Consider the following 54175-nt stretch of genomic DNA (forward strand, 5'->3'; position numbering starts at 1 on the left):
GCCCTCCACCCGCCCGGAGCCCCGTCGCCACGCCGTCACGGCGGCCCTCGGCACCCCCCTGACCTGGGGCGCCCCGGAAAAATGAGCCACCGGTCATCCATTGGCCCTTGCTGTGGCCTGGTCGCCGGGAGTTTCCTCGGAGTTGCCGACAACGTCTTTCACCGAGTGAGGTCACCTCCGTGTCCAGCACCCCCTCCAGCAGCAACCCGTCGCCCGAGACCGGCACCGCGCGCGTGAAGCGCGGCATGGCCGAGCAGCTCAAGGGCGGCGTGATCATGGACGTCGTCAACGCCGAGCAGGCGAAGATCGCCGAGGACGCCGGCGCCGTCGCCGTCATGGCGCTGGAGCGCGTGCCCGCCGACATCCGCAAGGACGGCGGCGTGGCCCGGATGTCCGACCCGAACATGATCGAGGAGATCATCGGGGCCGTCTCGATCCCGGTCATGGCCAAGTCCCGCATCGGCCACTTCGTCGAGGCCCAGGTCCTGCAGTCCCTCGGCGTCGACTACATCGACGAGTCCGAGGTGCTCACCCCGGCCGACGAGGTCAACCACAGCGACAAGTTCGCCTTCACGACCCCGTTCGTCTGTGGCGCCACCAATCTGGGCGAGGCCCTGCGCCGCATCGCCGAGGGCGCCGCGATGATCCGCTCCAAGGGCGAGGCCGGCACCGGCAACGTCGTCGAGGCCGTCCGCCACCTGCGCCAGATCAAGAACGAGATCGCCAAGCTGCGCGGCTTCGACAACAACGAGCTGTACGCCGCCGCCAAGGAGCTGCGCGCCCCCTACGAGCTGGTCAAGGAGACCGCCGAGCTCGGCAAGCTCCCCGTGGTCCTCTTCTCCGCGGGCGGCGTCGCCACCCCCGCCGACGCCGCGCTCATGCGCCAGCTCGGCGCCGAGGGCGTCTTCGTCGGCTCCGGCATCTTCAAGTCCGGCGACCCGGCCAAGCGCGCCGCCGCCATCGTGAAGGCCACCACCTTCTACGACGACCCGAAGGTCATCGCGGACGCCTCCCGCAACCTCGGCGAGGCCATGGTCGGCATCAACTGCGACACCCTGCCCGAGACCGAGCGCTACGCGAACCGAGGCTGGTGATGACCACTCCCGTAGTGGGCGTCCTCGCCCTTCAGGGGGACGTACGGGAGCACCTCATCGCCCTGGCCGCGGCGGACGCCGTGGCCAGGCCGGTGCGGCGCCCCGAAGAGCTCGCCGAGGTGGACGGCCTGGTCATACCCGGCGGCGAGTCCACCACCATCTCCAAGCTGGCCGCTCTCTTCGGCCTCCTGGAGCCCCTCCGCGCGCGCGTGCGCGACGGTCTGCCGGTCTACGGCACCTGCGCGGGCATGATCATGCTCGCCGACAAGATCCTCGACCCGCGCTCGGGCCAGGAGACGGTCGGCGGCATCGACATGATCGTGCGGCGCAACGCCTTCGGGCGGCAGAACGAGTCCTTCGAGGCGGCCGTCGCGGTCAAGGGCGTCGAGGGCGACCCCGTCGAGGGTGTCTTCATCCGGGCCCCCTGGGTGGAGTCGGTCGGTGCCCAGGTCGACGTGCTCGCCGAGCACGAGGGCCACATCGTCGCCGTGCGTCAAGGCAACGCACTCGCCACGTCGTTCCACCCCGAGCTGACGGGTGACCACCGCATCCACGCGCTTTTCGTGGAGATGGTGCGGGGGAACGGGCGCGCGGGATCCTTGTAGGATCTCGTGGGATCCCCCCGGGGCCTTAAGGTCTGGGAGAGTTCGTACTGGTTGTTGGGTAACGCGAAGGAGACAGGCAGATGTCCGGCCACTCTAAATGGGCTACGACGAAGCACAAGAAGGCCGTGATCGACGCCAAGCGCGGCAAGCTCTTCGCGAAGATGATCAAGAACATCGAGGTCGCGGCCCGCACGGGCGGCGCCGACCCCGCCGGTAACCCGACGCTGTTCGACGCCATCCAGAAGGCCAAGAAGAGCTCGGTCCCGAACAAGAACATCGACTCCGCGGTCAAGCGCGGCGCCGGTCTCGAGGCGGGCGGCGCCGACTACGAGACGATCATGTACGAGGGCTACGGCCCGAACGGTGTCGCGGTGCTCATCGAGTGCCTCACCGACAACCGCAACCGCGCCGCGTCCGACGTCCGCGTCGCCATGACGCGCAACGGCGGCTCGATGGCCGACCCGGGCTCCGTGTCGTACCTGTTCAACCGCAAGGGCGTCGTGATCGTCCCCAAGGGCGAGCTGGGCGAGGACGACGTCCTCGGCGCGGTCCTGGACGCGGGCGCCGAAGAGGTCAACGACCTCGGCGAGACCTTCGAGGTGCTCAGCGAGGCCACCGACCTGGTCGCGGTCCGCTCCGCGCTCCAGGAGGCCGGCATCGACTACGACTCGGCCGAGGCCAACTTCGTCCCGACCATGCAGGTCGAGCTGGACGAAGAGGGCGCCCGCAAGATCTTCAAGCTGATCGACGCGCTGGAGGACAGCGACGACGTGCAGAACGTCTTCGCCAACTTCGACGTCTCCGACGAGGTCATGGCGAAGGTCGACGCGTAGGCGCTCCGCGCAGACCCGCGCCCCTCTGGGGTGCGAACGGGCCGACGGGACACACCCCCGTCGGCCCGTCGCGTTGTCAGAGGGACCCGATAGCCTGCACAGACAGGCGATTGGAGGGGCTACGTGCGCGTGTTGGGGGTCGACCCGGGGCTCACCCGGTGTGGTGTCGGTGTCGTCGAGGGCGTCGCGGGACGGCCGTTGACGATGCACGGCGTCGGCGTGGTCCGCACCCCGCCCGACGCGGAGCTCGGCCACCGCCTGGTCGCCATCGAGCAGGGCATCGAGCAGTGGCTCGACGAGCACGACCCGGAAGTCCTCGCCGTGGAGCGCGTCTTCAGCCAGCACAACGTGCGCACGGTCATGGGCACCGCCCAGGCCAGCGCCGTCGCCATGCTCTGCGCCTCGCGCCGCGGCATCCCCGTCGCCCTGCACACCCCCAGCGAGGTCAAGGCCGCCGTCACCGGCACGGGCCGCGCCGACAAGGCGCAGGTCGGTGCGATGGTCACCCGCATCCTGCGGCTCGACGCACCGCCCAAGCCCGCCGACGCCGCGGACGCCCTGGCCCTCGCCATCTGTCACATCTGGCGCGCCCCCGCGCAGAACCGCCTCCAGCAGGCCGTGGCCCGGCACGCCGCGCAGACCGCGGCACGCCCGCCGGCGAAGTCCCCGACCGGGAAGGCGCCGGGAGCGAAGACCTCCACAGCACAGAAAGGCCGTACCGCATGATCGCCTTCGTCAGCGGCCCCGTCGCCGCCCTCGCCCCCGATCTCGCGGTGGTCGAGGTGGGCGGTGTCGGCATGGCCGTCCAGTGCACGCCCAACACCCTCTCCACCCTCCGCGTCGGCCAGCAGGCCAAGCTCGCCACCTCCCTGGTCGTGCGCGAGGACTCCCTGACGCTGTACGGCTTCGCGGACGACGACGAGCGCCAGACCTTCGAGCTGCTGCAGACCGCGAGCGGCGTCGGACCGCGCCTGGCCCAGGCCATGCTCGCCGTGCACACCCCCGACGCCCTGCGCCGCGCGGTCTCCACGGGCGACGAGAAGGCGCTCACCGCCGTCCCCGGCATCGGCAAGAAGGGCGCCCAGAAGCTCCTCCTTGAGTACAAGGACCGCCTCGGCGAGCCCCTCGGCACCGGCGGCCCCGCGATCGGCACCGCCGTCACCGCCGGCTGGCGCGACCAGCTGCACGCCGCCCTCATCGGCCTCGGGTACGCCACGCGCGAGGCCGACGAGGCCGTCGTCGCCGTCACCCCGCAGGCCGAGGCCGCCGAAGGCACCCCGCAGGTGGGCCAGCTCCTCAAGGCCGCCCTCCAGACGCTGAACCGCACCCGCTGACCTCGGCCGGCCCTCCCGCCGGCCACCCCGCACCGATCACCGCGAGGCACACCTCATGAACTGGGACGACACCACCGACGACGCGACCGCCGCACCCGGCGCGGCCGAGCGGCTCGTCGGTGCGTCCGCCGACGGCGAGGACCAGGCGGTCGAGGCCGCCCTGCGCCCCAAGGACCTGGACGAGTTCATCGGCCAGGAGAAGGTCCGCGAGCAGCTCGACCTCGTCCTGAAGGCGGCCCGCGCGCGGGGGGCCACCGCCGACCACGTCCTGCTCTCCGGCGCCCCCGGCCTCGGCAAGACCACCCTCTCGATGATCATCGCCGCCGAGATGGGCGCCCCGATCCGGATCACCAGCGGCCCCGCCATCCAGCACGCCGGCGACCTCGCCGCGATCCTCTCCTCCCTCCAGGAGGGCGAGGTCCTCTTCCTCGACGAGATCCACCGCATGTCGCGGCCCGCCGAGGAGATGCTCTACATGGCCATGGAGGACTTCCGCGTCGACGTCATCGTCGGCAAAGGCCCCGGCGCCACCGCCATCCCCCTCGAACTGCCGCCCTTCACCCTGGTCGGCGCCACCACGCGCGCGGGACTGCTGCCCCCGCCGCTGCGCGACCGCTTCGGCTTCACCGCGCACATGGAGTTCTATGAGCCCGCGGAGCTGGAGCGCGTCGTGCACCGCTCCGCCGCGCTGCTCGACGTGGGCATCGACCCGCACGGCGCCGCCGAGATCGCCGGCCGCTCGCGCGGCACGCCCCGCATCGCCAACCGCCTCCTGCGCCGCGTCCGGGACTACGCCCAGGTCAAGGCCGACGGCGCGATCACCCGGGAGATCGCCGGCGCGGCCCTCGCGGTCTACGAGGTCGACGAGCGCGGTCTCGACCGCCTCGACCGGGCGGTCCTGGAGGCGCTGCTCAAGCTCTTCGGCGGCGGTCCCGTGGGACTGTCGACCCTCGCGGTCGCCGTGGGGGAGGAGCGCGAGACCGTCGAGGAGGTCGCCGAGCCCTTCCTCGTACGCGAGGGGCTGCTCGCCCGCACCCCGCGCGGGCGCGTCGCCACCCCGGCGGCCTGGGCCCACCTGGGGCTCGTGCCCCCGCAGCACGGGGGCGGAAAGGGACAACAGGACCTGTTCGGGGCGTGACGGATGCGCGACGGCGGCACGGCGGCCGGGCGCGGAGCGCGCACCGGCGGTCGAACAGTGGCGCAACGGCGCGGATAGTCGCCCGCTCAGGAACTGCGGTGCCATGCTGAGCGTTGTTCGTTAGGCGCGGACTCGCTTAGACTCCGCCGATGCCGCCTTTGCGGGCGGCGTGCCCACCCCCATCCACCAGGCCGCTTAGCTGCGCGGTCGTGCGAAGGAAACTCCGTCCCGTGAATATCGTGACCCTCCTCCCGTTCATCGTGCTCATCGGGGCCATGTTCCTGATGACCCGGTCTGCCAAGAAGAAGCAGCAGGCCGCGGCGCAGATGCGCAACGAGATGACGCCCGGCACCGGCATCCGCACGATCGGCGGCATGTACGCCACCGTCAAGGAGGTCCACGACGACGCGGTCCTTCTTGAGGTGGCCCCCGGTGTCCACGCGGTTTACGCGAAGAACGCGATCGGCGCCGTGCTGGGCGACGACGAGTACAACCGCATCGTGCACGGCACCGAGGGCGACCACGAGGACACCCCCGTCGTTCCGGACGACGCCTCCTCCCTGACCGAGAACGACGAGCCCGCCGCCGCTTCCGACGACTCGCCCATCGACCTCGGCAAGAAGGACACGGCCGAGGACGCGGAGCCGAAGAAGACCGACGGCGAGTCCGACGCGAAGTAGTCACGCCCGGGGCCCGCGGGGCGCGCCGCTCGCGCACCACGGGTCCCGGAGCACGTGCATTTCGCGCCGAATCTCGACACCACTTCATGGCCGCCCGCCCGGGTCCACCCGCACCGCAACGGGGACGGACCGGACGCCGGGCGGTTGGACAGGGAGAACGAGAAGGTGGCAGCACCGAAGAAGGGCCGAAGGCAGGGCGCCCAGGGGAAGCCGGGGCGCTCACTGCTCTTCATCCTCATCGCCCTCGTGGCGCTGACCGGGGGAATGTTCCTTTCCGGGCACACCACGCCGCGCCTGGGCATCGACCTCGCCGGCGGCACGAGCATCACGCTCGAGGCGAAGAACGAACCGGGTCAGAAGAACGCGATCAACCCGACCAACATGAACACCGCGGTTGACATCATCAACAACCGCGTCAACGGTCTGGGTGTCTCCGAGGCCGAGGTCCAGACCCAGGGCGATCGCAACATCATCGTCAACATCCCCAAGGGGACGAACGAGAAGCAGGCACGCGACCAGGTCGGCACGACCGCTCAGCTCTACTTCCGTCCGGTGATCACGCAGACCAGTGGCGCCCCCATGCCCGAGCCGTCCGCCAGCTCGTCCGGCAAGGACAAGGGCAAGGACGAGAAGGACAAGGCCGGCGACAAGGCCACGGACAAGGCGACCTCCCCGACCGCCACTCCGACCTCCCAGGGCCGCGCGGTCACCGACGCCCTGAAGGCCGACGCCACGCCGTCGTCGACCCCCTCGGACAAGGCCAAGGACGAGAAGAAGAAGGACGACCCGTCGTCCACGCCGTCCGCCGACCCGGCCACCGCCAAGCTCCAGGAGCAGTTCGCCAAGCTCGACTGCACGGACAAGCAGCAGCGCGCCAAGGCCGGCAAGGGCGCCAAGCCGTCCGAGAACACCATCGCCTGCGGCAAGAGCCCCGACGGCAAGTCGTGGGACAAGTTCATCCTCGGCCCGGCCGAGATCAACGGCAAGGACGTCGACGACGCCCAGGCCGTGATCCAGCAGCAGACCGCCGCCTGGGTCGTCAACATGGAGTTCACGAAGGACGGCTCGAGCAAGTTCTCGAAGATCACCAGCAAGCTCTCGCAGCAGCAGCCTCCGCAGAACCAGTTCGCGATCGTCCTCGACGGCGAGGTGGCCTCGGCCCCCAGCGTCAACACGACCCTGAGCAAGAACGCCGAGATCTCCGGCAGCTTCACCCAGGAGTCGGCCAAGGACCTGGCGAACATCCTGTCCTATGGCGCCCTGCCGCTGACCTTCCACGAGCAGAGCGTCACCACGGTCAGCCCGGCCCTCGGCGGCGAGCAGCTCCACGCGGGCCTCATCGCGGGCGCCATCGGCCTCGCGCTGGTCGTCATCTACCTGGTGGTCTACTACCGCGGTCTGTCGCTCATCGCCATCGCGAGCCTCCTGGTCTCCGCGGCGCTGACGTACACGATCATGACGCTGCTCGGTCCGACCATCAAGTTCGCGCTGAACCTCCCCGCGGTGTGCGGTGCGATCGTCGCCATCGGCATCACAGCGGACTCGTTCATCGTGTTCTTCGAACGCGTACGGGACGAGGTCCGCGAGGGACGCACGCTGCGGCCCGCCGTCGAGCGGGGCTGGCCCCGCGCCCGGCGCACCATCCTGGTCTCCGACTTCGTGTCGTTCCTCGCCGCCGCCGTGCTCTTCGTGGTCACGGTCGGCAAGGTGCAGGGCTTCGCGTTCACGCTCGGCCTGACCACGCTCCTCGACGTCGTCGTGGTGTTCTTGTTCACCAAGCCGCTGATGACGATCCTGGCCCGCAAGAAGTTCTTCGCGAACGGCCACAAGTGGTCCGGTCTCGACCCGAAGCGACTGGGCGCCAAGCCTCCGCTGCGCCGGTCCCGCCGTGTCACCGCTCCCACCGCCGGCCCTGTCGACCCGAAGGAGGCGTGAGATGTCGAAGCTCGGCAATCTCGGCGCCAGGCTCTACCGCGGTGAGGTCGGCTACGACTTCGTCGGCAAGCGCAAGATCTGGTACGGCATCTCGATCCTGATCACCATCACGGCCATCGTCGGCCTGGCGGTGCGCGGCCTGAACATGGGCATCGAGTTCGAGGGCGGCGCCGTCTTCAACACGCCGAAGACCACCGCCTCGGTCTCCCAGGCCGAGCAGGCGGCGGAGAAGGCGTCCGGCCACGACGCGATCGTCCAGAAGCTCGGTGACGACAAGCTCCGCATCCAGATCGCGGGCGTCGACATCAACAAGTCCGACCAGATCAAGAAGGACCTGGCCAAGGACCTGGACGTCAAGGCCGCCGACATCGACGCGGACCTCGTCGGACCCAGCTGGGGCGAGCAGATCGCCAACAAGGCCTGGCAGGGCCTGGCGATCTTCATGGTCCTCGTGGTGATCTACCTGGCCATCGCCTTCGAGTGGCGCATGGCCCTGGCCGCACTGATCGCGCTCATCCACGACATCACCATCACCGTGGGTGTGTACGCGCTGGTCGGCTTCGAGGTCACGCCCGGCACGGTGATCGGTCTGCTGACCATCCTCGGTTACTCGCTCTACGACACCGTGGTGGTCTTCGACAGCTTGAAGGAGCAGTCGAAGGACATCACCAAGCAGACGAAGTACACCTACAGCGAACTCGCCAACCGCAGCATCAACGGCACCCTGGTGCGCTCCATCAACACCACGGTCGTCGCGCTGCTCCCGGTGGCGGGCCTGCTGTTCATCGGTGGCGGTGTCCTGGGCGCGGGCATGCTCAACGACATCTCGCTGTCGCTGTTCGTCGGCCTCGCGGCCGGTGCGTACTCCTCGATCTTCATCGCCACGCCGCTCGTCGCCGACTTCAAGGAGCGCGAGCCGCAGATGAAGGCCCTCAAGAAGCGGGTGCTCGCCAAGCGCGCGGCGGCCGCCGCGAAGGGCGAGTCGGCGGAGGCGCCGGAGTCCGCGGTGGACGACGAGCCCGAGGACACCGTGCACGGGGACGCCGCGGCGGCGGTCGTCGGCCCCCGCTCGCAGCCCACGTCGCGCAACCGCGGCAAGGGCCGCCCCTCGGGGAAGCGCCGATGACCGAGCTCGCAGACGTCACGGGCCTGCTGCTCAGCCGCATCCGTGACGTCCCGGACTACCCGAAGCCGGGGGTGATGTTCAAGGACATCACCCCGCTCCTGGCGGACCCGGCCGCGTTCACCGCGCTCACGGACACGCTGGCCGACCTCAGCGTGCGCCACGGCGCCACGAAGGTCGTCGGTCTGGAGGCCCGCGGGTTCATCCTCGGGGCCCCCGTCGCGCTCCGCGCCGGGCTCGGCTTCATCCCCGTACGCAAGGCGGGCAAGCTCCCCGGAGCGACGCTGCGCCAGGCGTACGACCTGGAGTACGGCAGCGCCGAGATCGAGGTGCACGCCGAGGACCTGACCGCGGGCGACCGCGTCATGGTCATCGACGACGTCCTCGCCACCGGCGGCACGGCGGCGGCCTCGCTGGAGCTGATCCGGCGCTCGGGCGCGCAGGTGGCCGGCGTCGCGGTCCTCATGGAGCTCGGCTTCCTCGACGGCCGCCGGAAGCTGGAGCAGGCCCTGGACGGGGCGCCGCTGGAGGCGCTGATCACCGTCTGAGGCCATGAGCCGCGCACGGCGGCACGCAGGACGGCACGAGGGGCGTCCCGGTATCCACCGGGGCGCCCCTCGTCGTTTCGGCCGGTTCCCGCTCTGGACGGCGCCCCGGCGGGAGTGCCGCGAGCGGCGCGAGAGGCGGGGGAGGCCCGCCGGGGCGCGCGGGGCGGAGCCGGCGGGAATCGGGCGCACGCCCCTCGCGTTTCTCCAGTACAGAGCTGTCTCACCGGCCGAAGGCGAGCGAAAGGCCCAGGATCGATACCATGGGCTCTTCGGGGCCTGACCGGGGGACCCCGATCGCGCACAGGGAGCGCTCTTGCCAGACGAGTCCCAGCCACTCACCGCCGCCAAGGCCGCCCAGCAGGGCAAGGAGCCCTCGGCGGGCTCCGCCGCGCCCGCGCAGAAGGCAGAGGGCCCGCAGGGCGGCACGTCAGCGCAGCGCGTCCAGGGAGAGGTCTCCCGGGGCGACAAGCCGGCCGAGCGGCCCCGCCCGGTGCCGCCCGCCGACCACCACCCGACGGCCCCCGCGATCCGGCCCGCCACGGGCCAGCCCGCGCGGTCCGGCTCCTCCAACCGCGTACGGGCCCGTCTCGCCCGCCTCGGCGTCCAGCGCTCGAACCCGTACAACCCGGTCCTGGAGCCGCTGCTGCGCATAGTGCGGAGCAACGACCCCAAGATCGAGACGTCCACGCTCCGCCAGATCGAGCGCGCCTACCAGGTCGCCGAGCGCTGGCACCGCGGCCAGAAGCGCAAGAGCGGCGATCCGTACATCACGCACCCGCTCGCCGTGACGACCATCCTCGCCGAGCTGGGCATGGATCCCGCCACCCTCATGGCGGGCCTGCTCCACGACACGGTCGAGGACACCGAGTACGGCCTGGACACCCTCAGGCGCGACTTCGGCGACCAGGTCGCCCTGCTCGTCGACGGCGTCACCAAGCTGGACAAGGTCAAGTTCGGCGAGGCCGCCCAGGCCGAGACCGTCCGCAAGATGGTCGTCGCCATGGCCAAGGACCCTCGCGTCCTAGTCATCAAGCTCGCCGACCGCCTGCACAACATGCGCACGATGCGGTACCTCAAGCGCGAGAAGCAGGAGAAGAAGGCCCGCGAGACCCTGGAGATCTACGCTCCGCTGGCGCACCGCCTGGGCATGAACACCATCAAGTGGGAGCTGGAGGACCTCGCCTTCGCGATCCTCTACCCCAAGATGTACGACGAGATCGTGCGTCTGGTGGCCGAGCGCGCCCCCAAGCGGGACGAGTACCTCGCCATAGTGACCGACGAGGTCCAGGCCGACCTGCGCGCCGCCCGCATCAAGGCCACCGTCACCGGCCGCCCCAAGCACTACTACAGCGTCTACCAGAAGATGATCGTCCGCGGCCGTGACTTCGCGGAGATCTACGACCTGGTGGGCATCCGCGTCCTCGTCGACACGGTCCGTGACTGCTACGCCGCCCTCGGCACGGTGCACGCGCGATGGAACCCGGTCCCCGGCCGGTTCAAGGACTACATCGCGATGCCCAAGTTCAACATGTACCAGTCGCTGCACACGACGGTGATCGGTCCGAACGGCAAGCCCGTCGAGCTGCAGATCCGTACGTTCGACATGCACCGCCGCGCCGAGTACGGCATCGCCGCGCACTGGAAGTACAAGCAGGAGGCCGTCGCGGGCGCCTCCAAGGTCCGCACCGACGTGCCCAAGAAGGGCGGCGGCAAGGACGACCACCTCAACGACATGGCGTGGCTGCGCCAGCTGCTCGACTGGCAGAAGGAGACCGAGGACCCGAGCGAGTTCCTCGAATCGCTGCGCTTCGACCTGTCGCGCAACGAGGTCTTCGTGTTCACGCCGAAGGGCGACGTCATAGCGCTCCCCGCGGGCGCCACCCCCGTCGACTTCTCGTACGCCGTGCACACCGAGGTGGGCCACCGCACCATAGGAGCGCGGGTCAACGGCCGGCTCGTGCCGCTCGAATCGACCCTGGACAACGGCGACCTGGTGGAGGTCTTCACCTCCAAGGCCGCGGGCGCGGGTCCCTCCCGCGACTGGCTCGGCTTCGTCAAGTCGCCGCGGGCGCGCAACAAGATCCGCGCGTGGTTCTCCAAGGAGCGCCGCGACGAGGCGATCGAGCAGGGCAAGGACGCCATCGCGCGCGCCATGCGCAAGCAGAACCTGCCGATCCAGCGGATCCTCACGGGAGACTCGCTGGTCACGCTCGCGCACGAGATGCGCTACCCGGACATCTCGTCGCTGTACGCGGCGATCGGCGAGGGCCATGTCACCGCGCAGTCCGTCGTGCAGAAGCTCGTCCAGGCGCTCGGCGGCGAGGAGGCCGCCAACGAGGACATCGCCGAGAGCGCGCCGCCCGCCCGCGGCCGCAGCAAGCGCCGGGCCAAGGCCGACCCGGGCGTCGTGGTCAAGGGCGTCGACGACGTGTGGGTCAAGCTGGCCCGCTGCTGCACGCCCGTCCCCGGCGACCCCATCATCGGCTTCGTCACGCGCGGCAGCGGAGTATCGGTTCACCGCAACGACTGCGTGAACGTGGACTCGCTCTCGCGCGAGCCCGAGCGGATCCTGGAGGTCGAGTGGGCCCCCACCCAGTCCTCCGTCTTCCTGGTCGCCATCCAGGTCGAGGCGCTGGACCGCTCCCGGCTCCTGTCGGACGTCACGCGCATCCTCTCGGACCAGCACGTGAACATCCTCTCGGCGGCCGTGCAGACCTCCCGCGACCGCGTCGCCACCTCCCGCTTCACCTTCGAGATGGGCGACCCCAAGCACCTGGGGCACGTACTGAAGGCCGTCCGTGGCGTGGAAGGCGTCTATGACGTGTATCGCGTGACGTCGGCGCGCCGCCCGTGAACTAGCCTGCTCCCAGGGCGAGTTCACGGGGAGACGGCATGACGCGGGGCGAACTGGTCGACGGACGCTACCGCCTGGTGGGGCTCCTGGGGCGCGGCGGCATGGGCGAGGTCCACGAGGCCGAGGACACCCAGCTGGGCCGCCGCGTCGCGGTGAAGCTGCTGACCGCCGTCGGCGGCATGGCGCCGGACGGCGAGGAGGTCGACCGGTTCCGGCGCGAGGCCCGCGCCATGGCGCGGATCGAACACCCCGGTGTGGTCACGCTGTACGACAGCGGGCTGCACCGGGGTGTCGCGTATCTGGTGATGCAGATCCTCGACGGACGCAACCTCGCCCACCTCGTGGGGTCCACCGGCCAGTTGCCCGTGCGGGCCGTGTGCTGGATCGCCGTCAGCATGGCCGAGGCGCTCTCCGCCGCGCACAGGTCCGGGGTGATGCACCGGGACATCAAGCCCTCGAACGTCAGCCTCACCCGGGACGGCCGCGTCGTGCTCCACGACTTCGGGCTCGCCCGCCTGGCCGGTGAACGGGCCATCACGGCCACCGGGGTGGTGCTCGGCTCCCCGCAGTTCATGGCGCCGGAGACCATGAAGGGCGGGCTCGCGGACGCGGCGGCCGATCTGTACGGGCTCGGGGCCTGCATGTACTTCATGCTCACGGGCGAGAGTCCGCTCGGCCCCGCCGTCGACGTCGGCGCCGTCGTCGAGCGGGCGCTCGGCTCCGGCATCCCGCCCCTCTCCAGCCGTACCCCCGGCGCCCCACCCGAACTGATCGACCTGGTCGACCGGTTGTGCGCGCAGGACCCGGCCCGCAGGCCGCGCGGCGCCGCCGAGGTCGTGGAGGCGCTCGGGCCGCTGTTCGGCGGCGGCCAGGAGGTCGTGGCCGGGCGGCTCGCCACGCTCCTGCGCGACCAGGCCGTACGGACGGCCCGGGGCGTACGCCTGAAGAAGGGGCCCGAATACGCCTGGGACGAGGCCGCCGTGCCCCTCCCGCGCGCCGGTGACGCCCCGCCGTCCGTGGCGCCGCTCGTCCCCGGCGCCGGGCCCCCGACGCTCAGCGACAACACCCGGCGCATGGTGATCGGCAGCATGTCCCGCGAGACCGCCCTGTCCCGGCAGCGCGAGGCCGTCAACCTCGTCCAGCGCGGTGAACTCGAGGCCGCCGCACGGATGCTGGCGGCCGTCGTGCCCGTGTGTGTCGCCCGTCTCGGACCCGAACATCCGACCACGCTGACGAGCCAGTACTGGCAAGCTGTATGCCTGGCCCGGCTGGACGCCGGACGAGAGGCCCTGGAGCTGCTTGCCCGGGTGAACAAGTACGTCGACCGGCGCAAAGGAGCGGGAAGTGACTGACGTCCGGGTGGAGTTGGCGGCGGCGGACCGGGACGCGGACACCGAGGAAGCCCTGCGGTCCCTGCTGCGCTGGCTGGACCGGGACGAGACGCTCGGCGGCGCCGTGCGCGGCGCGTTCGCCGCCTCGGCCGAACCGGTCCCGGGCCACATGGGCACGAGCGGCTTCGACATCCTGCAGCTCGCCCTCGGCAGTGGCCTGTCCACCGCGTCGCTCGCCGTCTCCCTCTTCCAGTGGCAGCTCGCCCGCAGGCGCGCGCCGGCCCTCGTCCTCAGCAAGGGGGAGCTGCGCGTGGAGGTGACCCCGGAAGGCGCCCGCGACGCCGAGACGCTGCGCCGCGTCGTGGAGCTCCTGGACCGACGGACGGCCGTCACAGCCGGGGACGGGGAGCGCGATGGCGGCGCTGCCTGACCCGACCCTGTCGCGGGCCGTCCTCATCGGCACGGCCTCCTACCGGCACCTGCCGCAGCTCTCCGCCGTCGAGACGAACCTGGTCGATCTGGCCGGCGAGCTGTGCGACGCCACCGTCTGGGGCCTGCCCGTGCAGCACTGCGCCGTCGTCGCGGACCCGTCGAGCCCCTCCGCCATGCTCGACCCCGTCCACCAGGCGGCCGACGAGGCCACGGACACGCTGCTCGTGTACTACGCCGGGCACGGCATGCGCGACGCCGAGTCCGCCGACCTGTACCTGGCCCTCGGGGAGTCCCGCGAGAACATGGGCTACACCGCCGTGGCCTACCAGCACCTGCGCGCGGGCCTGCGGGCCTCCCGGGCCCGCCGCAAGATCGTCATCCTCGACTGCTGCTTCAGCGGCCGGGCCGCGCGGGCCCTCGGCGGCGACGACGTGCTCGCCGCCCAGGCCGCCGTCGACGGCGCGTACGTCCTGACGGCCTCGCCGCGCGACCGCGTGGCCCTCGCCCCCGACGGCGAGCGGTACACCGCCTTCACCGGGGAACTCCTCGGGATCCTGCGGGACGGCGTGCCCGACGGCCCCGACCTCATCGACCTGGAGACGCTGTACCGCGTCCTCGACGAACGCCTGCGCGCCAAGAACCGCCCCCAGCCGCAGCGCTCCCAGGAGAACGGCGTCGGCCGGCTGCCCCTGGCCCGCAACCGCGCCCGCTCCGCCCCGAGCGCCCCGGCCGGACCCGTCCTGCACGCCGACGTGCGCGCCGCGATGGTCGCCACCGGACTCAACCTCGCCCGGCTGCTGCGCGCCGAGGGCACCATCAAGGACGCGCTGCCCGTGCTGCGCCTCGCCCTGGAGGAACAGAGCGCCGAAGGATCCGGTGAACTCCTCGCCGTACAGCTGGAGTTGTCCGAACTGCTCGCCGAGACCGGACAGAACAAGGAAGCCATAGAGATCCTGGAGTCCGCCTTCCAGCGCGTCCACAAGATGTACGGGCCCGAGGCCGTGCTCGTCTGCCGCCGCCTCGCCGAACTGCTCCAGGAGTCCGGCAACCACATCGAGGCGTGCGAGGTGCTCAAGCACGCCCTGGACATCGCCGAGCACGACCACGCCGCCGCCCGCTAGGACCCCGGGACGCGAAACGGCCCGGACCGCGGGGATGCGGTCCGGGCCGTCGCGTACCCGGGAGACTCAGCGGGAGACGCTCAGCCGCCGAACTCGTGCAGGCCCTTCAGCGCCTGGTCGAGCAGCGCCTGGCGGCCGTCCAGCTCCTTCTGCAGCTTGTCGGCCTTCGAGGTGTTGCCCGCGGCGCGGGCGGTCTCGATCTGGCCCCGCAGCTTGTCCACGGCCGCCTGCAGCTGACCGGTGAGACCCTCGGCGCGCGCACGCGCCTCCGGGTTCGTCCGGCGCCACTCCGCCTCCTCGGACTCCTGCAGCGCCCGCTCCACGGCGTGCATCCGGCCCTCGACCTTCGGGCGGGCGTCCCGCGGGACGTGGCCGATGGCCTCCCAGCGCTCGTTGATCCCGCGGAACGCGGCACGGGCCGCCTTCAGGTCCGTCACCGGGACGAGCTTCTCGGCCTCGGCCGCCAGCTCCTCCTTGAGCTTGAGGTTCTCGCCCTGCTCCGCGTCGCGCTCCGCGAACACCGCGCTGCGCGCCGCGAAGAAGACGTCCTGGGCCCCGCGGAAGCGGTTCCACAGGTCGTCCTCGTGCTCGCGCTGCGCGCGGCCCGCGGCCTTCCAGTCGGCCATCAGCTCGCGGTACCGCGCGGCCGTCGGGCCCCAGTCCGTCGAGTTGGACAGCGCCTCGGCCTCCGAGACCAGCTTCTCCTTGGCCTTGCGGGCCTCCTCGCGCTGGGCGTCCAGCGAGGCGAAGTGCGCCTTGCGGCGCTTGGAGAACGCCGAGCGGGCGTGCGAGAAGCGGTGCCACAGCTCGTCGTCCGACTTGCGGTCGAGCCGCGGCAGCCCCTTCCAGGTGTCCACCAGGGCCCGCAGCCGCTCGCCGGCCGCCCGCCACTGCTCGCTCTGGGCCAGCTCCTCGGCCTCGGTGACCAGGGCCTCCTTGGCGTGCCGCGCCTCGTCGGACTGCTTGGCCTTCTGGACCTTGCGCTCCTCGCGGCGCGCCTCGACGCTCTCCACGAGCTTGTCGAGCCGCTTGCCCAGGGCGTCCAGATCGCCGACGGCGTGCGCCTCGTCCACCTGCTGGCGCAGGTGGTCGATGGCCGTCGTGGCGTCCTTGGCCGACAGGTCGGTCGTCTTCACCCGGCGCTCGAGAAGTCCGATCTCGACGACCAGACCGTCGTACTTGCGCTCGAAGTAAGCGAGGGCCTCATCGGGAGATCCTGCCTGCCACGAACCGACCACTCGCTCGCCGCCGTCGGCCGTACGCACGTACACGGTCCCCGTCTCGTCGACGCGGCCCCACGGGTCGCTGCTCACAGCGCCTCCTCCACATGATGCCTGCGCAGGGCCTCGGGGCCCCCGGCATCGTCCACAGTTTCGTCACCGCCAACATAGGCGACCGGCGGGGCGGCTGTCCGCATCCCGCGCGACCGAAGTTTGCCCGCCGGCGGTCAGGATTTCGTGACGGTCGCCTTGTCGATGACGACCGTCGCGTTCGGTGCGCCGTCGCCCTGCCCGCTGTTCTCCCCGGCGGCGGCGATCTTCTTGAGCACCTTCATACCGGATTCGGAAATGGTCCCGAACGGTGTGTAGTCGGGAGGCAGCTGACTGTCCTGGTAGACGAGGAAGAACTGGCTGCCGCCGGTGTCACGGCCCTTCTTCTTCTGGGCGTTGTACTGGTTCGCCATCGCCACCGTGCCCGCCGGATACACGTTCCCCTTCAGGCGCTTGTCCTTCAGGTTCTCGTCCGGGATCGAGTAGCCGGGGCCGCCCTCGCCGGTGCCCTTCGGGTCGCCGCACTGGAGCACGTAGATGCCGCCGGTCGTCAGGCGGTGGCACCGGGTGTGGTCCAGATAGCCCTTCTTGACCAGGAAGTCGAAGGAGTTGACCGTGTGCGGCGCCTTCGCCGCGTCCAGGTCGAGATCGATGTCGCCGCACGTCGTCTTCAGACTCATCGTGTAGTCGGCCGACTTGTCGATGCTCAGCGCCGGCTCCTTCTTGAAGCTCAGCGGCTTCACCTTGCCGGGCGCCGCCTTCTCGCACGGGTCCTTCGGCGGAGTGCTGCTCGGCTGCGCGCTCGCGTCGTCCTTCGTGCCGTCCCCGTCGAAGGCGCCCGCCGCGTACGACACGGCGCCGCCCGCCACGACCACCGCGAGCGCGCCCGCGAGCACCGCGTTGCGCATCCGCGCGCGGCGCCGTGCCGCCTCGCGCCGCTGCTGCTGGCGCGCGAGCTTCTCCCGGGCGAGCTGCTTGCGCCGCTGTTCCTGGCTGACCACCGGCTCTTCTCCCCTTCTCCCGCGTATGTCTCGGCTGTCCCGTCATACGCTGCGTAGTGCCCCGTACCGTATATGGGTTACCTGTGGATTCGGCAGCGCCGGTAGGCTCTGATCTGCCGCGATCTCCCGCAGGGACCCGCGGCGACCGCCGCCGGACGACGAACGAAGGACGATCGTGCTCATTGCCGGGTTCCCCGCCGGGGCCTGGGGCACCAACTGCTACCTGGTCGCCCCCGCCGCTGGCGAGGAGTGCGTGATCATCGACCCGGGCCATCAGGCCGCCCAGGGAGTCGAGGACGCACTCAAGAAGCATCGGCTCAAGCCCGTCGCGGTCATCCTCACCCACGGCCACATCGACCATGTCGCCTCGGTCGTCCCCGTGTGCGGCGCCCACGACGTGCCCGCGTGGATCCACCCCTCCGACCGGTACATGATGAGCGACCCCGAGAAGGCCCTCGGCCGCTCCATCGGGATGCCGCTCATGGGGGAGCTCACGGTGGGGGAGCCCGACGACATGCGCGAGCTGTCCGACGGCGCCGACCTGAAGCTGGCGGGCCTCGACTTCTCCGTCGCGCACGCGCCGGGCCATACGAAGGGGTCGGTGACCTTCCAGATGCCCGAGACCGCCGAGATCCCCTCGGTCTTCTTCTCGGGAGATCTGCTCTTCGCCGGCTCCATCGGACGCACCGACCTGCCCGGCGGCAGCCACGCCGAGATCCTCCAGTCGCTGGCCCGCGTGTGCCTGCCGCTCGACGACTCGACCGTGGTGCTGTCCGGCCACGGCCCCCAGACATCCATCGGCCAGGAGCGCGCCACCAACCCGTATCTGCGGCAGGTGGCCGCCGGCCTGGGCGCGGACGACACGTCCGCCCCGCGACGAGGAATGTGACGAGAGAAATTCCGTGAGCACCTTCAAGGCCCCCAAGGGCACGTACGACCTGCTTCCGCCGGACTCCGCGAAGTTCCTGGCGGTGCGCGAGGCCATCGCCGCGCCGCTGCGCAACTCCGGGTACGGCTACATCGAGACGCCCGGCTTCGAGAACGTCGAGCTGTTCGCGCGCGGTGTCGGTGAGTCCACCGACATCGTGACCAAGGAGATGTACGCCTTCACGACCAAGGGCGGCGACGAGCTCGCGCTGCGCCCCGAAGGCACCGCCTCCGTGCTGCGCGCGGCGCTGGAGGGCAACCTCCACAAGGCGGGCAACCTCCCCGTCAAGCTCTGGTACTCCGGCTCGTACTACCGCTACGAGCGCCCGCAGAAGGGCCGCTACAGGCACTTCTCCCAGGTCGGCGCCGAGGCGATCGGCGCCGAGGACCCGGCGCTCGACGCCGAGCTGATCATCCTGGCCGACCAGGCGTACCGCACGCTGGGCCTGCGCAACTTCCGCATCCTGCTGAACTCGCTGGGCGACAAGGAGTGCCGTCCCGTCTACCGCGCCGCGCTGCAGGACTTCCTGCGCGGGCTCGACCTGGACGAGGAGACACGTCGACGTATCGACATCAACCCGCTGCGGGTCCTCGACGACAAGCGCGCGGACGTCCAGAAGCAGCTGGTGGGCGCCCCGTCGCTGCGCGACTACCTGTGCGACGCCTGCAAGGCGTACCACGAGCAGGTCCGCGAGCTGGTCACGGCGGCGGGCGTCGCCTTCGAGGACGACGAGAAGCTGGTCCGCGGCCTCGACTACTACACCCGCACGACCTTCGAGTTCGTGCACGACGGCCTCGGCTCGCAGTCCGCGGTCGGCGGCGGCGGCCGCTACGACGGCCTGTCCGAGATGATCGGCGGCCCCTCGCTGCCCTCGGTCGGCTGGGCGCTCGGCGTGGACCGCACGGTCCTCGCCCTGGAGGCGGAGGGCGTCGAGCTCGAACTGCCCGCGGCCACCAGCGTCTTCGCGGTCCCGCTCGGCGACGAGGCCCGTCGTGTCCTGTTCGCCAAGGTGACGGAGCTGCGCAAGGCCGGGATCGCGGCGGACTTCTCGTACGGCGGGAAGGGCCTGAAGGGCGCGATGAAGAACGCCAACCGCTCGGGCGCGCGCTTCACCGTCGTCGCCGGCGAGCGCGACCTGGCCGAGGGCGTCGTCCAGCTCAAGGACATGGAGTCCGGCGAGCAGTCGGCCGTCGCCGTGGACGAGATCGTGGCGGAACTGAAGACGAAGCTCGGCTGACGCGTCCCGAGAACGAGCGTGGGAGGGGCCGGACTTTCCGGCCCCTCCGGCGTCTTCACCGTCAACTCGGCGGGCGCGGATTCGTCCTGCCGGACGATGCCGACGCGCGAGCGCCACGCGCGCGGGGCGGTGTCCGGGGCGGCGCCGAGCACGGTGAAGACCTCCTCCGGCGTATCGCCAGGTCGACGCCGTCGACCGCGAGTTCGGGTCCGTCTGCCGGCATGCCGTCGAGCTTCGCGCCGGAGCGGACGCGTCGGGACCACCGTGCGGGCCTGCTTATGTCCATCGAACGGTGGACACACAGGAGCGTGCGGCACAATGTGCGTGCCCGCTGGCCACCACAAGCGACGGAACGGCGTGATGAGCAAAACGATGTCTGCGAAGGACGACGCCTTGGACGAGCACGAGCGGAGGGAGGCTCCCGGCGCCGTCGGCGGCAGTCGCGCGCTCGCCCTGCTCCTGGTGATCACGGGCGCGGCCGGTCTGCTCGCCGCCTGGGTGATCACCCTCGACAAGTTCGAGCTCCTGAAGGACCCGAACTTCCAGCCGGGGTGCAGCATCAACCCCGTCGTCGCCTGCGGCAGCATCATGAAGAGCGAGCAGGCCGAGGCGTTCGGGTTCCCCAACCCGATGCTGGGCCTGGTCACCTACGGCATCGTGATCTGCGTCGGCATGAGCCTGCTCGCGGGGGCCCGCTTCCCGCGCTGGTACTGGCTCACCTTCAACGCCGGCACGCTCTTCGGCGTCGGATTCTGCACCTGGCTGATGATCCAGTCGCTCTACCACATCAACGCGCTCTGCCTGTGGTGCTGCCTGGCCTGGGTCGCCACGCTCCTGATGTTCTGGTACGTCACGTCCTTCAACATCCGCAAGGGCTTCCTGCCCGCGCCGAACTGGGCCAAGAGCTTCCTCGCGGACTTCACCTGGGCGCTCCCGGTCATGCACATCGGCGTCATCGCGATGCTGATCCTCACGCGCTGGGGCGCGGACCTCTGGGCCTGAGGTTCCGGTCCCCGAGCCGTCGGCCCGGGGACCGCCGATTCCGCCTCCCGGCGGGATTGTCAGTGGGGTGACATAGGGTTCTTGACGTGGAGCCCGACCTGTTCACCGCCGCAGCCGAAGACCGCCAGGAGAAGGACCCGTCCGGCAGCCCGCTGGCCGTCCGGATGCGTCCGCGCACCCTCGACGAGGTCGTCGGCCAGCAGCATCTGCTGAAGCCGGGCTCGCCCCTGCGCCGCCTGGTCGGCGAGGGCGGCGGCGGCCCGGCCGGACCGTCCTCGGTGTTCCTGTGGGGCCCGCCCGGCATCGGCAAGACGACTCTCGCGTACGTCGTCTCGAAAGCCACGAACAAGCGCTTCGTCGAGCTCTCCGCGATCACCGCGGGCGTGAAGGAAGTGCGCGCGGTCATCGACGGCGCCCGCAGGGCGATGGGCGGGCACGGCAAGGAGACCGTCCTCTTCCTCGACGAGATCCACCGCTTCAGCAAGGCCCAGCAGGACTCCCTGCTCCCGGCGGTCGAGAACCGCTGGGTCACGCTCATCGCGGCGACCACCGAGAACCCGTACTTCTCGGTCATCTCCCCGCTCCTCTCCCGCTCCCTGCTGCTCACCCTCGAACCGCTCACGGACGACGACCTGCGCGGCCTGCTGCGCCGGGCGCTCACCGACGAGCGGGGCCTGGGCGGCGCGGTCGAGCTGCCCGAGGAGGCCGAGGCGCACCTGCTGCGCATCGCGGGCGGGGACGCGCGGCGCGCGCTGACCGCCCTGGAGGCGGGCGCCGGCTCGGCCCTGGCCAAGGGCGAGAAGGAGATCACCCTCCAGACCCTGGAGGAGTCGGTCGACCGCGCCGCCGTGAAGTACGACAGGGACGGCGACCAGCACTACGACGTGGCGAGCGCCCTCATCAAGTCCATCCGCGGCTCGGACGTGGACGCGGCGCTGCACTATTTGGCCCGCATGATCGAGGCGGGCGAGGACCCCCGCTTCATCGCCCGGCGCCTGATGATCTCCGCGAGCGAGGACATCGGCCTCGCCGACCCGACGGCGCTGCCCACCGCGGTCGCCGCAGCCCAGGCCGTCGCCATGATCGGCTTCCCGGAGGCGGCCCTCACCCTCAGCCACGCCACGATCGCCCTCGCCCTGGCCCCGAAGTCGAACGCGGCGACGATCGCGATCCAGCAGGCCCGGGCCGACGTCCAGGCGGGCCTCGCGGGCCCCGTCCCGCCCCACCTGCGCGACGGCCACTACAAGGGCGCGGCCAAGCTCGGCCACGCCCAGGGCTATGTGTACCCGCACGATGTCCCCGGCGGCATCGCCACCCAGCAGTACGCACCGGACGCCATCGAGGGCAAGCGCTACTACCAGCCCACGAGGTACGGCGCCGAGGCGCGGTACGCCGACGTGGTCGAGCGGGTCCGCGCCCGGCTCAAGGGCGAGCAGCCCGGCGACGCCTAAGCCGACAGGCGCGGCCGGGCACCGCGGCCTACGCTCGGCGGCATGGGCAGAGCAGCGGGGCCGGCCGTGGGGGCGTTGCTCGTCCTTGCCGCGGTGACCGCGTCCTGCACACCGCCGCAGCTGGACCGGGCGGACTCCCGGTACACGGCGGACTCCCGGTACACGAAGACCCCGGCGACATCGCCCGACAGGACCCCGCCGTCACCGAAGCCCAGACCGAGCCCGACGACACCCCCTCCGTCGTCGAAGGCGCCCCTCGTCGGCCCCGGCTTCCCGCCCACCGCCGCCCGGGCCCGCGACCAGCTCGCCCGCCTCACCGTCGCCTGGGGCAAGAACTGGCAGACATACCAACGCTCCGAGTTCGGCGTGGGCTGGTCCGACGACGTCGACGCCCCCGGCGGGCGCAACGGCTGCGACACCCGCGACGACGTGCTGCGCCGCGACCTGAAGAACCTGCGCGAGGGCGACCGCAACCCCTGCGTCGTCCTCTCCGGCACCCTGCTGGACCCGTACACCGGCAAGGAACTGCCCTATGACTACCGCCGCGCCTCCCAGATCCAGACCGACCACGTCGTCGCGCTCGGCGCCGCCTGGCGGGCCGGCGCCTGGGCCTGGACCCCGCAGCGGCGCCTGACCTACGCCAACGACCTGGACGTCCTGCTCGCCGCCGACAAGGACACCAACTACAAGAAGAGCAGCCAGACCCCCGACAAGTGGAAGCCGCCCCGCAAGGAATACTGGTGCGAGTACGCGCGGCGCTGGACCGGCATCAAGGCCAAGTACGGGCTGACGGTCACCGCCCCCGAGAAACTGGCCCTCCAGGACCTCCTCGCCACCTGCCGCCGAGGGGACCGGGGCGGGGCCCGCGGCTGAGGCACCTCGCCGTACCCGGTACACTTGCCCGAAGTGCTGCGTCCCGTGCCCGGTCCCGTACCGGCACCACCAGAGCGGGACATCCAGCCGGAACCCCACCGCCGCACGGCACAGGGGATCCAGGAGCGTCGCGCACCGTCGAAGGTGTCGCGGGCAGCCCACCACCATCCCGGAGCCCCGGGAACCGGTCGGTGGGCCACTCGCGTGCTGCACATAGTGCCCAGACCAGGGAGCGGCTGCCTCACGGCCCACGGCTTTCGAGCCCAGGACCCGCGAGGTTTCCCAGGCTGCGGATGCGACCTCCCCTAACCACTGGTGAAGCCGATTTCACACAGAACAGAGAGGTTGGTTCATGCCGAACCAGTCCCGCCCCAAGGTCAAGAAGTCGCGTGCCCTCGGCATCGCGCTGACCCCGAAGGCCGTCAAGTACTTCGAGGCCCGCCCCTACCCGCCGGGCGAGCACGGCCGTGGGCGCAAGCAGAACTCGGACTACAAGGTCCGTCTGCTCGAGAAGCAGCGTCTGCGCGCGCAGTACGACGTGTCCGAGCGCCAGCTCGTCCGCGCCTACGAGCGTGCCGCCAAGACGCAGGGCAAGACCGGTGAGGCCCTGGTCATCGAGCTGGAGCGTCGTCTCGACGCCCTGGTTCTGCGTTCGGGCATCGCCCGCACGATCTACCAGGCCCGCCAGATGGTCGTGCACGGCCACATCGAGGTCAACGGCCAGAAGGTCGACAAGCCGTCCTTCCGCGTCAAGCCGGACGACGTCGTCATGGTCCGTGAGCGCAGCCGCGAGAAGCCGCTGTTCCAGGTCGCGCGCGAGGGTGGCTTCGCCCCCGACGGCGAGACCCCGCGCTACCTCCAGGTGAACCTGAAGGCCCTGGCCTTCCGCCTGGACCGCGACCCGAACCGCAAGGAGATCCCCGTGATCTGCGACGAGCAGCTCGTCGTCGAGTACTACGCCCGCTGACCCGGACGTAGCTCACCCTGCTTCAGCCCGTCGCCTCCCCGCCCTTCCCGGCGGGGCGGGCGGCGGGTTCGCTCGTTCCCGGGCTCGGTGCGCAGCGCACGCGACACCGCCGCGTCCAGACCGAGCCGCGCCCCCTCCCGTACGCACTCCTCGTACCGCTCGTCGCCCAGCGCCTCGCGGGCCTGCTCCTCGCACAGCACGTGCGGGCCGCCGAAGTTCCCCGAGCCGAACAGCGGAAGCCCCACCGAGGGCCAGATGCCGGCCGCGGCGCCCTGCAGCACCGCCGCCTCCGCAGGATCGCCCTCCGCCGCCGTGAACAGCGCGAGCAGCTCGATCGACAGGACCGTGCCCAGCAGGTCGTGGAAGCGGTGGTCGAGGGCGAGCGACTCGCACAGCAGCTCCCTGGCCGTGCCCGCCTCGCCGCGGGTCCAGGCCGCGAAGCCCAGGACGTACAGGGCGTACGCCAGCGCCCAGCGCTCGCCGTGGTCCTCGCAGACCCGGCGCACGTCCTCGCAGAGCTCCACCGCGTCGGCCAGCTCGCCCCGGAAGGCGAGCGCCATGGCCAGCTCGATCTGTCCCATCAGGACGTTGCTGTTGAGCTCGCCGATCTCCCGGTAGCGCTCCAGCGCCGAGCGCAGCAGCGTTTCCGCGCGCGGGACGTCGTCCGTGACCAGCGCCAGACAGCCGATGCGGTGCTCGGCGTACGCGGCCGCGATCGCGCTGCCCGTGCGCTCCGCCTCGTCCCGGCACTCGTGCAGCGCGCCGAGCGCGGTGACCGTGTCGCCCTGGAGCACCGCCACGTACCCGAGCACCCACAGCGCCTTGAGCCGGGAGTCCTCGTGGCCGCCGTCCAGGTCCAGGGCCCGGTCCAGCCAGTGCCTGCCCTCGGCGAGCCGGCCGCAGCCGACCCAGTAGAACCACAGCGTCCCGGCGAGGTACTGGCCGAGGTGGGCCTCGTCCCGCTCGGTGAGGCAGAACTCCAGGGCGGCGCGCAGATTGGGCAGCTCGGTGTCCACCAGGGCCGCGACCTCCGGCTGGCGCGGCGAGAACCAGTCCAGCTCGCACCAGGTGGCGAGCCCCATGTACCAGTCGCGGTGCCTGCGCCGCATCCGCGCGCTCTCGCCCGCGGCCTCCAGCCAGTCGGCGCCGTACGCCCTGACCGTGTCGAGCATGCGGTAGCGCACGCCCGAGGGGTTCTCCTCGCGGATCACGACGGACTGCGCGAGCAGCTCGTCGAGGACGTCGAGCACGTCGTCGGCGTGCAGCCCGTCCCCGGCGCAGATGTACTCGACCGCCTCCAGGTCGAACTGCCCGGCGAACACCGAGAGCCGCGACCACAGCAGCCGCTCCGACGGGGCGCACAGCTCGTGGCTCCAGCCGATGGCCGTCCGCAGCGTCTGGTGCCGGGGCGGCCCGTCGCGCCGCGAGCCGGTGAGCAGCCGGAACCGGTCGTCGAGCCGGGCCACGAGCTGCGCGGGGGACAGGGCCCGCAGCCGGCCGGCTGCCAGTTCCACGGCGAGCGGGATGCCGTCCAGGCGCCGGCACAGCTCCAGGACGTCCTCGCGGTTGCCGTCGTCGAGGGCGAAACCGGGCAGCCCGGCCGCCGCCCGGTCGGTGAAGAGCGCCGCCGCGTCCGGCGCGGGCATCGGCGCGAGCGGGAAGAGCCGCTCGCCCTCGGTCTCCAGCGGCCTGCGCCCCACGGCGAGCACCCGCAGGCCGGGGGAGTGGATGAGCAGCTCGCGCACCAGCGGGGCGCAGGCGTCGACGAGGTGCTCGAACCCGTCGACGACCAGCAGCAGTTCCCGTTCGGCGAGGTGCCCGAGCAGTACCTGGCGCGGCGGCCTGCTCGTGTGGTCCGTCAGCTCCAGGGCCTCGGCGAAGGCGTGCTCCAGCAGGTTCGTGTCGCGCAGCGGCGTGAGGTCCACCCGCCAGACGCCGTCCCGCGGCGCGGTGGCGGCCGCCGCCCGCGCGGCCAGCCGTGACTTCCCGACCCCGCCGACCCCGGTCACGGTGACCAGCCGCCCGTCCTCCAACGCCGAGGCCAGCGCCGCGAGTTCGTCGGCGCGTCCGACGAATGCGTTGAGTTCCAGCGGGAGGTTGCCGGGCTGTGGGGGGCGCATGGGGTACGGAGCGTACTCATCCGTATGCGGTACGTACAATCACTCGGGGCAACTCCTGTTGCGGTGAGGGGGAATGCGGTACGGACCGGCGGCCCTGGCGCGATAGGGTCGGGGGACGACTTTTCGATGTTCAGAGACGATGTCTCGACGATGTCTCAGGGAGCGGTGCCAAGTGTCCGGTGGAGAGGTTGCCGGGATCCTGGTGGCCGTCTTCTGGGCGATCCTGGTCTCCTTCCTCGCGGTGGCACTGGCGAGGCTGGCCCAGACGCTCAGGGCGACCACCAAGCTCGTCGCGGACGTGACCGAGCAGGCGGTCCCCCTCCTGGCGGACGCCTCCACCGCGGTGCGGTCCGCGCAGACGCAGATCGACCGCGTGGACGCCATCGCCTCCGACGTCCAGGAGGTCACGTCGAACGCGTCGGCGCTCTCCACGACGGTCGCCTCCACCTTCGGCGGCCCGCTCGTGAAGGTGGCCGCGTTCGGCTACGGCGTGCGCCGGGCCATCAGCCGCAAGGCCGGTCCCGAGGCGAAGGAAATGCCCGCCAAGCCGTCCCGTCGTACGGTGATCGTGGGCCGCACCGTACCGGCCGCACGGCGGGGTAAGCGGAAGAAGGACTGACGCAGCGATGTTCCGCCGTACGTTCTGGTTCACCGCGGGCGCAGCCGCCGGCGTGTGGGCCACCACCAAGGTCAACCGCAAGCTCAAGCAGCTGACCCCCGAGAGCCTTGCCGCGCAGGCCGCGAACAAGGCGATCGAGACGGGTCACCGCCTGAAGGACTTCGCGCTCGACATCCGCGACGGCATGGCCGAGCGCGAGGCCGAACTGGGCGAGGCCCTGGGCCTGAACGACCACCCCGACGCCGAACTTCCCGCGCAGCGCCGCTTCGCCGTCATCGAGAACCACCGCAGCAACAAGAGCAACACGCTCGACAAGAAGACGAAGTACATCGAGAACACGACGTACTCGTACAACCGGAATGAGGACCACTGATGGAGTCGGCTGAAATCCGCCGCCGCTGGCTGAGCTTCTTCGAGGAGCGCGGGCACACCGTCGTCCCTTCGGCGTCGCTCATCGCGGACGACCCGACTCTGCTCCTCGTCCCCGCGGGCATGGTGCCCTTCAAGCCCTACTTCCTGGGTGAGGTCAAGCCGCCCGCCCCGCGCGTCACCAGCGTGCAGAAGTGCGTGCGCACACCCGACATCGAAGAGGTCGGCAAGACCACGCGCCACGGCACGTTCTTCCAGATGTGCGGCAACTTCTCCTTCGGCGACTACTTCAAGGAAGGCGCCATCAAGCTGGCCTGGGAGCTGCTCACCGGCTCCGTGGCCGACGGGGGCTACGGCCTCGACCCGGAGAAGCTCTGGATCACCGTCTACCTCGACGACGACGAGGCGGAGCGCATCTGGCACGAGGTCGTCGGCGTCCCCAAGGAGCGCATCCAGCGCCTGGGCAAGAAGGACAACTTCTGGTCCATGGGCGTCCCCGGACCCTGCGGCCCGTGCTCGGAGATCAACTACGACCGCGGCCCGGAGTTCGGCGAGGAGGGCGGCCCGGCCGTCAACGACGAGCGCTACGTGGAGATCTGGAACCTGGTCTTCATGCAGTACGAGCGCGGCGCCGGTGACGGCAAGGAGGACTTCCCGATCCTCGGCGACCTGCCGTCGAAGAACATCGACACGGGTCTGGGCCTCGAGCGTCTCGCCATGATCCTGCAGGGCGTGCAGAACATGTACGAGACCGACACCCTGCGCGTCGTCATGGACAAGGCCACCGAGCTGACCGGCGTGCGCTACGGCGCCGAGCACGGCTCGGACGTCTCCCTGCGCGTGGTCGCCGACCACATCCGTACGTCGACGATGCTCATCGGCGACGGCGTCACCCCCGGCAACGAGGGCCGCGGCTACGTCCTGCGCCGCATCATGCGCCGCGCCATCCGCAACATGCGCCTGCTCGGCGCCACGGGCCCGGTCGTCAAGGACCTCATCGGCGTCGTGATCGACACGATGGGCCTGCAGTACCCGGAGCTCGCCACCGACCGCAAGCGCATCGAGACCGTCGCGCTCGCCGAAGAGGCCGCCTTCCTCAAGGCCCTCAAGGGCGGCACGAACATCCTCGACACCGCGGTCACCGAGACCAAGGCCGCCGGCGGCACGGTCCTCGCCGGCGAGAAGGCCTTCCTGCTCCACGACACCTGGGGCTTCCCGATCGACCTCACCCTGGAGATGGCCGCCGAGCAGGGCCTCTCCGTGGACGAGGACGGCTTCCGCCGCCTGATGAAGGAGCAGCGGGACCGCGCCAAGGCCGACGCCAAGGCCAAGAAGACCGGCCACGCCGACCTGCACGCCTACCGTGAGATCGCCGACGCCTCCGGCGCCACCGACTTCACCGGCTACTCCCTCACCGAGAACGAGGGCGTGATCGTCGGCCTGCTGGTCAACGGCGTCTCCTCGCCGGCCGCCACCGAGGGCGACGAGGTCGAGGTCGTCCTCGACCGCACCCCCTTCTACGCCGAGGGCGGCGGCCAGATCGGTGACACCGGCCGCATCCGCCTCGACAGCGGCGCGGTCATCGAGGTCCGCGACGTGCAGAAGCCGGTCCCCGGCGTGCACGTGCACAAGGGCGTCGTCCAGGTCGGCGAGGTCACCGTCGGCGCCCCGGTCTGGGCCACGATCGACTCGCACCGCCGCCGGGCCATCGCCCGCGCCCACTCCGCCACGCACCTCACGCACCAGGCGCTGCGCGACGCGCTCGGCCCGACGGCCGCCCAGGCCGGTTCCGAGAACCAGCCCGGCCGCTTCCGCTTCGACTTCGGTTCGCCGTCCGCCGTGCCCACGGCCGTGATGACGGACGTCGAGCAGAAGATCAACGAGGTCCTCTCGCGCGAGCTGGACGTCCAGGCCGAGGTCATGTCGATCGACGACGCCAAGAAGCAGGGCGCCATCGCCGAGTTCGGCGAGAAGTACGGCGAGCGGGTGCGCGTCGTCACCATCGGCGACTTCTCCAAGGAGCTGTGCGGCGGTACGCACGTCCACAACACCGCCCAGCTCGGCCTGGTGAAGCTGCTCGGCGAGTCCTCCATCGGCTCCGGCGTGCGCCGCATCGAGGCCCTGGTCGGCGTCGACGCGTACAACTTCCTCGCCAAGGAGCACACGGTCGTCGCCCAGCTCCAGGAGCTGGTCAAGGGCCGTCCCGAGGAGCTGCCCGAGAAGATCTCCGGCATGCTCGCCAAGCTCAAGGACGCCGAGAAGGAGATCGAGAAGTTCCGCGCGGAGAAGGTCCTCCAGGCCGCCGCGGGTCTCGTCGAGGGCGCCAAGGACGTACGCGGTGTCGCGCTGGTCACCGGTCAGGTGCCGGACGGCACCACCGCCGACGACCTGCGCAAGCTGGTCCTCGACGTGCGCGGCCGCATCCAGGGCGACCGCCCGGCCGTCGTCGCGCTGTTCACCACGGCCAACGGCCGCCCGCTCACCGTCATCGCCACCAACGAAGCCGCGCGCGAGCGTGGCCTCAAGGCCGGTGACCTGGTGCGCACCGCGGCCAAGACCCTCGGCGGCGGTGGCGGCGGCAAGCCGGACGTCGCCCAGGGCGGCGGCCAGAACCCGGCCGCCATCGGCGACGCCATCGCCGCGGTCGAGCGCCTCGTCACCGAGACGGCCTGATGTCCGAGCCTGCCCAGGGCATGCGCAGGGGCCGGCGTCTGGCCATCGACGTCGGTGACGCCCGTATCGGGGTCGCCTCGTGCGACCCCGACGGGATCCTCGCCACGCCGGTCGAGACGGTGCCGGGACGCGATGTCCCGGCCGCCCAGCGCCGGTTGAAGCAGCTCGCCGACGAGTACGAGCCGATCGAGATCGTCGTCGGACTCCCTCGCTCCCTCAACGGGGGCGAGGGCCCGGCGGCCGCCAAGATCCGTGCCTTCACCCAGGAGCTCGCCCGCATGGTCGCCCCCATTTCGGTGAGGCTCGTGGACGAGAGGATGACCACAGTGACGGCCAGTCAGGGCCTGCGCGCCTCCGGCGTGAAGTCCAAAAAGGGCAGGTCTGTCATCGATCAGGCGGCCGCGGTGATCATCCTTCAGCAGGCCCTGGAGTCCGAACGGGCGTCAGGTAAAGCTCCCGGCGAGGGCGTCGAAGTGGTCATCTGATCGCGATACGGTAACGTTCCGCGCGATGCGGCGGTGTTCGAACAGCTGCCGCACAGCATCAAGAGGCGGAACGGTTGCCCGACTGCTCGGACGGCGGCCCCGCCTCGCGGCATGTAGGGGATCGATGACTGAGTATGGCCGGGGCCCAGGCTCCGAACCGTGGCATCCGGAGGACCCGTTGTACGGGGACAGCGGATGGGGAGGACAGTCGCCCGCGGGCGGTCCGTCCACCTACGGCGGCCAGGGGCAGTACCACCCTCAGCAGCCGCACCAGCATCAGCACCAGCCGTCCCACCAGGCACAGTACGGCGGCGACTGGAGCACCGGGCAGCAGCAGGGCTACGGCCGGGAGCAGTACGACACGGGTCAGCACCCGTACGACACCGGCCAACATCAGTACCACGGTGATCCCGCCCAGGCCTACAACGGCGGCCCCGGCCAGGGGTACGGCAACGGCCCCGGCCAGGGCTACGACGGCGGCCCGGGGCAGGGTCACAACGGCGGCCCCGACTCCTACAACGGCGGCTGGGACACCGGTGGCCAGGGCCAGGTCCCTTACGGCGGCGACCCGATGGACCCCTACGGGGGCCAGCAGAACGGCTATGGCGCGGAGGGCAACGACTACTACGCGACGCCGGACGCGTATGCGCCGCCCGAGCCGCCGGGCCGCCGCCGTTCGCCCGAGCCGGAGCCCGACCCGGCCGCGTCGTCCGACTGGGACCCGGGCCCCGACCAGGGCGAACACGCCTTCTTCGCGGGCGGCGGGGACGACGACGAGTACGACGATGCCGATGAGCCCGGCCGTCGGGGTGGCCGCGGTGACCGGCGCGGCGGACGAGGCGGAAAGAAACCCAAGAAACGCCGCAGCGGCTGCGCCTGTCTGGTCGTCACGCTGGTCTTCGCCGGCGGCCTCGGCGGCGTCGGCTATTTCGGCTACCAGTTCTACCAGGACCGTTTCGGCACCGCCCCGGACTACGCGGGCGAGGGCACGGGCCAGGCCACGGTCGAGATCCCCAAGGACTCCAGCGGCTACGCGATCGGCCAGAAACTCAAGGAAGCCGGGGTCGTCAAGAGCGTCGACGCCTTCGTCTCGGCACAGGGCCAGAACCCGCAGGGCAAGACCATTCAGGCGGGCGTCTATGTGCTGAAGAAGGAGATGTCCGCCAAGAGCGCCGTCGCATTGATGCTCAACCCCAAGAGCCGCAGCAACCTCATCATTCCCGAGGGCAGGCGGAACGCGTGGGTCTACGAGCAGATCGACACGCGTCTGGATTTGGACAAGGGCACCACGGCGAAGGTCGCCAAGAAGGAATGGAAGAGTCTCGGACTTCCCTCCTGGGCGAATACGAACAAGGACATCAAGGACCCGCTGGAAGGATTCCTCTACCCGTCCAGCTATCCGGTGGCGAAGGGGCAGAAGCCGGAGGATGTCCTCAAGAAGATGATCGCCCAGGCCAACGAGAAGTACGACGAGTTCGGCCTCAAGTCGAAGGCCGACGAGCTGAATCTGAAGGACCCGTTGCAGGTCCTCACGGTGGCCAGCCTCGTACAGGCCGAAGGCATGACGCACGACGACTTCAAGAAGATGGCGGCCGTCGTCTACAACCGCCTCAAGGCGACGAACACGGCGACCAACCAGAAACTCGAGTTCGACTCGGCGTACAACTACCTCAAGGGTCAGAGCAAGATCAAGATCCCGATCTCGGAGATCAGGAATGACCCCGACCCGTACAACACCTATTACCACAGGGGCCTCCCGCCGGGGCCGATCGGAAACCCGGGCGACGAGGCACTGAAGGCCACGCTGGAGCCGGACGGTGGGGGCTGGATGTTCTTCGTCTCCGTCGACGGAAAGAAGACCCAGTTCACCAAGACGCTGGCTGAGCACGACAAGCTGGTCGACGAATTCAACGAGCGGCAGAAGAATGGCTAATGAGCAAGGCAATGGCCGTCGAGCCGCCGTCCTCGGCTCTCCCATCGCCCACTCCCTCTCCCCGGTGCTGCACCGCGCCGCCTACGCGGAATGGGGGCTGAGCGACTGGACGTACGACCGTTTCGAGATCGACGAGGCGGCGCTGGCCGGATTCGTCGAGGGGCTCGGTCCGGAGTGGGCGGGGCTCTCGCTGACCATGCCGTTGAAGCGGGCGGTCATTCCGCTGCTCGACGAGGTCAGCGAGACGGCCGCGTCCGTCGAGGCCGTGAACACCGTGGTGTTCGGCGAGGACGGCCGGCGCCGGGGCGACAACACCGACATCCCCGGCATGATCGCCGCGCTGCGCGAGCGCGGCATCGAACAGGTCGAGTCCGCGGCCATCCTCGGCGCGGGCGCCACCGCGTCCTCCGCGCTGGCCGCGCTCGCGCGGATCTGCACCGGTGAGGTCGTCGCGTACGTCCGCAGCGACGCCCGCGCCGCCGAGATGCGCCAGTGGGGCGAGCGCCTCGACGTCGAGGTCAGGACCGAGGCCTGGGACGACGCCCGCGAGGCGCTGAGCGCCCCGCTCGTGATCGCCACCACGCCGGCGGGCACCACCGACGCCCTGTCATCCGCCGTGCCCGAGCGCCCCGCCACCCTCTTCGACGTGCTGTACGACCCGTGGCCCACCGCCCTCGCGGCCCGCTGGTCGGCGTACGGCGGGGCGGTCGTCAGCGGTCTCGACCTGCTCGTGCACCAGGCCGTCCTCCAGGTCGAGCAGATGACCGGCCGCGCTCCCGCACCGCTCGACGCCATGCGCAAGGCGGGGGAGCACGCGCTCGCCGCACGCTAGCGCCCCGGCCGCGCCGTACCGACAGGTGCGCGCGGCCGTCCGGCAGGTGGACCGCAGGCCGGAGCGGCCCCCGGGTCGTGGGAGGATCGGGGGTGGCGGGCCAGGGCCGCGCACCCGGCCGCGCCGTCGAAGACAGCAGTTCGAGGCGCGAGCATGAGGAGCACCGTTGAGCAGGTTGCGTTGGCTGACCGCGGGGGAGTCGCACGGACCCGCACTTGTGGCGACGTTGGAAGGGCTGCCCGCCGGCGTCCCGATCACGACGGACATGGTGGCCGACCACCTGGCCCGCCGACGGCTCGGCTACGGGCGCGGCGCGCGGATGAAGTTCGAGCGTGACGAGGTCACGTTCCTGGGCGGCGTCCGGCACGGTCTGACCATGGGCTCACCGGTGGCGATCATGGTCGGCAACACCGAGTGGCCCAAGTGGGAACAGGTCATGGCGGCCGACCCGGTGGACCCGGCCGAGCTCGCCGAGCTCGCCCGCAACGCGCCGCTGACCCGGCCCCGTCCCGGCCACGCCGACCTCGCCGGCATGCAGAAGTACGGCTTCGACGAGGCCCGTCCCGTCCTGGAGCGCGCCTCCGCCCGCGAGACCGCCGCCCGCGTCGCGCTCGGCGCGGTCGCCCGCTCCTACCTCAAGGAGACGGCCGGGATCGAGATCGTCAGCCACGTCACCGAGCTGGCCGCGGCCAAGGCCCCCTACGGCGTCTACCCGACCCCCGCCGACGTGGAGAAGCTCGACGCCGACCCCGTGCGCTGCCTGGACGCCGACGCGTCGAAGGCGATGGTCGCGGAGATCGACCAGGCCCACAAGGACGGTGACACCCTCGGCGGCGTCGTCGAGGTCCTCGCCTACGGCGTCCCGGTCGGCCTCGGCTCGCACGTGCACTGGGACCGCCGTCTCGACGCGCGTCTGGCCGCCGCCCTCATGGGCATCCAGGCCATCAAGGGCGTCGAGGTCGGCGACGGCTTCGAGCTGGCGCGCGTGCCGGGTTCCCAGGCGCACGACGAGATCGTCACGACCGACGACGGCATCAAGCGCACCTCCGGCCGCTCCGGCGGCACCGAGGGCGGCCTGACCACGGGCGAGCTGCTGCGCGTGCGCGCCGCGATGAAGCCCATCGCGACCGTGCCGCGCGCGCTCGCCACGATCGACGTCGCCACCGGCGAGGCCGCCAAGGCGCACCACCAGCGCTCCGACGTGTGCGCGGTCCCGGCCGCCGGCATCGTCGCGGAGGCCATGGTCGCGCTCGTCCTGGCCGACGCCGTCGCCGAGAAGTTCGGCGGCGACAGCGTGCCCGAGACCCGGCGCAACGTGCGGTCGTACCTCGACAACCTGCAGATCCGGTGACCGGCCCGCAGATCGTTCTCGTCGGCCCGATGGGCGTGGGCAAGACGACGGTCGGCGAGCTGCTGGCCGCGCGGCTCGGTGCCGGCTTCCGGGACACCGACGCCGACATCGTCGCCGCGCAGGGCCGGGAGATCGCGGACATCTTCGTCGACGAGGGCGAGTCGTACTTCCGCGACCTGGAGCGCCGGGCCGTGCGCACCGCGCTCGCCGACCACGACGGTGTCCTCGCGCTGGGCGGGGGCGCGGTCATGGACGAGTCGACGCGCGCGCTGCTGTCCGCGCACGCCGTCGTCTACCTCTCGATGGAGGTGGAGGAGGCCGTCAAGCGCACCGGACTCGCCCAGGCCCGCCCGCTGCTCGCGGTCAACCCGCGCAAGCAGTGGCGCGAGCTGATGGACGCCCGCCGCCCGCTGTACGCGGACGTCGCCCGCGCGGTCGTCGCCACCGACGGCCGTACCCCCGAAGAGGTCGCCCAGGCGGTCCTCGACGCACTGGAGTTGAAGGAAGCATGACGACGGAGCAGACCCCCACCCGCATCCACGTCGGCGGCACCGCCGGCTCGGATCCGTACGAGGTCCTGGTCGGTCGGCAGCTCCTCGGGGAGCTGCCCGGACTCATCGGCGAGCAGGTCAAGCGGGTCGCCGTGATCCACCCCGAGGCGCTCGCCGAGACCGGTGAGGCGCTGCGCCAGGACCTCGCCGACCAGGGGTACGAGGCCGTCGCCATCCAGGTGCCCAACGCCGAGGAGGCCAAGACGGCGGAGGTCGCCGCGTACTGCTGGAAGGCCCTCGGGCAGTCCGGCTTCACGCGCAGCGACGTCATCGTCGGTGTCGGCGGCGGTGCCACCACCGACCTCGCAGGGTTCGTGGCGGCGACCTGGCTGCGCGGTGTGCGGTGGGTGGCCGTGCCGACCACCGTGCTGGGCATGGTGGACGCGGCGGTCGGCGGCAAGACCGGCATCAACACCGCCGAGGGCAAGAACCTCGTGGGCTCCTTCCACCCGCCCACCGGTGTGCTGTGCGACCTGGCGGCGCTGGACTCGCTCCCCGTGAACGACTACGTGTCCGGGCTCGCGGAGATCATCAAGGCCGGCTTCATCGCCGACCCGGTGATCCTGGAGCTCGTCGAGCAGGACCCGGAGGCGGCCCGTACGCCCGCCGGCCCGCACACCGCCGAGCTCATCGAGCGCTCCATCAGGGTCAAGGCCGAGGTCGTCTCGGGCGACCTCAAGGAGGCGGGCCTGCGCGAGATCCTCAACTACGGCCACACCCTCGCGCACGCCATCGAGAAGAACGAGCGCTACAAGTGGCGGCACGGTGCGGCGGTCTCCGTCGGCATGCACTTCGCGGCCGAACTCGGCCGTCTCGCGGGACGGCTCGACGACGCCACGGCCGACCGCCACCGCACGGTCCTGGAGTCGGTCGGGCTGCCGCTGCACTACCGCTACGACCAGTGGCCCAAGCTCCTGGAGACCATGAAGGTCGACAAGAAGTCCCGCGGTGACCTGCTGCGCTTCATCGTCCTGGACGGCCTCGGCAAGCCGACCGTCCTGGAGGGTCCCGACCCGGCCGTGCTGCTCGCCGCGTACGGAGAAGTGGGCCAGTAACCACGCGCGCGTGGCCGGGCGTTTTGGCCACGGGCACCTTGGGGCCTCCCCGGCCGTTCACACAACGGCGGCCGGGGACGGTACCGTTCGGTAACGGGCGGCTCGGGCGCCGCCCGAGCAGCGTCAGTCGTACGAGACGGAGTGGCACCGGATGCAGCACGCAGGGGGATCTCCGCTGCCGCCGCCCCACCAGCCGGGGCACGGACCGGCCACCGGCTGGCCGCAGGCCGCACACCATCCGGGCGCGCCGCGTCCGGGCGCCGCGCCGCAGGGTGCGCCGCCGCCTCCCGCGCCGGGCTTCGTGGGCTCCGCGCCCCAGGCCCCGGGCCAGGCACCTCAGGCACCTCCTGCTCCGGGCCAGGCGCCCCCCGCTCCGGGGCAGGCGCCTGCCACTCTTCAGCTCGGCCGCGGTCCCGTGCCGCCGAACCCGGACACCACGGGGCACGTCCAGCTGCCGCCGGGCGGTCCCGTCGCGATGCCGAGCCCGCCGCAGGGCACGGCCCAGGCCGACACCGGCGCCACGACGCTCGCCGTGCTCCTGATCGGCCCCGCGGGCGCGGGCAAGACCAGCGTCGCCAAGTACTGGGCCGAGCACCGCCGGGTGCCGACGGCCCACATCAGCCTCGACGACGTGCGCGAGTGGGTGCGCTCTGGCTTCGCCGACCCCCAGTCGGGGTGGAACGACCACTCGGAGGCGCAGTACCGCCTGGCCCGCCGTACCTGCGGCTTCGCCGCGCGCAACTTCCTGGCCAACGGCATCTCCTGCATCCTCGACGACGCGGTGTTCCCGGACCGCCCGGTCGTCGGCCTCGGCGGCTGGAAGCGGCACGTGGGCCCCGGCCTGCTGCCGGTCGTCCTCCTCCCGGGCCTGGAGATCGTCCTGGAGCGCAACGCCGAGCGCAGCGGCAACCGCCGCCTCACGGACGAGGAGGTCGCCCGCATCCACGGCCGCATGGCCGGCTGGTACGGCTCGGGCCTCCCCATCATCGACAACTCCCAACTCGACGTCCCCGCCACGGCCCAGGTCCTGGACGACGTCCTCGCCCGAGCCATCGCGAGCCCGCCCACGTGGTAGCGGCGCCGACCGCCTGACCTCGCACTGACGTCCCCCGACGCCCGGTCGGACGCGCTGATCGGGCCGGGTGGGGGTGGGGCTCTTAGGCTCGTGCCATGTCAGAGGTGTACGCGGTGCGCAGGGAGCGGGTGAGGGAGCGGTGTGCCGGGGCCGGGGGTGCCGCGGCGCTGGTCTCCCGGCCCGCCAACGTCCGCTATCTCGCGGGTGCGGCGCCCCACGGCGCCGTACTCCTGATCGGCGGTGACGAGGACGTACTGCTGTGCGGGCGTCCGCCCGGTGAGCAGCCGGGGGACGGGCGGCCCGACGAGGCGTTGCGGACGCAGCTGCTGTCCGCGCCCGGCGCCGACCCGGCCGTGGCGGGCGCGGGCCTCGCGGCCGCCCAGGGCGTCGACGCGCTGGCCGTCGAGGAGCACCACCTGACCGTGGCCCGGCACCGGGCGCTCGGTTCGGTCGCTCCCGGGCTGCGCCTGACGGACCTCGGCACGGCCGTCGAGCAGCTGCGATACGTCAAGGACGAGGAGGAGATCTCCTGTCTGCGGATCGGCGCCGAGATCGCCGACCAGGCGCTGGGGGAGCTGCTCGAATCGATCCTGGTGGGACGCACCGAGCGGCACCTGGCCCTCGAACTGGAGCGGCGTCTCGTCGACCACGGCGCCGACGGCCCCGCCTTCGCCACCTCGGTCGGCACCGGACCCAACTCCGGCAAGGGCGGGCACCGCCCCTCGGACCGCCGGGTGGAGGAGGGCGACTTCCTCTCCGTCTGCCTGGGCGCGAGCTACCGCGGATACCGCTCCGAGATCGGGCGTACGTTCGTCATCGGCACGTCACCCGCCGACTGGCAGATCGAGCTGTACGACCTCGTCTTCGCCGCCCAGCGGGCTGGCCGCGAGGCCCTCGTACCCGGTGCGGCCTGCCGCGACGTGGATCACGCGGCACGCCACGTACTCGACTCCGCGGGCTATGCGGATGGACTCCCTCCGCTGACCGGACACGGCGTCGGCCTCGAAATCGACGAGGACCCGCAGTTGGCCCCCGCGGCCATGGGTAAACTGGACGCTTGCGTGCCGGTCACCGTCGAACCGGGGGTTCACCTCCCGGGCAGGGGCGGCGTCCGGATCGATGACACGCTCGTCGTGCGCCCCGAGGCGGACGGCGGACCCGAGCTACTCACCATTACGACCAAGGAGCTGCTCGCGCTGTAGCGGCATCCGCCGCGGCGCCTGCCCCCTGCGTCGTCCACGTCAGTCCAGGAGATTCCGCAACCGTGGCTTCCACGAACGACCTCAAGAACGGCCTGGTGCTCAAGCTCGAAGGCGGCCAGCTCTGGTCCGTCGTCGAGTTCCAGCACGTCAAGCCCGGCAAGGGCCCGGCCTTCGTGCGCACCAAGCTCAAGAACGTGCTCTCCGGCAAGGTCGTCGACAAGACGTTCAACGCCGGCGTCAAGGTCGAAACGGCCACGATCGACAAGCGCGACATGCAGTTCTCCTACATGGACGGCGAGTACTTCGTCTTCATGGACATGGAGACCTATGACCAGCTCCACGTCGACAAGAAGGCCGTCGGCGACGCCGCCAACTTCCTGATCGAGGGCTTCACCGCCTCCGTCGCGCAGCACGAGGGCGAGGTCCTCTACGTCGAGCTGCCCGCCGCCGTCGAGCTCGTCATCCAGGAGACCGAGCCGGGCGTCCAGGGCGACCGCTCCACCGGTGGCACCAAGCCCGCCACGCTGGAGACCGGCCACCAGATCCAGGTCCCGCTCTTCATCACCACGGGCGAGAAGATCAAGGTCGACACCCGTGACAGCGGCTACCTCGGCCGGGTGAACAGCTAACCGTGGCTGCTCGTAACACGGCCCGCAAGCGCGCCTTCCAGATCCTCTTCGAGGCCGACCAGCGCGGCACCGACGTCCTGACGGTCCTCGCGGACTGGGTGCGCCACTCGCGGTCCGACACCCGGCAGCCGCCGGTGAGCGAGTACACGATGGAGCTCGTCGAGGGCTATGCCCAGCACGAGCGCCGCATCGACGAGCTCATCTCGCAGTACGCCGTCGGGTGGACCCTGGACCGCATGCCGGTGGTCGACCGGAACATCCTGCGGCTCGGTGCCTACGAGCTCGTCTGGGTGGATGCCACGCCGGACGCCGTGGTGCTCGACGAGGCGGTCCAGCTCGCCAAGGAGTTCTCCACGGACGAGTCCCCGTCGTTCGTCAACGGCCTGCTCGGGCGCTTCAAGGACCTGAAGCCGTCCCTGCGCCGGGACGACGCGTAAGCCTTCCCGTACGACACCCGGAGGGCCCGCAGCGCCTTTGCTGCGGGCCCTCCGGGTTTTCCCGGCGTGTGCCTCGGGATTGGCCCCGGCATTGGCCATGGATTCCCGGCGGTCCGGCGGCCCGAGGGGGACCGCGGAGTCTTTCGGGGAGAGGGCCGTGGAGGAAATGCGCGGGAAATAGCAGAAAGCCGCCGGGGCGGCCGCGGCCTTTCGGCTGCGGCCACCCCGGCGGCACGTTTCTGCTGAAGTCTTGCGCGGGGCTCAGACCTCTTCGTGGGCGACGGCGCGGCGCGCGTCCGCGTCCAGGACGCCCCAGCTGATCAGCTGCTCGGTGAGCACCGAGGGGGACTGGTCGTAAATGACGGCGAGGGTGCGCAGGTCGTCCTGGCGGATCGAGAGCACCTTGCCGTTGTAGTCACCGCGCTGCGACTGGATCGTGGCGGCGTAACGCTGCAAGGGGCCCGCCTTCTCGGCCGGCACGTGGGCCAGCCGCTCCAGGTCGAGGACGAGCTTCGGCGGCGGCTCGGCGGCGCCACCGGGGGCCGTGCCCGGAAGGAGCTCCTGCACCGGGACGCCGTAGAAGTCCGCCAGCTCGGCGAGGCGCTGCACGGTCACGGCACGGTCGCCGCGCTCGTACGACCCCACGACGACCGCCTTCCAGCGTCCCTGGGACTTCTCCTCGACGCCGTGGAGGGAAAGGCCCTGCTGGGTACGGATCGCGCGGAGCTTGGCCCCGAGCTGCTTGGCGTATTCGCTGGACATATAGCTCCCCGGACGCTGCGACAATCATGCGGCTCCGCCGCGTGGCTGGTAACTCACTGTGAGGTTACGCAGCGTTACTTGCTTGCGTCAAGCCGAATGGTCCGTACCGCCCCTTCGGTGGAGGGTGATGACGTGGCCCGTCATCAGTGCTGGTACTGTGGATGGCGCAATTTCGACGTCCTTTAAAGTCCGTCCCGTGAGGCGGAGAAGGAGGTCCGTTTCTCATGGACACGAATGACCCCGGTGTCGCGCGGCCCGTACTCGAAGGCCCGGACATCGCGCGGGTGTTGACCCGCATCGCCCACGAGATCGTCGAGCGCGCCAAGGGCGCCGACGACGTGGTGCTGCTCGGCATTCCCACCCGCGGCGTCTTCCTCGGCCGCCGGCTCGCCGAGAAGCTCGAAGAGATCACCGGTCGAAAGATCCCGGTCGGCTCCCTCGATATCACCATGTACCGCGACGACCTGCGCATGCATCCGCCGCGCGCGCTGGCCCGCACCGAGATCCCCGGTGACGGCATCGACGGCCGCCTGGTCGTCCTGGTCGACGACGTGCTCTTCTCCGGCCGCACCATCCGTGCCGCCCTCGACGCGCTGAACGACATCGGCCGCCCCCGCGCGGTCCAGCTCGCCGTCCTCGTCGACCGCGGCCACCGCGAACTGCCCATCCGCGCCGACTACGTCGGCAAGAACCTCCCCACGTCGCTGCGGGAGACGGTCAAGGTGCAGCTCGCCGAGGAGGACGGCCGCGACGCCGTGCTGCTCGGCGCCAAGCCCGCCTCCGCATAGGACCGGCTTCCTCCCTCACGGGCCCGGGGCACACCCCTGCGCGCCCGCGTGCCCGCAAGACCTCCTCACACCGGAGTACACCCAGATGATGCGACACCTCATCTCGGCCGCCGACCTCTCCCGCGACGACGCCGTCCTGATCCTCGACACGGCCGAGGAGATGGCGCGGGTCGCCGACCGGCCGATCAAGAAGCTCCCCGCGCTGCGCGGGCGCACCGTGGTCAACCTCTTCTTCGAGGACTCGACCCGCACCCGGATCTCCTTCGAGGCCGCCGAGAAGCGCCTCTCCGCCGACGTCATCAACTTCGCGGCCAAGGGCTCCTCGGTCTCCAAGGGCGAGTCCCTCAAGGACACCGCCCAGACCCTGGAGGCGATGGGCGTCGACGCCGTCGTCATCCGCCACGGCGCCTCCGGCGCCCCCTACCGCCTGGCGACCTCCGGCTGGATCGACGCCGCCGTCATCAACGCGGGCGACGGCACCCACCAGCACCCCACCCAGGCCCTGCTCGACGCCTTCACCATGCGGCGCCGCCTCGTCGGCCCCGACGCCGGCCTCGGCCAGGACCTGGCGGGCAAGCACATCACGCTCGTCGGCGACGTCCTGCACAGCCGTGTGGCCCGCTCGAACGTGGACCTGCTGCACACCCTCGGCGCCGAGGTCACCCTGGTCGCCCCGCCCACCCTGGTGCCGGTCGGCGTCGAGAGCTGGCCCTGCGAGGTCTCGTACGACCTGGACCGGGTGCTGCCGAAGTCCGACGCCGTGATGATGCTGCGGGTGCAGCGCGAGCGCATGAACGCCGCGTTCTTCCCCACCGAGCGCGAGTACTCGCGGCGCTACGGCCTGGACGGCGAGCGCATGGCGAAGATGCCCGAGCACGCCATCGTGATGCACCCGGGCCCGATGGTCCGCGGCATGGAGATCACCGCCGAGGTCGCCGACTCCGACCGCTGCACGGTCGTCGAGCAGGTCGCCAACGGCGTCTCCATCCGCATGGCCGTCCTCTATCTGCTGCTGGGCGGCAACGAGCCCGCCAGCACCCACCCCCGTACCGAGGAGAAGTAAGAACATGAGCAAGATCCTGATCCGTGGTGCGAAGGTGCTCGGCGGCGAGGCGCAGGACGTCCTGATCGACGGCGAGACCATCGAGGCCGTCGGCGCCGGGCTCTGTGCCGAGGGCGCCGAGGTCGTCGAGGCCGAGGGCAAGGTCCTCCTGCCGGGCCTGGTCGACCTCCACACCCACCTGCGCGAGCCGGGCCGCGAGGACTCCGAGACCGTCCTGACCGGCACCCGCGCCGCCGCCTCCGGTGGCTACACCGCCGTGTTCGCCATGGCCAACACCTTCCCCGTCGCCGACACCGCCGGCGTCGTCGAGCAGGTCTACCGCCTCGGCAAGGAGTCCGGCTACTGCGACGTGCAGCCCATCGGCGCCGTCACCGTGGGCCTGGAGGGCAAGAAGCTCGCCGAGCTCGGCGCCATGCACGAGTCCGCCGCCGGCGTCACCGTCTTCTCCGACGACGGCAAGTGCGTCGACGACGCCGTGATCATGCGCCGCGCCCTGGAGTACGTGAAGGCCTTCGGCGGCGTCGTCGCCCAGCACGCGCAGGAGCCGCGGCTCACCGAGGGCGCCCAGATGAACGAGGGCGTCGTCTCCGCGGAGCTCGGCCTCGGCGGCTGGCCCGCCGTCGCCGAGGAGTCGATCATCGCGCGTGACGTGCTCCTCGCCGAGCACGTGGGCTCGCGGGTGCACATCTGCCACCTGTCGACCGCCGGGTCCGTGGAGATCGTGCGCTGGGCCAAGTCGCGCGGCATCGACGTCACCGCCGAGGTCACCCCGCACCACCTGCTCCTCACCGACGAGATGGTGCGCACGTACAACCCGGTCTACAAGGTCAACCCGCCGCTGCGCACCGAGCGCGACGTCATGGCGCTGCGCGAGGCCCTCGCCGACGGCACCATCGACATCGTCGCCACCGACCACGCCCCGCACCCCCACGAGGACAAGGACTGCGAGTGGGCCGCGGCCGCCATGGGCATGGTCGGCCTGGAGACCGCGCTCTCCGTCGTCCAGGCGACGATGGTCGAGACGGGCCTGCTGACCTGGGAGGCCGTCGCCGACCGGATGTCCGTCAAGCCGGCGGAGATCGGGCAGGCGACCGGCCATGGACGTCCCGTCTCGGCAGGTGAGCCCGCCAACCTGGTTCTGGTCGATGCCGATTACCGTGGAGCAGTGGACCCCGCGGGCTTCGCCTCGCGCAGCCGCAACACTCCCTACGAGGGCCGTGAGCTGCCGGGCCGCGTCACGCACACGTGGCTCCGGGGTCGGGCCACGCTCGTCGACGGGAAGCTCGCGTGACATCTCTTCTTCAACTGGCCGCCGAGAAGGAATCGGCGGACGTGACCGACTGGGCCGCACGCATCGGCTGGGTCGTCGGACTGCTCTTCTTCATCGCGCTCGTCTACTGGCTGATGCGCGAGGGCTGGAAGTGGCGCGGCACGCTCCAGGGCGACCTGCCCGAGCTGCCCGGCGCGCCGAGCGAGCCGGGTCCGGCGAGACTTGAGCTGAGCGGCCGGTACCACGGCTCCACCTCGGCCGGGCAGTGGCTCGACCGCATCGTGGCGCACGGCCTCGGCACCCGCAGTCGCGTCGAGCTGACGCTCACCGACGCGGGTCTGGACGTCGTACGCCCCGGCGCCACCGACTTCTTCGTCCCGGCCGGCCAACTGCGCGAGGCCCGCCTCGACAAGGGCATCGCCGGCAAGGTCCTCGCGGAGGGCGGTCTGCTGATCGTCACCTGGGAGCACGGCGGGAAGCTGATCGACTCCGGTTTCCGCTCGGACCACGCGGCCGAGCAGGCGGAGTGGGTCGAGACCATCAACAACATGATCACCACCACCAGCACGACGGAAGGCACCGCACGATGACGACCTCCACCAGGGGAGCCAGCAAGGTTCCTGCCGTACTCGTCCTGGAGGACGGCCGCATCTTCCGCGGCCGTGCCTACGGGGCCGTGGGGGAGACCTTCGGTGAAGCGGTGTTCTCCACCGGCATGACCGGCTACCAGGAGACCCTCACCGACCCCTCGTACGACCGCCAGATCGTGGTCGCCACCGCCCCGCAGATCGGCAACACGGGCTGGAACGACGAGGACGACGAGTCGAGCCGCATCTGGGTCTCCGGGTACGTGGTCCGCGACCCCGCCCGCATCCCCTCGAACTGGCGGGCGAAGCGCTCGCTCGACGACGAGCTGGTCAACCAGGGCATCGTCGGCATCTCCGGCATCGACACCCGCGCCCTCACCCGCCACCTGCGCGAGCGCGGCTCCATGCGCTCCGGCATCTTCTCCGGTGACGCGCTGGCCAAGGACGCCGAGCTGCTCGCCCGCGTGCAGGCCCAGCCCCAGATGAAGGGCGCGAGCCTGTACGAGGAGGTCGCCACCAAGGAGACCTACGTCGTCCCGGCGATCGGCGAGAAGAAGTTCACCGTCGCCGCCATCGACCTCGGCATCAAGGGCATGACCCCGCACCGCATGGCCGAGCGCGGCATCGAGGTGCACGTCCTGCCCGCCACCGCCACCGAGGAGGACGTGTACGCGGTCGCCCCCGACGGCGTGTTCTTCTCCAACGGCCCGGGCGACCCGGCCACCGCCGAGGGCCCGGTCGCGCTCATGACCGCCGTCCTCCAGCGCAGGACGCCGCTCTTCGGCATCTGCTTCGGCAACCAGATCCTCGGCCGCGCCCTCGGCTTCGGCACCTACAAGCTGAAGTACGGCCACCGCGGCATCAACCAGCCGGTGCAGGACCGCACCACCGGCAAGGTCGAGGTCACCGCGCACAACCACGGCTTCGCGGTCGACGCGCCGCTCGACAAGGTCAGCGAGACGCCCTTCGGCCGCGCCGAGGTCTCCCACGTCTGTCTCAACGACGACGTCGTCGAGGGCCTCCAGCTGCTCGACCAGCCGGCCTTCTCGGTGCAGTACCACCCGGAGGCCGCCGCGGGCCCGCACGACGCCGCCTACCTCTTCGACCGCTTCGTATCCCTGATGGAGGGCCAGCGTGCCTAAGCGCACCGATATCCAGTCCGTCCTGGTCATCGGGTCCGGCCCGATCGTCATCGGTCAGGCAGCCGAGTTCGACTACTCCGGCACCCAGGCCTGCCGCATCCTCAAGTCCGAGGGCCTGCGCGTCATCCTCGTCAACTCCAACCCGGCGACGATCATGACCGACCCGGAGATCGCCGACGCCACGTACGTCGAGCCGATCACCCCGGAGTTCGTCGAGAAGATCATCGCCAAGGAGCGCCCCGACGCGCTCCTGCCGACGCTGGGCGGCCAGACGGCCCTCAACACGGCGATCTCCATGCACGAGCAGGGCGTCCTGGAGAAGTACGGCGTCGAGCTCATCGGCGCCAACGTCGAGGCGATCAACAAGGGCGAGGACCGCGACCTGTTCAAGGAGGTCGTGGAGGAGGTCCGCAAGAAGATCGGCCACGGCGAGTCCGCCCGCTCGGTCATCTGCCACTCCATGGACGACGTCCTCAACGGCGTCGACACCCTCGGCGGCTACCCGGTCGTCGTCCGCCCCTCCTTCACCATGGGCGGCGCAGGCTCCGGCTTCGCGCACGACGAGGAGGAACTGCGCCGCATCGCGGGCCAGGGCCTGACGCTCTCCCCGACCACCGAGGTGCTCCTGGAGGAGTCCATCCTCGGCTGGAAGGAGTACGAGCTGGAGCTGATGCGCGACAAGCACGACAACGTCGTGGTCGTCTGCTCCATCGAGAACTTCGACCCGATGGGCGTGCACACCGGCGACTCGATCACCGTCGCGCCCGCGATGACGCTGACCGACCGCGAGTACCAGATCCTGCGGGACGTCGGCATCGCGATCATCCGCGAGGTCGGCGTCGACACCGGCGGCTGCAACATCCAGTTCGCGGTGAACCCCGAGGACGGCCGGGTCATCGTCATCGAGATGAACCCGCGCGTCTCGCGGTCCTCCGCGCTGGCCTCCAAGGCCACCGGCTTCCCGATCGCGAAGATCGCCGCGAAGCTGGCCGTCGGCTACACGCTCGACGAGATCCCCAACGACATCACCGAGAAGACCCCGGCCTCCTTCGAGCCGACCCTCGACTACGTCGTCGTCAAGGCCCCGCGCTTCGCCTTCGAGAAGTTCCCGTCGGCGGACTCGACCCTGACGACCACCATGAAGTCGGTCGGCGAGGCCATGGCGATCGGCCGCAACTTCACCGAGGCGCTGCAGAAGGCGCTGCGCTCGCTGGAGAAGAAGGGCTCGCAGTTCACGTTCGTGGGCGAGCCCGGTGACAAGGCCGAGCTCCTGGAAGAGGCCGTCCGCCCGACCGACGGCCGCGTCAACACCGTCATGGCGGCCATCCGCGCCGGCGCCACCCCGGCCGAGGTCTTCGACGCCACGAAGATCGACCCGTGGTTCGTCGACCAGCTCTTCCTGATCAAGGAGATCGCCGACGAGCTGGCCGCCGCCGAGCGCCTGGACGCCGACCTGCTCGCCGAGGCCAAGCGCCACGGCTTCTCCGACGCCCAGATCGCCGAGATCCGCGGCCTGCGCGAGGACGTCGTCCGCGAGGTGCGCCAGGCCCTCGGTGTCCGCCCGGTCTACAAGACGGTCGACACCTGCGCCGCCGAGTTCGCCGCGAAGACGCCGTACTTCTACTCCGCGTACGACGAGGAGAGCGAGGTCGCGCGGCGCGAGAAGCCCGCGGTGATCATCCTGGGCTCCGGCCCGAACCGCATCGGCCAGGGCATCGAGTTCGACTACTCCTGCGTCCACGCCTCCTTCGCGCTGAGCGACGCGGGCTACGAGACCGTGATGGTCAACTGCAACCCGGAGACGGTCTCCACGGACTACGACACCTCCGACCGCCTCTACTTCGAGCCGCTGACCCTCGAGGACGTCCTGGAGATCGTCCACGCGGAGACGCTGGCGGGCCCGGTCGCGGGCGTCGTCGTGCAGCTCGGCGGTCAGACCCCGCTGGGCCTGTCGCAGGCGCTCAAGGACAACGGCGTGCCGATCGTGGGCACCTCGCCCGAGGCCATCCACGCCGCCGAGGACCGCGGCGCGTTCGGCCGCGTGCTCGCGGAGGCCGGCCTGCCGGCGCCCAAGCACGGCACCGCGACGACGTTCGCCGAGGCGAAGGCCATCGCCGACGAGATCGGCTACCCCGTGCTCGTCCGCCCGTCCTACGTGCTCGGCGGCCGCGGCATGGAGATCGTCTACGACGAGACCCGGCTCGCCGCGTACATCGAGGAGTCGACCGAGATCAGCCCCTCGCGGCCGGTCCTCGTCGACCGCTTCCTCGACGACGCCATCGAGATCGACGTCGACGCGCTCTACGACGGCGAGGAGCTCTACCTCGGCGGCGTCATGGAGCACATCGAGGAGGCCGGCATCCACTCCGGCGACTCGGCGTGCGCCCTGCCCCCGATCACCCTCGGCGGCTTCGACATCAAGCGTCTGCGCGCCTCCACGGAGGGCATCGCCAAGGGCGTCGGCGTGCGCGGCCTGATCAACATCCAGTTCGCGATGGCCGGGGACATCCTCTACGTCCTGGAGGCCAACCCGCGCGCCTCGCGCACCGTCCCCTTCACCTCGAAGGCGACCGCGGTGCCGCTGGCCAAGGCCGCCGCGCGCATCTCGCTCGGCGCGACCATCGCCGAGCTGCGCGCCGAGGGCATGCTGCCGGCGACCGGCGACGGCGGCACGCTGCCGATGGACGCGCCGATCTCGGTCAAGGAGGCCGTCATGCCGTGGTCGCGCTTCCGCGACATCCACGGCCGCGGCGTCGACACCGTGCTCGGCCCGGAGATGCGCTCCACCGGTGAAGTCATGGGCATCGACTCGGTGTTCGGGACGGCGTACGCCAAGTCGCAGGCGGGCGCCTACGGTCCGCTGCCGACCAAGGGCCGCGCCTTCATCTCCGTCGCCAACCGCGACAAGCGCTCGATGATCTTCCCGGCGCGTGAACTGGTCGCGCACGGCTTCGAGTTGTTCGCCACGTCCGGCACGGCCGAGGTGCTCAAGCGCAACGGCATCAACGCCACCGTCGTGCGCAAGCAGTCCGAGGGCGAGGGCCCGAACGGCGAGAAGACCATCGTCCAGCTCATCCACGACGGCGGCGTCGACCTCATCGTCAACACCCCCTACGGCACCGGTGGCCGCCTCGACGGCTACGAGATCCGTACGGCGGCCGTGGCACGCTCCGTGCCGTGTCTGACGACGGTCCAGGCGCTCGCCGCCGCGGTCCAGGGCATCGACGCCCTCGGCCGGGGGGACGTCGGCGTCCGTTCGCTCCAGGAACACGCGGAACACCTGACCGCGGCCCGCGACTAGCAGCCCACAAGGGGGACACCGACACCACGGTGTCCCCCTTCTGGTGAGGACACCTCTCATGTACAAGCTCTTCTTCGACCTCGTCTTCAAGCGCATGGACCCCGAGAAGGCGCACTACCTGGCCTTCCGCTGGATCCGCCTCGCGGCCCGCGTCCCCGTCCTGCGCACGTTCGTCGCGGCCGTCCTCGCGCCGCGCCACAAGGAGCTGCGCACCGAGGCCTTCGGGCTGCGGATGCACGGCCCCTTCGGGCTCGCCGCCGGCTTCGACAAGAACGCCGTCGCCATCGACGGCATGTCGATGCTCGGCTTCGACCACGTCGAGATCGGCACGGTCACCGGCGAGCCGCAGCCCGGCAACCCCAAGAAGCGGCTGTTCCGCCTGGTCCCGGACCGCGCGCTGATCAACCGCATGGGCTTCAACAACGAGGGCTCGGCGGCCGTCGCCGAGCGCCTCGCGGCGCGTACGCCCGTCTTCAGGACGGTCGTCGGCGTGAACATCGGCAAGACCAAGGTCGTCCCCGAGGAGGAGGCCGCCGCCGACTACGTGAAGTCGACCGAGCGCCTGGCCCGCCACGCCGACTACCTCGTGGTCAACGTCTCCTCCCCGAACACCCCGGGCCTGCGCAACCTCCAGGCCACCGAGTCGCTGCGGCCCCTGCTGAGCGCCGTGCGCGAGGCCGCCGACCGCAGCGTCGAGGGCCGCCGCGTCCCGCTGCTCGTCAAGATCGCGCCGGACCTGGCCGACGAGGACGTCGACGCGGTCGCCGACCTCGCCGTCGAGCTCGGCCTGGACGGCATCATCGCCACGAACACCACCATCGCGCGCGAGGGACTCGGTCTGACCTCCGACCCCGCCCTCTACGGGGAGACCGGCGGACTGTCCGGGGCGCCCCTGAAGGAGCGCTCCCTGGAGGTCCTGCGCCGCCTCTACGCGCGCGTGGGCGACCGGATCACCCTGGTGGGCGTCGGCGGCATCGAGAACGCCGAGGACGCCTGGCAGCGCATCCTCGCGGGCGCCACCCTGATCCAGGGCTACAGCGCCTTCATCTACGAGGGTCCCTTCTGGGGCCGCGCGATCCACAAGGGCCTCGCCGCGCGCCTGCGCACCAGCCCGTACGCCACCCTCGCCGACGCGGTCGGCGCCGACGTGAGGAAGCCCGCATGAGCCCCCTGGAGCCCTTCGGCACGCGCCTGCGCCACGCCATGGACGAGCGCGGTCCCCTGTGCGTCGGCATCGACCCGCACGCCTCGCTGCTGTCCGCCTGGGGCCTGAACGACGACATCGCGGGCCTGGAGCGGTTCACGCGCACCGTCGTCGAGGCGCTGGCCGGCACGGTCGCCGTGTTCAAGCCGCAGAGCGCCTTCTTCGAGCGCTTCGGCTCGCGCGGCGTCGCCGTGCTGGAGAAGGCGGTCGAGGAGCTGCGCGCGGCCGGCGCCCTGGTCGTCATGGACGCCAAGCGCGGCGACATCGGCTCGACCATGGCCGCGTACGCCGAGACCTTCCTGCACAAGGACTCGCCGCTGTTCAGCGACGCGCTCACGGTCTCGCCCTACCTCGGGTACGGCTCCCTGAAGCCGGCCGTCGACCTCGCGCGCGAGAACGGCGCCGGGCTCTTCGTGCTCGCGCTGACCTCCAACCCCGAGGGCGCCGAGGTGCAGCACGCGGTGCGCGAGGACGGGCGCACGGTCGGGGCCACGATCCTCGGCCACCTCGCCGCGGAGAACGCCGGGGCGGCGCCCCTGGGGTCCTTCGGCGCGGTCGTCGGCGCGACGCTGGGCGACCTGTCCTCGTACGACCTCGCGGTCAACGGTCCGCTGCTCGCTCCGGGCATCGGCGCGCAGGGGGCGACCCCGGCCGACCTGCCGGGCGTGTTCGGCGCGGCCGTGCGCAACGTGGTGCCGAGCGTCAGCCGGGGCGTCCTGCGCAACGGACCCGACGTCGGGGGCCTGCGCGACTCCGCGGCGCGCTTCGCGGACGAGATCAGGGCGGCCGTCGAAGCGGCCTGAGCGGCGTGTCGAGCCCCGCGCATACGTTCCGTTGGCGGGTCACCACCCCAAATCCGGTGCGAAATGCCCGATATGTACGTCTCGGCAGAGGCTGACCAGGACTTTTCGTCTGTTCTCGCTGACTCGGGCGGCCTTGGCCGCTAGTCTCCGACGAGAGCCAACGGGCAAGCGCGTTGCACGTTGCTCACCAGGTGTGGGGCGACTAGGTTCCTCACCGGTCCGTATCCGACAGTTCGACATCCGAGGTGACGTAGGCGTGGCTCTTCCGCCCCTTACCCCTGAACAGCGCGCAGCCGCGCTCGAAAAGGCCGCCGCGGCTCGCCGGGAGCGGGCCGAGGTGAAGAATCGACTCAAGCACTCCGGCGCCTCCCTTCACGAGGTCATCAAGCAGGGCCAGGAGAACGACGTCATCGGCAAGATGAAGGTCTCCGCTCTCCTGGAGTCCCTGCCGGGCGTGGGCAAGGTCCGCGCCAAGCAGATCATGGAGCGCCTTGGCATCTCCGAAAGCCGCCGCGTACGCGGTCTCGGCTCCAACCAGATCGCGTCGCTCGAGCGCGAGTTCGGTGGCAGTGCCGCCGGCTGATGTTCTCAGGCACTCCTGAGAACCTGGATAATCGCTGCATGAGTGAACGTCCGCGGCTGACCGTGCTCTCCGGCCCCTCCGGGGTCGGCAAGAGCACGGTCGTCGCCCATATGCGCAAGGAACACCCCGACGTCTGGCTCTCGGTCTCGGCCACCACACGCAAGCCGCGCCCCGGTGAGAAGCACGGTGTCCAGTACTTCTTCGTCTCCGACGAGGAGATGGACAAGCTGATCGCCAACGGCGAGCTCCTGGAGTGGGCCGAGTTCGCGGGCAACCGCTACGGCACACCCCGCCGCGCGGTGCTGGAACGTCTGGAGGCGGGCGAGCCGGTCCTCCTGGAGATCGACCTGCAGGGCGCGCGCCTGGTGCGCGAGTCGATGCCCGAGGCGCAGCTGGTCTTCCTGGCTCCGCCGAGCTGGGACGAGCTGGTCCGCCGGCTCACCGGCCGGGGCACCGAGGCGCCCGAGGTGATCGAGCGCAGGCTCGCCGCCGCCAAGGTGGAGCTCGCCGCCGAGGCCGAGTTCGACACGACCCTGGTCAATACCTCCGTCGAGGACGTGGCGCGTGAGCTGCTAGCCTTGATGAAGGTTCTTTGATCTTTACCCCTGTCTCGACCCTCTGGTCTTGACCCCATCGGAAGGCAGAGAGTGTCCTCTTCCATCACCGCGCCCGAGGGCATCATCAACCCGCCGATTGATGAGCTGCTCGAAGCAACCGACTCGAAGTACAGCCTGGTGATCTACGCCGCCAAGCGCGCCCGTCAGATCAACGCGTACTACTCGCAGCTCGGTGAGGGCCTCCTGGAGTACGTCGGCCCCCTGGTGGACACGCACGTCCACGAGAAGCCGCTGTCGATCGCGCTCCGCGAGATCAACGCGGGTCTGCTGACGTCCGAGGCCATCGAGGGCCCCGCCCAGTAAGCGTTCGCGCCTTTCACCACAGGCCCGGCAGCACGGCTGCCGGGCCTGTGGTGTGTCATGGAGTGGTACGCATCCGAACGCGTACGCATCCGAGTGCGGGGAGACAGAGGCAGTGGCCGAGAAGCCGAAGGTAGTCCTGGGGGTCAGCGGGGGCATCGCCGCCTACAAGGCGTGCGAGCTGCTGCGGAGGCTCACCGAGTCGGGCCATGACGTACGCGTCGTGCCCACCGAGTCGGCGCTGCACTTCGTCGGCGCGGCGACCTGGTCGGCGCTCTCCGGCAACCCCGTCTCCACCGAGGTCTGGTCCGACGTCCACGAGGTGCCGCACGTGCGCATCGGGCAGCACGCCGACCTTGTGATCGTCGCCCCCGCCACCGCCGACATGCTCGCCAAGGCCGCCCACGGCCTGGCCGACGACCTGCTCACGAACACGCTCCTGACGGCCCGCTGTCCGGTGATGTTCGCCCCGGCGATGCACACGGAGATGTGGGAGCACCCGGCCACCCAGGAGAACGTCGCCACGCTGCGCCGCCGCGGTGCCCTGGTCGTCGAGCCCGCCGTCGGCCGCCTCACCGGCGTCGACACGGGCAAGGGCCGCTTCCCCGACCCCGTCGAGCTCTTCGAGGTCGCGCGGCGCGTGCTCGCCCGTGGCGACCTGGCGCGGGACCTCGAAGGACGCCATGTCGTCGTGAGCGCCGGCGGCACCCGTGAGCCCCTCGACCCCGTCCGCTTCCTGGGCAACCGCTCCTCGGGCAAGCAGGGCTACGCGCTGGCCCGCAGCGCCGCCGCCCGCGGCGCCCGCGTGACGCTCGTGGCGGCGAACGCGGCGCTGCCCGACCCGGCGGGCGTGGACGTCGTGCCGGTCGGCACCGCCGTGCAGCTGCGCGAGGCCGTCCTGAAGGCCGCGGCCGACGCCGACGCCGTCGTGATGGCGGCCGCCGTGGCGGACTTCCGCCCCGCGGCGTACGCCGCAGGGAAGATCAAGAAGAAGGACGGCGAGGAGCCGGCGCCGATCGCCCTGGTCCGCAACCCCGACATCCTCGCCGAGGTCGCGGGGGAGCGGCAGCGCCCCGGCCAGGTGGTCGTCGGCTTCGCCGCCGAGACCGACGACGTCCTCGCCAACGGCCGCGCCAAGCTCGCGCGCAAGGGCTGCGACCTGCTGGTCGTCAACGAGGTCGGGGAGCGCAAGACCTTCGGCTCCGAGGAGAACGAGGCGGTCGTGCTGGGCGCCGACGGCAGCGAGACGCCGGTGCCGTACGGTCCCAAGGAGGCCCTCGCGGACACGGTCTGGGACCTGGTCGCCGAGCGCCTGTCCTGAGCGAGCCCTCCTGAGCCCGGCAGGGAGCCGCCACGTCTCACCCCGTCTCGCCATTCGGACAAAAAAGTGTGACGGATCCTGTCCGATCCGCGATGCAGCCAAGATCGCCCGAGGTCCGCACCTTTCGGCTCTTGGCCGAACTTGGCTGCTTTTCTACGAATCCCTTGACGGGGTCTCGATGGCCGGGGCTCAATGTCATTTTCGCCCCAGCGGCCGCCTCAAATCCGGGAAAACCGGACACGAGGCCCTCTGGTGGAGACTGATCGTCGTACCGCACAATGCAGTGCCGCAGGTCACAGGGCTCCCAAGTGGCGAGACATGTGGTCCGGCGGGCAAGAGTGACCGATAAACTGGTCTCGGACGACGCCGGGCGCAGCCTCCGGCAGTCCACAAATGATCAGCCAGCAGCCGCTGCAACCACAGGGAGCGATGTGTCCCGGCGCCTCTTTACCTCGGAGTCTGTGACCGAGGGTCACCCCGACAAGATCGCTGACCAGATCAGCGACACCATTCTCGATGCGCTTCTGCGTGAGGACCCGACGTCCCGGGTCGCCGTGGAGACGCTGATCACCACCGGCCTGGTCCACGTGGCCGGTGAGGTCACGACGAAGGCGTACGCGCCGATCGCGCAGCTCGTGCGCGAGAAGATCCTCGAGATCGGTTACGACTCCTCGAAGAAGGGCTTCGACGGCGCCTCCTGCGGCGTCTCGGTGTCCATCGGGTCGCAGTCGCCCGACATCGCGCAGGGCGTCGACACGGCGTACGAGAAGCGCGTCGAGGGCGACGAGGACGAGCTCGACAAGCAGGGCGCGGGCGACCAGGGCCTGATGTTCGGCTACGCCTGCGACGAGACCCCGGAGCTGATGCCGCTCCCGATCCACCTCGCGCACCGCCTGTCGCGCCGCCTGTCCGAGGTCCGCAAGAACGGCACCATCCCCTACCTGCGTCCCGACGGCAAGACCCAGGTCACCATCGAGTACGACGGCGACAAGGCCGTCCGCCTCGACACGGTCGTCGTCTCCTCGCAGCACGCCTCGGACATCGACCTGGACTCGCTGCTTGCGCCCGACATCCGGGAGTTCGTGGTCGAGCCCGAGCTGAAGGCCCTCCTCGAGGACGGCATCAAGCTGGAGACCGAGGGCTACCGCCTGCTGGTCAACCCCACCGGCCGCTTCGAGATCGGCGGCCCGATGGGCGACGCCGGCCTCACCGGCCGCAAGATCATCATCGACACCTACGGCGGCATGGCCCGCCACGGCGGCGGCGCCTTCTCGGGCAAGGACCCGTCGAAGGTGGACCGCTCCGCGGCGTACGCGATGCGCTGGGTCGCCAAGAACGTCGTCGC

The 54175-nt window shown here is 70.9% G+C and carries 50 protein-coding genes and 1 pseudogene; 46 read left to right on the plus strand and 5 right to left on the minus strand.

Annotation, left to right across the window (positions count from 1 at the left end):
• Positions 1-179 precede the first annotated feature (179 nt).
• The 14 genes from pdxS (at position 180) to AOK22_RS13715 (ending at position 15028) form a co-directional block, all read left to right on the plus strand.
• Positions 180-1094, plus strand: a complete 915-nt coding sequence (gene pdxS, locus AOK22_RS13650) for a pyridoxal 5'-phosphate synthase lyase subunit PdxS (RefSeq protein WP_055698897.1) — start codon at positions 180-182, stop codon at positions 1092-1094.
• Positions 1094-1699 carry a pyridoxal 5'-phosphate synthase glutaminase subunit PdxT gene (gene pdxT / locus AOK22_RS13655; protein WP_055698898.1) on the plus strand — a complete coding sequence of 202 codons (606 nt, stop codon included), beginning with the start codon at positions 1094-1096 and terminating at the stop codon, positions 1697-1699. Before pdxS ends, pdxT begins: the two co-directional genes overlap by 1 nt.
• A gap of 80 nt (positions 1700-1779) precedes the next feature.
• Entirely contained in the window at positions 1780-2532 is a 753-nt protein-coding gene (locus AOK22_RS13660; protein ID WP_055698899.1) for a YebC/PmpR family DNA-binding transcriptional regulator, read from the plus strand.
• Between the two features lie 123 nt (positions 2533-2655).
• Complete coding sequence (gene ruvC, locus AOK22_RS13665) at positions 2656-3258, plus strand: crossover junction endodeoxyribonuclease RuvC (RefSeq protein WP_055698900.1); 603 nt, start codon at positions 2656-2658, stop codon at positions 3256-3258.
• Positions 3255-3866: a Holliday junction branch migration protein RuvA gene (ruvA, locus tag AOK22_RS13670; RefSeq protein WP_055698901.1), complete on the plus strand. Its 612-nt coding sequence runs from the start codon at positions 3255-3257 to the stop codon at positions 3864-3866. Before ruvC ends, ruvA begins: the two co-directional genes overlap by 4 nt.
• Before the next feature lie 55 nt (positions 3867-3921).
• On the plus strand, positions 3922-5004 hold the full coding sequence (gene ruvB, locus AOK22_RS13675) for a Holliday junction branch migration DNA helicase RuvB (RefSeq protein WP_055698902.1): 1083 nt from the start codon (positions 3922-3924) through the stop codon (positions 5002-5004).
• Between the two features lie 230 nt (positions 5005-5234).
• Positions 5235-5684: a preprotein translocase subunit YajC gene (gene yajC / locus AOK22_RS13680; protein ID WP_055698903.1), complete on the plus strand. Its 450-nt coding sequence runs from the start codon at positions 5235-5237 to the stop codon at positions 5682-5684.
• 165 nt (positions 5685-5849) lie between these two features.
• Positions 5850-7619 carry a protein translocase subunit SecD gene (gene secD / locus AOK22_RS13685; protein ID WP_055698942.1) on the plus strand — a complete coding sequence of 590 codons (1770 nt, stop codon included), beginning with the start codon at positions 5850-5852 and terminating at the stop codon, positions 7617-7619.
• Position 7620: 1 nt separating this feature from the next.
• Positions 7621-8745 (plus strand): protein translocase subunit SecF, encoded by a 1125-nt coding sequence (secF, locus tag AOK22_RS13690; protein ID WP_055698904.1) that lies wholly within the window; start codon positions 7621-7623, stop codon positions 8743-8745.
• Positions 8742-9290 (plus strand): adenine phosphoribosyltransferase, encoded by a 549-nt coding sequence (locus AOK22_RS13695; protein WP_055698905.1) that lies wholly within the window; start codon positions 8742-8744, stop codon positions 9288-9290. Before secF ends, AOK22_RS13695 begins: the two co-directional genes overlap by 4 nt.
• Before the next feature lie 313 nt (positions 9291-9603).
• Positions 9604-12144, plus strand: a complete 2541-nt coding sequence (locus AOK22_RS13700; protein ID WP_055698906.1) for a RelA/SpoT family protein — start codon at positions 9604-9606, stop codon at positions 12142-12144.
• 38 nt (positions 12145-12182) lie between these two features.
• Positions 12183-13496: a serine/threonine-protein kinase gene (locus AOK22_RS13705; protein WP_055698907.1), complete on the plus strand. Its 1314-nt coding sequence runs from the start codon at positions 12183-12185 to the stop codon at positions 13494-13496.
• Positions 13489-13905 carry an effector-associated constant component EACC1 gene (locus tag AOK22_RS13710; RefSeq protein ID WP_055698908.1) on the plus strand — a complete coding sequence of 139 codons (417 nt, stop codon included), beginning with the start codon at positions 13489-13491 and terminating at the stop codon, positions 13903-13905. Before AOK22_RS13705 ends, AOK22_RS13710 begins: the two co-directional genes overlap by 8 nt.
• On the plus strand, positions 13889-15028 hold the full coding sequence (locus AOK22_RS13715; RefSeq protein WP_055698909.1) for a caspase family protein: 1140 nt from the start codon (positions 13889-13891) through the stop codon (positions 15026-15028). The genes AOK22_RS13710 and AOK22_RS13715 overlap by 17 nt, the downstream gene beginning before the upstream one ends.
• Before the next feature lie 80 nt (positions 15029-15108).
• Here AOK22_RS13715 and AOK22_RS13720 read toward each other — a convergent pair whose 3' ends face one another.
• Together AOK22_RS13720 and AOK22_RS13725 are read right to left on the minus strand one after the other, a co-directional pair.
• Positions 15109-16341 carry a DUF349 domain-containing protein gene (locus tag AOK22_RS13720; protein WP_055698910.1) on the minus strand — a complete coding sequence of 411 codons (1233 nt, stop codon included), beginning with the start codon at positions 16339-16341 and terminating at the stop codon, positions 15109-15111.
• A gap of 134 nt (positions 16342-16475) precedes the next feature.
• The gene (locus AOK22_RS13725) at positions 16476-17300 is read right to left on the minus strand and encodes a peptidylprolyl isomerase (RefSeq protein ID WP_055698911.1); all 825 of its coding nucleotides are present in this window, start codon (positions 17298-17300) and stop codon (positions 16476-16478) included.
• A gap of 175 nt (positions 17301-17475) precedes the next feature.
• On the opposite strand from AOK22_RS13725, the gene AOK22_RS13730 reads away from it, so the two are divergent.
• Positions 17476-18189 carry an MBL fold metallo-hydrolase gene (locus tag AOK22_RS13730; RefSeq protein ID WP_055698912.1) on the plus strand — a complete coding sequence of 238 codons (714 nt, stop codon included), beginning with the start codon at positions 17476-17478 and terminating at the stop codon, positions 18187-18189.
• A 13-nt stretch (positions 18190-18202) separates the two neighbouring features.
• Positions 18203-19465: a histidine--tRNA ligase gene (gene hisS / locus AOK22_RS13735; protein WP_055698913.1), complete on the plus strand. Its 1263-nt coding sequence runs from the start codon at positions 18203-18205 to the stop codon at positions 19463-19465.
• A gap of 56 nt (positions 19466-19521) precedes the next feature.
• Here the strand turns inward: hisS and AOK22_RS42680 are convergent.
• Positions 19522-19620: pseudogene (locus AOK22_RS42680) on the minus strand (ABC transporter ATP-binding protein); the annotation flags it as partial.
• Positions 19621-19825: 205 nt separating this feature from the next.
• Between AOK22_RS42680 and AOK22_RS13740 the strand changes: the two are divergent.
• From AOK22_RS13740 to rpsD, 4 genes are all read left to right on the plus strand, one after another.
• Positions 19826-20467, plus strand: a complete 642-nt coding sequence (locus tag AOK22_RS13740) for a vitamin K epoxide reductase family protein (RefSeq protein ID WP_107101932.1) — start codon at positions 19826-19828, stop codon at positions 20465-20467.
• An 86-nt stretch (positions 20468-20553) separates the two neighbouring features.
• Positions 20554-21918: a replication-associated recombination protein A gene (locus tag AOK22_RS13745; RefSeq protein WP_055698915.1), complete on the plus strand. Its 1365-nt coding sequence runs from the start codon at positions 20554-20556 to the stop codon at positions 21916-21918.
• Positions 21919-21960: 42 nt separating this feature from the next.
• The gene (locus AOK22_RS13750) at positions 21961-22791 is read left to right on the plus strand and encodes an HNH endonuclease family protein (RefSeq protein ID WP_244164775.1); all 831 of its coding nucleotides are present in this window, start codon (positions 21961-21963) and stop codon (positions 22789-22791) included.
• A gap of 352 nt (positions 22792-23143) precedes the next feature.
• Positions 23144-23758: a 30S ribosomal protein S4 gene (rpsD, locus tag AOK22_RS13755; protein ID WP_055698916.1), complete on the plus strand. Its 615-nt coding sequence runs from the start codon at positions 23144-23146 to the stop codon at positions 23756-23758.
• Here rpsD and AOK22_RS13760 read toward each other — a convergent pair.
• Positions 23746-25878, minus strand: coding sequence for an ATP-binding protein (locus AOK22_RS13760; protein WP_079036544.1), 2133 nt, complete (start codon positions 25876-25878; stop codon positions 23746-23748). The genes rpsD and AOK22_RS13760 overlap by 13 nt on opposite strands.
• Positions 25879-26050: 172 nt before the next feature.
• Between AOK22_RS13760 and AOK22_RS13765 the strand changes: the two genes are divergently transcribed.
• The 13 genes from AOK22_RS13765 to nusB all read left to right on the plus strand — a co-directional run bounded on the left by AOK22_RS13765 (position 26051) and on the right by nusB (position 39089).
• On the plus strand, positions 26051-26497 hold the full coding sequence (locus AOK22_RS13765) for a DUF948 domain-containing protein (RefSeq protein ID WP_055698917.1): 447 nt from the start codon (positions 26051-26053) through the stop codon (positions 26495-26497).
• A gap of 7 nt (positions 26498-26504) precedes the next feature.
• A complete protein-coding gene (locus AOK22_RS13770; protein WP_055698918.1) occupies positions 26505-26870 on the plus strand; it encodes a DUF6167 family protein in 366 nt (121 codons plus the stop codon).
• Entirely contained in the window at positions 26870-29539 is a 2670-nt protein-coding gene (gene alaS / locus AOK22_RS13775) for an alanine--tRNA ligase (protein ID WP_055698919.1), read from the plus strand. The genes AOK22_RS13770 and alaS overlap by 1 nt, the downstream gene beginning before the upstream one ends.
• The gene (gene ruvX, locus AOK22_RS13780) at positions 29539-30024 is read left to right on the plus strand and encodes a Holliday junction resolvase RuvX (protein ID WP_055698920.1); all 486 of its coding nucleotides are present in this window, start codon (positions 29539-29541) and stop codon (positions 30022-30024) included. Before alaS ends, ruvX begins: the two co-directional genes overlap by 1 nt.
• A 124-nt stretch (positions 30025-30148) precedes the next feature.
• Positions 30149-31957, plus strand: coding sequence for an endolytic transglycosylase MltG (mltG, locus tag AOK22_RS13785; RefSeq protein ID WP_055698921.1), 1809 nt, complete (start codon positions 30149-30151; stop codon positions 31955-31957).
• Positions 31950-32789: a shikimate dehydrogenase gene (locus AOK22_RS13790; RefSeq protein WP_055698922.1), complete on the plus strand. Its 840-nt coding sequence runs from the start codon at positions 31950-31952 to the stop codon at positions 32787-32789. The genes mltG and AOK22_RS13790 overlap by 8 nt, the downstream gene beginning before the upstream one ends.
• Positions 32790-32955: 166 nt before the next feature.
• On the plus strand, positions 32956-34140 hold the full coding sequence (gene aroC / locus AOK22_RS13795) for a chorismate synthase (protein ID WP_055698923.1): 1185 nt from the start codon (positions 32956-32958) through the stop codon (positions 34138-34140).
• Positions 34137-34652 (plus strand): shikimate kinase, encoded by a 516-nt coding sequence (locus tag AOK22_RS13800; protein WP_055698924.1) that lies wholly within the window; start codon positions 34137-34139, stop codon positions 34650-34652. The genes aroC and AOK22_RS13800 overlap by 4 nt, the downstream gene beginning before the upstream one ends.
• A complete protein-coding gene (gene aroB, locus AOK22_RS13805) occupies positions 34649-35746 on the plus strand; it encodes a 3-dehydroquinate synthase (RefSeq protein ID WP_055698925.1) in 1098 nt (365 codons plus the stop codon). The genes AOK22_RS13800 and aroB overlap by 4 nt, the downstream gene beginning before the upstream one ends.
• 151 nt (positions 35747-35897) lie before the next feature.
• A complete protein-coding gene (locus AOK22_RS13810) occupies positions 35898-36821 on the plus strand; it encodes a Pro-rich N-terminal domain-containing protein (RefSeq protein WP_079036545.1) in 924 nt (307 codons plus the stop codon).
• Between the two features lie 95 nt (positions 36822-36916).
• Entirely contained in the window at positions 36917-38023 is a 1107-nt protein-coding gene (locus AOK22_RS13815) for an aminopeptidase P family protein (protein ID WP_055698927.1), read from the plus strand.
• A gap of 62 nt (positions 38024-38085) precedes the next feature.
• Complete coding sequence (gene efp, locus AOK22_RS13820) at positions 38086-38652, plus strand: elongation factor P (RefSeq protein ID WP_055698928.1); 567 nt, start codon at positions 38086-38088, stop codon at positions 38650-38652.
• A 2-nt stretch (positions 38653-38654) separates the two neighbouring features.
• Positions 38655-39089: a transcription antitermination factor NusB gene (nusB, locus tag AOK22_RS13825; protein ID WP_055698929.1), complete on the plus strand. Its 435-nt coding sequence runs from the start codon at positions 38655-38657 to the stop codon at positions 39087-39089.
• A 261-nt stretch (positions 39090-39350) separates the two neighbouring features.
• Here the strand turns inward: nusB and bldD are convergent, their stop codons facing one another.
• A complete protein-coding gene (bldD, locus tag AOK22_RS13830) occupies positions 39351-39851 on the minus strand; it encodes a transcriptional regulator BldD (RefSeq protein WP_055698930.1) in 501 nt (166 codons plus the stop codon).
• A 224-nt stretch (positions 39852-40075) separates the two neighbouring features.
• Here bldD and pyrR point away from each other — a divergent pair, with 224 nt between their 5' ends.
• The 13 genes from pyrR to metK form a co-directional block, all read left to right on the plus strand.
• Positions 40076-40639 (plus strand): bifunctional pyr operon transcriptional regulator/uracil phosphoribosyltransferase PyrR, encoded by a 564-nt coding sequence (gene pyrR / locus AOK22_RS13835; RefSeq protein WP_055698931.1) that lies wholly within the window; start codon positions 40076-40078, stop codon positions 40637-40639.
• 85 nt (positions 40640-40724) lie between these two features.
• Positions 40725-41702 (plus strand): aspartate carbamoyltransferase catalytic subunit, encoded by a 978-nt coding sequence (locus AOK22_RS13840; protein WP_055698932.1) that lies wholly within the window; start codon positions 40725-40727, stop codon positions 41700-41702.
• A gap of 4 nt (positions 41703-41706) precedes the next feature.
• Positions 41707-42993, plus strand: a complete 1287-nt coding sequence (locus AOK22_RS13845; RefSeq protein ID WP_055698933.1) for a dihydroorotase — start codon at positions 41707-41709, stop codon at positions 42991-42993.
• Positions 42990-43562, plus strand: a complete 573-nt coding sequence (locus tag AOK22_RS13850; protein WP_079036546.1) for a PH-like domain-containing protein — start codon at positions 42990-42992, stop codon at positions 43560-43562. Before AOK22_RS13845 ends, AOK22_RS13850 begins: the two co-directional genes overlap by 4 nt.
• Entirely contained in the window at positions 43559-44701 is a 1143-nt protein-coding gene (gene carA / locus AOK22_RS13855; protein WP_055698935.1) for a glutamine-hydrolyzing carbamoyl-phosphate synthase small subunit, read from the plus strand. Before AOK22_RS13850 ends, carA begins: the two co-directional genes overlap by 4 nt.
• A complete protein-coding gene (gene carB, locus AOK22_RS13860) occupies positions 44694-48002 on the plus strand; it encodes a carbamoyl-phosphate synthase large subunit (protein WP_055698936.1) in 3309 nt (1102 codons plus the stop codon). Before carA ends, carB begins: the two co-directional genes overlap by 8 nt.
• Positions 48003-48060: 58 nt before the next feature.
• Positions 48061-49167, plus strand: coding sequence for a quinone-dependent dihydroorotate dehydrogenase (locus AOK22_RS13865; protein WP_055698937.1), 1107 nt, complete (start codon positions 48061-48063; stop codon positions 49165-49167).
• The gene (pyrF, locus tag AOK22_RS13870; protein ID WP_055698938.1) at positions 49164-50009 is read left to right on the plus strand and encodes an orotidine-5'-phosphate decarboxylase; all 846 of its coding nucleotides are present in this window, start codon (positions 49164-49166) and stop codon (positions 50007-50009) included. The genes AOK22_RS13865 and pyrF overlap by 4 nt, the downstream gene beginning before the upstream one ends.
• 256 nt (positions 50010-50265) lie before the next feature.
• Entirely contained in the window at positions 50266-50592 is a 327-nt protein-coding gene (locus AOK22_RS13875; RefSeq protein ID WP_055698939.1) for an integration host factor, read from the plus strand.
• Between the two features lie 38 nt (positions 50593-50630).
• Positions 50631-51188: a guanylate kinase gene (gene gmk, locus AOK22_RS13880; RefSeq protein ID WP_055698940.1), complete on the plus strand. Its 558-nt coding sequence runs from the start codon at positions 50631-50633 to the stop codon at positions 51186-51188.
• 51 nt (positions 51189-51239) lie between these two features.
• A complete protein-coding gene (gene rpoZ / locus AOK22_RS13885; protein WP_005319902.1) occupies positions 51240-51512 on the plus strand; it encodes a DNA-directed RNA polymerase subunit omega in 273 nt (90 codons plus the stop codon).
• A gap of 112 nt (positions 51513-51624) precedes the next feature.
• Positions 51625-52830, plus strand: a complete 1206-nt coding sequence (gene coaBC, locus AOK22_RS13890; protein ID WP_055698941.1) for a bifunctional phosphopantothenoylcysteine decarboxylase/phosphopantothenate--cysteine ligase CoaBC — start codon at positions 51625-51627, stop codon at positions 52828-52830.
• Between the two features lie 431 nt (positions 52831-53261).
• The coding region (gene metK, locus AOK22_RS13895) for a methionine adenosyltransferase (RefSeq protein WP_244164777.1) at positions 53262-54175 on the plus strand (914 nt) is incomplete at its 3' end.

The sequence above is a fragment of the Streptomyces silaceus genome (assembly GCF_001419745.1).
GTDB lineage: Bacteria > Actinomycetota > Actinomycetes > Streptomycetales > Streptomycetaceae > Streptomyces > Streptomyces silaceus.

Bases quoted from the DNA above. Each gene is read 5' to 3' on its own strand.
- pdxT (WP_055698898.1), top strand. From the start codon at position 1,094: ATGACCACTCCCGTAGTGGGCGTCCTCGCCCTTCAGGGGGACGTACGG.
- AOK22_RS13660 (WP_055698899.1), top strand. From the start codon at position 1,780: ATGTCCGGCCACTCTAAATGGGCTACGACGAAGCACAAGAAGGCCGTG.
- ruvA (WP_055698901.1), top strand. From the start codon at position 3,255: ATGATCGCCTTCGTCAGCGGCCCCGTCGCCGCCCTCGCCCCCGATCTC.
- ruvB (WP_055698902.1), top strand. From the start codon at position 3,922: ATGAACTGGGACGACACCACCGACGACGCGACCGCCGCACCCGGCGCG.
- secF (WP_055698904.1), top strand. From the start codon at position 7,621: ATGTCGAAGCTCGGCAATCTCGGCGCCAGGCTCTACCGCGGTGAGGTC.
- AOK22_RS13695 (WP_055698905.1), top strand. From the start codon at position 8,742: ATGACCGAGCTCGCAGACGTCACGGGCCTGCTGCTCAGCCGCATCCGT.
- AOK22_RS13705 (WP_055698907.1), top strand. From the start codon at position 12,183: ATGACGCGGGGCGAACTGGTCGACGGACGCTACCGCCTGGTGGGGCTC.
- AOK22_RS13715 (WP_055698909.1), top strand. From the start codon at position 13,889: ATGGCGGCGCTGCCTGACCCGACCCTGTCGCGGGCCGTCCTCATCGGC.
- AOK22_RS13740 (WP_107101932.1), top strand. From the start codon at position 19,826: ATGAGCAAAACGATGTCTGCGAAGGACGACGCCTTGGACGAGCACGAG.
- AOK22_RS13750 (WP_244164775.1), top strand. From the start codon at position 21,961: ATGGGCAGAGCAGCGGGGCCGGCCGTGGGGGCGTTGCTCGTCCTTGCC.
- rpsD (WP_055698916.1), top strand. From the start codon at position 23,144: ATGCCGAACCAGTCCCGCCCCAAGGTCAAGAAGTCGCGTGCCCTCGGC.
- AOK22_RS13760 (WP_079036544.1), bottom strand. From the start codon at position 25,878: ATGCGCCCCCCACAGCCCGGCAACCTCCCGCTGGAACTCAACGCATTC.
- AOK22_RS13770 (WP_055698918.1), top strand. From the start codon at position 26,505: ATGTTCCGCCGTACGTTCTGGTTCACCGCGGGCGCAGCCGCCGGCGTG.
- alaS (WP_055698919.1), top strand. From the start codon at position 26,870: ATGGAGTCGGCTGAAATCCGCCGCCGCTGGCTGAGCTTCTTCGAGGAG.
- ruvX (WP_055698920.1), top strand. From the start codon at position 29,539: ATGTCCGAGCCTGCCCAGGGCATGCGCAGGGGCCGGCGTCTGGCCATC.
- mltG (WP_055698921.1), top strand. From the start codon at position 30,149: ATGACTGAGTATGGCCGGGGCCCAGGCTCCGAACCGTGGCATCCGGAG.
- AOK22_RS13790 (WP_055698922.1), top strand. From the start codon at position 31,950: ATGGCTAATGAGCAAGGCAATGGCCGTCGAGCCGCCGTCCTCGGCTCT.
- aroB (WP_055698925.1), top strand. From the start codon at position 34,649: ATGACGACGGAGCAGACCCCCACCCGCATCCACGTCGGCGGCACCGCC.
- AOK22_RS13810 (WP_079036545.1), top strand. From the start codon at position 35,898: ATGCAGCACGCAGGGGGATCTCCGCTGCCGCCGCCCCACCAGCCGGGG.
- AOK22_RS13815 (WP_055698927.1), top strand. From the start codon at position 36,917: ATGTCAGAGGTGTACGCGGTGCGCAGGGAGCGGGTGAGGGAGCGGTGT.
- bldD (WP_055698930.1), bottom strand. From the start codon at position 39,851: ATGTCCAGCGAATACGCCAAGCAGCTCGGGGCCAAGCTCCGCGCGATC.
- pyrR (WP_055698931.1), top strand. From the start codon at position 40,076: ATGGACACGAATGACCCCGGTGTCGCGCGGCCCGTACTCGAAGGCCCG.
- AOK22_RS13840 (WP_055698932.1), top strand. From the start codon at position 40,725: ATGATGCGACACCTCATCTCGGCCGCCGACCTCTCCCGCGACGACGCC.
- AOK22_RS13845 (WP_055698933.1), top strand. From the start codon at position 41,707: ATGAGCAAGATCCTGATCCGTGGTGCGAAGGTGCTCGGCGGCGAGGCG.
- carA (WP_055698935.1), top strand. From the start codon at position 43,559: ATGACGACCTCCACCAGGGGAGCCAGCAAGGTTCCTGCCGTACTCGTC.
- AOK22_RS13865 (WP_055698937.1), top strand. From the start codon at position 48,061: ATGTACAAGCTCTTCTTCGACCTCGTCTTCAAGCGCATGGACCCCGAG.
- pyrF (WP_055698938.1), top strand. From the start codon at position 49,164: ATGAGCCCCCTGGAGCCCTTCGGCACGCGCCTGCGCCACGCCATGGAC.
- gmk (WP_055698940.1), top strand. From the start codon at position 50,631: ATGAGTGAACGTCCGCGGCTGACCGTGCTCTCCGGCCCCTCCGGGGTC.